The sequence below is a fragment of the Aeromonas sp. TW 6 genome (assembly GCF_013168745.1).
GTDB lineage: Bacteria > Pseudomonadota > Gammaproteobacteria > Enterobacterales > Aeromonadaceae > Aeromonas > Aeromonas caviae.
Map to the genome: position 1 here is coordinate 1 of NZ_JABERS010000038.1, position 41,164 is coordinate 41,164.

The following is a 41,164-nucleotide window of genomic DNA, read 5'->3' on the forward strand; positions in this document are numbered from 1 at the left end:
GGTGGTAGGATAGGCATCAACTCAGTCCTTTGGGTGTGGCTTGTTTTGTTTAGCGACTAATCAGATCGCACAAACTGGACTGAGTTCCCTTCCTCCGGTGATCTACTATTCGGAACAGCTATTTAGAATCAGCCCGTCATCTATTTGGGGCGCCATGAAAGGGGGCCGTTCATTGCGAAAATGCCCGCAGGATTTCTCCTTCATGAATAAGCATGCCCCGTTGCCGGAATACATCATGACGCCGCCTCATGCCACGCTTCAAATAACGATGACGACAGACCTTTCATAACAATTAATCCGGTCTGGCACCGTGTACCCTGCGTTTCCAACGATGCCATTGATGAGGCCTTCCTGCCGGAAGGCCAGGAATGGCCGTGCTTTTCAATCAGGATAAGGATGCATGATGAAAAAGTCCCTGCTGGCTGGCGCCCTGCTGCTCTGCCCTGCCGCCTTTGCCGCCACCACACACTGGGAATACAGCGGCGAGGCCGGCCCGGCGAAATGGGCCAGCCTGACCCCGGAATATGGCCAGTGTGCCGGCAGCAACCAGTCGCCGGTCAACCTCTCGGGTCTGGTGAAGGCCGATCTGGCCCCCCTGCAGTTCCACTATCAGGCGGGTGGCAAGACGCTGGTCAACAACGGCCACACGGTGCAGGTCAACTATGTCCCCGGCAGCACCCTTGAGCTCGACGGCATGCACTTCGAGCTCAAGCAGTTCCACTTCCACGCCCCCAGCGAAAACCTCATCGAAGGCAGGTCCTACCCCCTGGAGGGTCACCTGGTCCATGCCAATGACAAGGGGGAGCTGGCGGTGGTCGCCGTGGTGTTCGAGCCGGGCCAGGCCAATGGGGCCCTGAGCCAGGCCTGGCAGGTGTTGCCAGCCAAGGCGGGGGAGATCCATGCCTTCAAGGAACCCATCTCGGCAGAGCAACTGCTGCCCGCCCAGCACGACTACTACCGCTTCAGCGGGTCCCTGACCACCCCACCCTGCTCGGAAGGAGTGCGCTGGCTGGTGATGAAGGAGCCGGTCCAAGCCAGCCAGGCCCAGATCGATGCCTTCAAGGCGGTGATGCACCACCCCAACAACCGCCCCGTCCAACCTCTCAACGGGCGACTGGTGCTGGAATAAGGGGGTTATCTCACCGATTCGCGCAATAAAAAGAGGGCCTGCTGGCCCTCTTTTGCATCTTTCGCAAAGGTGTTTACAGGCTGGCGGCAATCTTTGCCCCCAGGGCAGTGCTGTTCAGCACCCGCTGCACATTAACTGCCAGGGAGTTGCCACCGGTCAGCTCGCACACTCGGACAACCGATCACAGGCTGGCAGCGATGCGCGCCCCCAGCGCGGCGTTGTTCAGCACCAGCTGGATATTCGCCGCTAGGGAGTTGCCACCGGTCAGCTCGCACACCCGAGCCAGCAGGAAGGGGGTGGACGCCTTGCCCTTCACCCCCTGCTCGTCCGCCTCTCGCAGTGCCTGGGCAATGGCGGCGTCGATGTCGGCCTTGGGCATGGCAAACTGGGTCGGGATCGGGTTGGCCACCACGGCGCCCCCCGCCAGCCCCAGCTCCCACTTCAGACGCAGCGCCTGCGCGATCGCCGCCGGGCTCTCCAGGCGGTAATCCACCTTGAAGCCGCTCTCCCGGGTGTAGAAGGCGGGCAGCTCCTCGGTCTGGTAGCCGATCACCGGCACCCCCTGGGTCTCCAGGTACTCCAGAGTCAGACCGATGTCGAGGATCGACTTGGCACCGGCGCAGACCACGGCCACCGGGGTCTGGGCAAATTCCTGCAGGTCAGCGGAGATGTCGAAGGTCTCCTGGGCACCGCGGTGCACGCCGCCGATGCCGCCGGTGGCGAACACCCGGATCCCGGCCATGGCGGCGATGATCATGGTGGAGGCTACCGTGGTCGCCCCCAACCCCTTGTTGGCCAGCACGAAGGGAATGTCGCGGCGGCTGCACTTGGTGGCGGCATGACCGGCCCGGCCCAGCGCCTCCAGCGCCCCCGCATCCAGACCCACCTTGAGGCGGCCATCGATGATGGCGATGGTGGCCGGCACGGCGCCGTTGTCACGCACCACCTGCTCGACCTGGCGCGCCGTCTCCACGTTCTGCGGATAGGGCATGCCGTGGGAGATGATGGTGGACTCCAGGGCCACCACCGGCTTGCCGGCGGCCAGCGCGGCGGCAACTTCAGGTTGGATATCGAGGTAAGCGTTCAACATGGGTACTCCTCCAGCATGCGTTCAACGGCGGCCTTGGATAGGCCGGAAAAGACGGTATCGGAACAATTGACGGTGAGGGCGGCGCAACCGAGGGCGAACCGGGTTGTCTCCATGATGCCCTGCTCCTGCAACCAGGCGTGGGCCAGCCCTGCCATGAAGGCATCGCCGCCGCCGGTCACGTTGACGACCGGGCTGCCGAGCACGGGCAGATGGCCCTGGCAGGCCCCGTCGCTATAGAAGATCCCCTGATCGCCGAGGCTCAGGAAGAGCCGCTGCACCCCGGCGCGATGGAACCAGGCCGCCGCCATGGGCCAGGTGTCGGGCCCCCCGATGGTGAAGCCGCACAGCTGCTCCGCCTCGGTGCGATTGGGTTTGAGGGTGTGGATGCGGTGCAGCCAGGGGCGGATCTTCTCCACCTTGGCCACCGACACGGTGTCCACGAAGATGATGTGCTCCCCCTGGCGCTCGAACAGCCAGTCAAGGGTGTGGGTGGCGAGGTTGGTGTCGAGCACCCAGAGCCGGGCCGCTCCGAGAAAACCGCTCAGGGGGGTGAGCCGGGCCGGGGTGAGCTGCTCGATGATCCCCATGTCGTTGACGGCGCAGCTCATCTCGCCGCTGCCATCGTGCAGGCTGAGGTAGCAGGAGGTCGACTGACCCTCCAGTACCAGCACCTGGCGCACATCGACCCCGGCGCGCTGGCTCACCTCCAGAAGATGATGGCCGTACTGATCGTTGCCCACCGCGGTCAGTAGCCGGGTGTCGGTGCCAAGGCGCGCCAGGTTCTCGGCGATGTTGCGCCCTACCCCGCCGGCGGAGGTGCGTACCCGGCCCGGGTTGGAGTCGCCGATGCGCAGGTTGTCGTGGCTGCAGCCACAGATATCCATGTTGGCGCCGCCGATCACCACGGCGTAAGGGCCTTCGCGCAGCACGTAGCCGCGCCCCTGCACATAGCCCTGGCGCATCAGGCTGGAGATGTGGCTCGCCAGCGCGGAGCGGCTGATGCCGAGCCTGTCCGCCAGCTCCTGCTGGGCAATCATGGGATCCTGGCGCAGCAGGGCGAGGATCTCTTGCTCACGTTCCGTCATAGACAAACATCCAGTTGCAAACGTTTGTCCATTATTTCCGAAAAACGTTTTCCCGCCATCCTCTCGTACAAGAAATGTCGGGTCGCGCACAAAAAATCACCGGGCAGTGCCCGGCGATCACAACATGGTTTCAGATGGGCCACTCACCCCAGCTGTACCCAGACCTCGCTCCCCTCCAGCCGCACCGGCCAGCAGGCGACGCTCAGGGCAGGATCGTCCAGACAGCGACCGTCCATCAGGGCGTAGCGCTGCTTGTACAGCGGCGAGGCGACCACGGGTTCGCCCCCGGCATCCCCCACCAGGCCACGCCCCAGCACCGCGACGCCGGCCAGGGGGTCCACCCCGTCCAGGGCATAGACATGCTCCCCGAGGCGAAACAGCGCCAGCACTCGCCCCTCCAGCCAGGCGCTGCGCCCGGCCTGCTCCGGCAGCGCCGCCAGCTCGCACACCCGGTGCCACTGCCCGCAGAACTGTGCATCGTCCTTGTCATCCTCCATACCACCTCCTTGATACTGATGGCGGGTGTGCAACCCGTTGCCCCCGCTCATACCACTTCCTTGATAGCGATATCCGGCACCCATTGCCCCCGCTCCTCACGGCGCGGCGGCGTCTCGTCCTCGGGCCGGTTGACGAAGGCCTCGAACAACTTGAGCTTGTCCGGATCCGCCAATGTGCTCTTCCACTCGCACTGCCAGGTGCCGACTATCCCCTCCATCATGGCCTCCAGCTCGGCACCGATGCCGAGCCTGTCCTCGATGATCACCGACTTTAGGTAGTCGAGCCCCCCTTCCATGTTCTCCATCCAGACCGAGGTGCGTTGCAGCCGGTCCCCGGTGCGCACGTAGAACATCAGCAGCCGGTCGATGTAGCGGATCAGGGTCTGCTCGTCGAGATCCGTGGCAAAGAGGTCGGCGTGGCGCGGCCGCATGCCGCCGTTGCCACACACATAGAGGTTCCAGCCCCGCTCGGTGGCGATGACGCCGATGTCCTTGCTCTGGGCCTCGGCGCACTCCCGGGTGCAGCCGGAGACCGCAAACTTCAGCTTGTGTGGTGCCCGCAGCCCCTTGTAGCGGTGCTCCAGGGTCTGGGTCAGGGTCATGGAGTCCTGCACCCCGTAGCGACACCAGGTGGAGCCCACACAGGACTTCACGGTGCGCACCGACTTGCCGTAGGCCTGACCGGTCTCGAAGCCCGCCGCCACCAGCTCGCCCCAGATGGCGGGCAGCTGGTCGACCCGGGCGCCGAAGAGATCGATGCGCTGGCCGCCGGTGATCTTGGTGTAGAGGCCGTACTTGCGCGCCACCTCGCCGATGGTGATGAGCCCCTCCGGGGTGATCTCCCCCCCCGGGATGCGCGGCACCACCGAATAGGTGCCGTCCTTTTGCAGGTTCGCAAGGAAGGCGTCGTTGGTATCCTGCAACGCGCGGTGGGGCTTCTCCAGCACGTGCTCGTTCCAGAGGGACGCCAGGATGGAGGCCACCGTCGGCTTGCAGATGTCGCACCCCAGCCCCTGGCCGTGCTTGTCCCGCAGCGCCTCGAAGCTCTTCAGCTCGCCCACCCGGGCCAGGTGATAGAGCTCTTGACGGCCGTAGGCGAAGTGCTCGCACAACCCCTTGTCCGCCTCGACGCCAAGGTCCGCCAGGGTCTGATCCACCACCTGCTTGAGCAGGTTGCTGCAACCGCCGCAGCCGGTGCCGGCCTTGGTGCAGCTCTTCACCGCCGAGAGCTCGTGATTGCCCGCCCGAACGGCGGCCACCACGTCCCCTTTGCTCACGTTGTGGCAGGAGCAGAGGATGGCGCTGTCCGGCAGCACCAGGGGTGCCGGAGCGGTCCCTGCCTCCCCCACCAGCAGGGAGAGCGGCGGCTGGGGCAGCGCCACCCCGTTCTGGTAGTACTGCAGCAGCCGCTCGTAATCGGCCCCGTCCCCCACCAGGATGGCGCCGAGCAGGCGGTTGCCCTCGCCGTCGGTCACCAGCTTCTTGTAGATGCCGTTGACCCTGTCCAGCAGCAGCAACTCCTGGGCGCCGGCGGTGCTGGCGTGGGCATCGCCGATGGAGCCCACGTCCACCCCCATCAGCTTGAGCTTGGTGGACATGTCGGCCCCGATAAAGCGGGTCTCGCCGCCGCACAGACTGGCCACGGCGGCCCGGGCCATCTGGTAGCCGGGAGCCACCAGGCCGAAGATGCGCCCCTGCCAGAGCGCGCACTCGCCGATGGCGAGGATGGCGGGATCCGAACTGTGGCAGCCGTCGTCGATGCAGATGCCGCCGCGCTCCCCGACGTTCAGCCCGGATTGGCGGGCCAGGGCGTCGGCGGGGCGGATGCCGGCGGAGAACAGCAGCACGTCGGTCTCGAGATGAGTGCCGTCCTTGAAGCGCAGCCGGTGGCGGGCCTGCTCCCCCTGCTCGATGCACTCGGTGGCCTTCTCCACCAGCACCTCGACCCCGAGCGCCTGGATCTTGTCCCGCAGCACGGCGCCGCCGCTCTCATCGAGCTGCACCGGCATCAGCCGGGGGGCGAACTCCACCACCTGGGTCTTGAGACCGAGCAGGCGCAGGGCATTGGCCGCCTCCAGCCCCAGCAGACCGCCGCCGATCACCACACCGCTGCGGGCCTGGGCGCAGGCATCGCGGATGGCGGCAAGATCTCCCAGGGTGCGGTAGACGAAGCAGCCCTCTCGCTGATGGCCGGGGATGGGGGGCACGAAGGGGACAGAGCCGGTCGCCAGCACCAGACGGTCGTAAGGGAACCGCTCGCCGTTGGCCAGCGTCAGGGTGCGGGCCGCCCGGTCGAGCACCTCCACCTCGGCCCCCAGTCGCAGCGTTATGCCGCTCTCTTCATACCAGGCGGGATCCGCCATGCGCAGGGCCTGGGGCGCCTTGCCGCCGAATACCTCGGAGAGGTGCACCCTGTCGTAGGCGGGGTCCGGCTCGGCGCCAAATACCGTCACCTCGAACCGGCTCAGGCCACCGGCCGCCACCAGCTGTTCGACGAAGTGATGACCCACCATGCCGTTACCCACCACCAGCAGCCGTTGCTTGTCGGCCGTGTCGGCGGAACCACTGTTCTGGCGACCGAGCAGGTCCATGCCGTCCTCTGCCACCCACTGTTGCTCTTTGTCTGTCATGTCTCTCTTCCTTGAATCCGGCGGGCTCAGGCGCGCAGCTTGCTGCGCACCTGCCCGGCTGCCTTGAGGGGGGTCACCTTGCGTTGCTTCTCGTAGAGGAAGCGCAGCACCTGCTGGCGCAGCTTGTGGTAGTGGGGATCGTCCGCCAGGGCGACCCTGTCTCTGGGCCTTGGCAGGTCGACGGTCAGGATCTCACCGACCGTGGCGCTGGGGCCATTGGTCATCATGACGATGCGATCGGAGAGCAGCACCGCCTCGTCCACGTCGTGGGTGATCATGATGACGGTGTTGCCAAGCTCCGCCTGGATCGCCATCAGGGCATCCTGCAGATGGGCCCGGGTCAGGGCATCGAGGGCGCCGAACGGCTCGTCCATCAGCAGCACCTTGGGGGAGAGCGAGAGGGCGCGGGCGATGCCGACCCGCTGCTTCATCCCCCCCGACAGCTCGTGGGGCATCTTCTGGCTGGCGTGATCCATCTGCACCAGGGAGAGGTAGTAGTCCACCCGCTCCGCCACCGCCCGCTTGTCAGACTCCACCTGGGCCACCGCCAGCGCCACGTTCTGCTGGACGCTGAGCCAGGGCAGCAGGGCGTGGTTCTGGAACACCATGGCCCGCTCGGGCCCCGGGCCCGCCACCTCGCGACCATCGAGAATGATGCCCCCCAGGGTCGGCTCCAGCAGCCCGGCCACCAGGTTGAGGACGGTGCTCTTGCCGCAGCCCGAGTGACCGATGAGGGAGACGAACTCCCCCTTCTCGATGCGCAGGTTGACCCGACTCAAGGCCTCGAAGCTGCCCTGCTCCGTCTCGAACGAGATGCCGACGTCGCTTATCTCCAGATAACTCTTCATTGGCTCTTCTCCTGCCTGAATAGAAATGTGATTAACGCAGCACCTGGCGCTTGTCCCAGGACAACCACTGCTGCAGGGCCAGCATGCCCCTGTCCAGGGCGCAGCCGATGAGGCCTATGGTGATCACCGCCACCATGATGCGGGCCAGAGACGCAGAGCCGCCGCTCTGGAACTCGTCCCACACGAATTTGCCGAGCCCCGGGTTCTGGGCCAGCATCTCCGCCGCGATCAGCACCATCCAGGCCACCCCCAGGGAGAGCCGCAGCCCGGTGAAGATCATGGGCAGGGCCCCGGGCAGCACGATGCGCCGCACGTGGGTCACAAAGGAGAGGCGCAGCACCCGGCTGACGTTGTGCAGATCCCCATCCAGCCCCGCCACCCCCACCGCCGTGTTGATCAGGGTCGGCCAGAGGGAGCAGAGGGTCACCGTCAGGGCCGAGGTGAGGAAGGACTTGGCAAGCCAGGGGGCGGGATTGGCGTAGAGGGCGCTCACCACCAGGGTGATGAGGGGCAGCCAGGCCAGCGGCGACACCGGCTTGAGCAGCTGGATCACCGGGTTGGCTGCACGATAGAGCCCCTGATTCATGCCGAGCAGCACCCCGCACGGAATGGCGATCAGGGTCGCCAGCGCGAAGCCGCACAGCACGGTGAGCAGGCTGGTGGCTATCTGATCGAAGAAGGTGGGGCGCCCTGTGTAGGGGCGCAGCTTCACCTCGGCCGCCGGATCCTCCGCCAGCCTTGCCGCATTGCGCACCTGCTGGCGTTCGAGGAAGGCCGCCGCCTTCTCCCGCTCCTGCAGATGCTCCTGCCCGAGGGACCAGAGCTGGCTGGCGGTGGCGAGCGGCCCCGGCAGGGTGCCCAGACTGGTCTGCACCTGGCTCGCCCCCCACTGCCAGAGGCCGAGGAAGAGCAGCACGCCGAGCAGGGGCTGCACCATGATTTTCCAGTTGATGGCTTTTAAATGGATGAGGGGCCATGTGTGTCGTTTCATCGGGATCTCCTTGCTCATTGCACCCGCTCATCGCCCTTGAGGCCGATGGCGAACTGTTGCAGGTAGGCGTTGGGGTGGCGGCCGTCGTAGATGAGGCCGTCGATGAAGCCATCCTGGGGGCCGCGATAGCCCTGCTCGCTGGCAAAGTCCGGGAAGTCACTGGCCTTGAGCTTGCCCTCGGCGATGAGGGCCTCGGCGGCCTGGCGATAGACATCCGGTTGATAGACGGCCTTGGCCACCTGCTCGAACCAGGCGTCCGGTCTGGCTTCGGGGATCTGGCCCCAGCGCCGCATCTGGGTCAGGTACCAGATGGCGTCGGAGTAGTAGGGATAGGTGGCGTGGTGGCGGAAGAAGACGTTGAAATCCGGCACCTGACGCTTGTCTCCCCTGGCGTACTCGAAGGTGCCCGTCATGGAGTTCGCGATCACCTGCTCGTCCGCCCCCACGTACTCGGGTTTGGCCAGCAGCTTGGCCGCCGCGCGCCGGTTGCCGTTGTCGTCTGCATCCAGCCACCAGGCCGCCCGCAGCAGCGCCTTCACCAGCCGCACATGGGTGTTGGGGTGACGCTCGGCCCACTGCCGGGTGACGCCGAACACCTTCTCCGGGTTGTTGCGCCAGATCTCGTTATCCGTGATGACGGGCACCCCTATGCCCCTGGCGACCGCCTGCTGGTTCCAGGGCTCCCCCACGCTGTAGCCGGCGATAGTGCCCGCCTCCAGGGTGGCGGGCATCTGGGGCGACGGTGTCACCGACAGCAGCACGTCCGCCTGACGCTGGCCCGAGTTGTCGCCGAGTGTGGGCGCATAGAAGCCGGGGTGCAGGCCGCCTGCGGCCAGCCAGTACCTGAGCTCGTAGTTGTGGGGGGAGACGGGGAAGACCATCCCCATGTTGAAGGGCTTGCCCCCCTGGCGATACTCCGCCACCACGGGCTTGAGGGCGGCGGCGCTCACCGGGGGCGGCACCTGGCCCGCCTGCGGCCTGGGCAACTGGGGCGCCATGGCGGCCCAGACGCTGTTGGCCACCGTGATGGCGTTGCCGTTGAGATCCATGGCAAACGCCGTCACCAGCTCGGCCTGGGTGCCGATGCCGATGTGGGCCGCCAGGGGCTGGCCCGCCAGCATCTGGGCGCCGTCCAGCTCGCCGTCGATCACCCGATCCAGCAGGATCTTCCAGTTCGCCTGGGCCTCCAGGGTGACGTAGAGTCCCTCGTCCTCGAAATAGCCCCGCTCGTAGGCCACCGCTAGCGGCGCCATGTCGGTCAGCTTGATGAAGCCGAGCCTGAGCTCCTCCTGCTCCGGGGCTCCCAGTGCCAGCACCGGCAGCGACAACGCCGCCAGCAGCAGTCCCGCACATCCTTGTCGTCCGTTCATTGCATCTCCTCCCTCGGTTCCGGGTCAGGGCCATGGCGCCAGGCTGCCTGGAATCGCAGTGCCACCTCGTTGCAGCGCTGCGACCCAAGGTGCGTCGCGACCAAAAAAAAGCCCCGCCGATCCGGGATCGGCGGGGCTTCTTTGCCCTGTTGCGGGTGAGTGACCTGACCGGCCCCTCACTGCGCATCATTACTTCATTGCTATCGTGTTTTTGTTATTCACTTTCCGTGCCAGCTCGTCCAGGGTGCATCAGGCGGCCCTTTGCGGCCTGTGGAGCCCTGATCCTCCCTCAAATTTGCCTCAATTAGGCGCAGTTGCACCAAAACGGTTGGCCACGGGAGCGCTCAGGCGGGCAAAGCCTGCAGCAGTTGCCGCGCCAGCTCACCCAGGCTCAGGTGACGGCTCATGGCGGTGCTGCGCATCAGGCGATAGGCCTCGTCCTCGTCCAGCCCCTGATGGCGCATCAGGCGTCCCTTGGCCTGCTCGATGAGCCGCCTATCCTCCAGCTTCTGGCGCAGCTCGCTCTCGGTCTGCATCAGGGCCTGCACCATGGCGAGCTGACTGCGGGCCAGACGCAGCCACTGCTCCACCGGCTCACGCTCGCCGCAAGGGTGGGGCACCAGCAACACCCCCTGCTGCAACAGGGCGAGCTGGGTATCGCCCCCCAGCCGCTCGCAGAACAAGAGCCGCGGCATGTCGGGCCAAAGGGAGAGGCCAAGGCGTACCTCGGCGCTGAACTGGCGGCAACTGACGAGCAGGGCATCCCCCCTCTGCGTCGGCGTCAGCAACTGGCGGGTATCGAGGATCCCGGGCTGATGGCCGTAGTGACTGACCAGCAGGGCCAGGCGGTTCGCCTGGCCCGGGTCATCGGCGTGGATCAACAGCCGGGAAGCGGGGCCGTCCTGGCCCCGGGTGGAAAAAGTAGTCATGGCGCTCCTTGTCGGCGACGATCGCGTTCTGTCTGGCGAAAATGCCGCAACATGAAGGCCAACTCTTTGAATCTACCTCCTTTTTATCTATCAGGAGGTAGTGGGGGTAGAGGGACAATCGCCCCTCAGGCGACCCGTTCCAGGGCCTCCGTCAGCAGCCCCTGCAGCTCGGCGCGCAGCCGCACCACCTCCCCCATGATGATCAGCACCGGGCTCTGGCCCAGCAGGGCACGGGCGGCCTGCTCCAGGCCATCGAGCGTGGCCTCGTGCACCTGCTGGCGGGGGCTGCAGCCAGCCACCACCAGGGCCACCGGCAGCGCGCCCGGGGCCCCCGCCCTCAACATCCCTTCCCGAATGCGGGCCGCCCGCTCCAGCCCCATGTAGAACACCAGGGTGTGGCCCGCCCGGGTCAGCCCCTGCCAGCCCTGATAGTCGCGCTCGTCCATCAGGTGCCCCGTCACCAGGGTCAGGGAGCGGGCCAGCCCCCTGTGGGTCAGGGGAATGAAGCTGCTGGCGGCGCAGCCCAGGGCCGCCGTGATCCCCGGCACCAGCTCGGCCTCGATGCCGTGCCGGGCCAGGTGCAGCGCCTCCTCGCCACCGCGCCCGAACACCAGGGGATCCCCTCCCTTGAGGCGCACCACCCGCTTGCCCGTGCGGGCCAGGGCCAGCAGCAGGGCGTTGATCTCCTCCTGGGTCGGGCTCGGCTCACCGCAGCGCTTGCCCACGTCGAAGCGGGCCGCCCCGTGGGGAATGCGGGCCAGGATCTCGCTCCCCACCAGGCGGTCATAGACCACGACCTCTGCCGCCTCCAGACGGTGCAGGGCGCGCAGGGTCAACAATTCGAGGGGCCCGGGGCCCGCTCCCACCAGACTGATTTGGCTCATCTCAGGCTCCTTGTGTCCTGGCACCGCACTAAGCGGATGCCAGGAAAACATGTTTGATCAACAGCTTGTCGATTTCGGGCAGACAGGTGCCGCAGTTGCTGCCACAGCCGAGCAGGGCCTGCAGCCCCGCCAACTCGCTCACCCCCTGCCGGGTGATGGCATCGACGATGCGCTGCTCCGAGACCCGCAGGCAGGAGCAGACCAGCCGGCTCTCCCCGGCCAGGGCCTGGCTCAGGGTCTGGCTCAGGGCCCCCGCCTGGAGCGGCGTGCCGAGCAGACTGGCCAGCAGGTCGACCTTGATGTCCGGGCGCCGCGCCCCCACCAGCAGGATCCCCTCGATACGATCTCCGGCCAGAGCCACGGCCAGCCACCCCTCCTTCATGGGCAGCCTGAGCCAGTGCCCCTCGGCCCCAAGCCGTTGCCACAGGCTCTCTGTGCTCTCTGACCAGGAGGCCAGCAGGGTGCAGTTCCCCTCGGGCAGGGGACGCCTGGCCCACCAGTCCACCGGCTCGCGCCACTCACCACGGCCACACCAGAGCCCTTGCCAGCGGGTGAGCTGCGCCCTGGCCTGCACCCGCCCCTGTTTGAACATGGGCTGGCCCGAGAGGGGATCCACCACGGGGGCGATGAGGCGGTTGACCGTTCCCTGGCTGCACTGGCTGTCGGTCCAGTGCATGGGCAGGAAGGCCTCCCCCTCCCTGAGCCCCTCATCCAGCCCCACCAGCAGCAGCGCCTCCCCAAGCCCGTTGCAAAGGCGCACCAGATCCCCCTCCTTCACGCCAAGCGCCAGCAGGCTGGCGGCCCCCATTCGCACCCTGGGCCAGGGCTCGGCCTCCTGCAACCGGGGCACGTGGCCGGTGCGGGTCATGGTGTGCCACTGATCCCGCAGGCGGCCACTGTTGAGGAGCAGGGAGACAGCCCCTGCAAGCGGGGGCGTTTCTGGCTGCTCGGGGAAGCGCTGGGCCAGGGGCAGCAGGCGGGCCCGGCCATCCGGGGTGGCAAAGCGCCCATCCTCGAACAGGCGATCCCGCCCACGGGGCCAGTCGGCGTTGACAGGCCAGCGCAGGGGAGAAAGGGCCTCGAATTCGGCACGGGTGAGACCCGCCAGCCCGGAGATGTCGAACTGGCGGGATCCGTCGTTCTCAAAGCCGGAGAGGGCGGCATGCTCGCAGAAGATCTCGTGCTCGTGCTCATAGGCGAACCCCTCGCCAAAGCCGAGCCGACGGGCGAACCGGGTCAGGGCCCACCAGTCGGGCCTGGCCTCCCCCGGCAGGGGCAGGAAGGCGCGCTGGCGGCTGATGGTGCGCTCGGAGTTGGTGACGGTGCCGCTCTTCTCCCCCCAGGCGGCGGCGGGCAGCAGCAGGTGGGCGAGGCGCGCCGTGTCGGTGTTGGCCGTCACCTCGGAGACCACCAGCAGCTCGCAGCGACTCAGGGCTTCGCGCACCCGGTTGCCGTCCGGCAGGGAGACCGCCGGATTGGTGCCGAGCACCCAGAGCGCGCGGATCTCCCCCCGGTGCACCGCCTCGAACAGCTCGACCGCCTTGTGCCCCGGCCCGCGCACTATGGTCGGGCTCTGCCAGAAACGCTGCACCCGGTCGCACTCGGCCTCGCCAAAGCCCATGTGGACGGCGAGCTGGGTCGCGAGCCCTCCCACCTCGCGCCCTCCCATGGCGTTGGGTTGCCCCGTCATGGAGAAGGGAGCCGCCCCCGGCTTGCCGATGCGACCGCACATCAGGTGGGCGTTGATGATGGCGTTGGCCTTGTCCACCCCCTGGTTGGACTGGTTGATCCCCTGGCAGAACAGGGTGACGGTCTTGGGGGTACGGGCAAAGAGCTGGTAGAAACCGAGCAGATCGCTGCGGGAGAGGCCGCAGCTACGGGCCACCTCGTCCAACTGCCAGGCCGGATCGTCCAGCGCCCCCGCCAACGCCTCGAAGCCGCTCACGTGCTGCGCCACATAGGCCTTGTCCCAGCCATCGACATCGAGCAGGTAGCGGCACAGGCCGTTCCAGAGCGTCACGTCGCTGCCGGGTTTGAGTGCCAGATGCAGATCCCCCTGCTCCGCCGTCATGGTGCGGCGGGGATCCAGCACCACCAGCTTGAGCTCGGGGCGCCGCGCCCTGGCCTGCTGCAGGCGGCGAAACAGCACGGGATGGGTCCAGGCGGTGTTGGCACCGGTGAGCACCACCAGATCCGCGAGCTCGAGATCCTCGTAACAGGCGGGCACCAGATCCTCCCCGAAGGCGCGCTGGTGGGCCACCACCGCCGACGACATGCAGAGCCGGGAGTTGGTGTCCACGTTGGCGCTGCCCAGATACCCCTTCATCAGCTTGTTGGCGACGTAGTAATCCTCGGTGGTGAGCTGGCCGGACAGATAGATGCCGATGGCACCCGGCCCGGACTCGGCCAGGATGGCGGCAAAACGCGCAGCCAGGGTGTCCAGGGCCTCCTCCCAGCCGATGCGCTGCCCCATCCAGCGCGGATAGAGCAGGCGATCGGGAAAGGCCAGGCTCTCCAGCAGGCTGGCCCCCTTGACGCACAGGGCACCGCCGTTGGCCGGATGCTGCTCATCCCCCTGCAACTGCCAGTTGTCTCCCTCCCGGCTCAGCCGGATGCCGCACCCCACTCCGCAATAGGCACAGGTGGTCTTCATTCCCTTGCTCCTTGTCATGTGTCTGACGAGGGGCCCATAAAAAAAGCGTCCGCCCCCCTGCGGGGACGGACGCCTTTGTCCGGATGCCTCATCGTCTTGTATGGGGAAGTGACTGCAAACCCCGCGCCAGGATGCAAGGGGCGCCGCCATTGCGCATCAGGGTGTCGGGCTGCGCCGCCACGGTGCAGCCGCCCCCTTGTTGGGCCCGCCTTGCGGGAATCCGCCCCGCACGCTGGGCAAGGGGCCCACCGGGGGTATAATGCGCCGCCACACAGGAGAGAGAGATGAAAGTGTCAGATGAAGGCGCCACCGGGCAGCACCGGGCAGATGCCCGGGAGAGAGGGGACTATTGCGCCATCGGGCTGGTCAATCCCAAATCCCCGGAGAACGTGGGTGCCGTGATGCGGGCCGCCGGCTGCTACGGGGCGGACGAAGTCTACTACACGGGGCAGCGCTTCGAGCTGGCGAGGCGTTTTGTCACCGACACCAAGCAGATGGTGGAGAAGATCCCCCTGCTCGGGGTCGAGGAGCTGCTGGACTTCGTGCCCGAGGGCTGCACCCCTGTGCTGGTGGATTTGATCGAGGGGGCCACGCCCCTGCCGGATTACGTGCACCCCGAGAGAGCCTTCTACATCTTCGGCCCGGAGGATGGCACCCTGGAACCCGCCCGCTTCGCGGCGGTGAAGGAGGTCATCTATGTGCCGACTCAGGGTTGCATGAACCTGGCCGCCTCGGTCAACGTCATCCTCTATGACCGGTTAGCCAAGACGCTCAGAGCCAAAAACTGAGGGCGGGGCAAGACGTTATCTATTACGACCGGCTGGCCAAGACGCTCAGAGCCAAAGACTAAGGGCGGGGCAAGAGGGGCCCGATGACGGCATCAGGCCCGACAGCTAGGGCTGTGGCTTGTTCGCCCGCACCACCTGCTCCCTGAGAAAGTCCTGGTAGTAGTCGTAGAGCTTGTTCTGCCGATAGATCTCCGCCAGCTTGCCCTGCCTTATCAGGGTACGCATGCCGGGATCCCAGAGCCCGTGCAACTCCCTGCCCTTCGGGGTATCGGCGAAGATGGGGTAGGTCGGGATCCAGCGCAGGAATACCTGTACCAGCTCGGGGGGAAGGGAGCCTTCGGGGTAGAGGGCGCCGTCGGTCAGGTAGTAGCGGTAACGCCCCTTGATCAGCAATTGCAGCGCCATCTCGTGGCTGTCTATCTCGAACCAGCGCATCGGCTCCGGGATGAACTTGTCAAAGGCCCACCCCCTCAGCCAGAGCACCTCCTGCTCCTTGAGGCTGTGCTCCCCTGCCCAGTGCGGCAGCCAGCGCTTTTGCATCACCACGCTCACGTAGTCCGCCGAGTCGGGGTAGTCGGGCTGATGGACCCCGGGCACTTCTCCCCGATAGACCCCCATCGCCATGTCCCCCTCCTTTTGCGACACCACCGCCAGTGCCCGTTTGTAAGGCACCATGTGAAGCTTCACCTCGTGCCCCAGGGGTTCATAGATGGCTCGAACCACATCCAGATAGACCCCCTTGCCGTCCCGGTGACAGAAGCCGGGCCAGTCGTCGCAATAGACGTGTATGGTGTCTGCCCGCACGAACGAGGTGATCAGCAGGCAACAGAACAGAAAAAGACGAACCATGAATATCCTCAGTGATATGGCACTCGGCAGATGCTCACCGCCGGACGGCCCGTTCAGGCATACAGATAGCATAGAAAAACAGAGTCCCGGCCGACATTTTCCCCATTTTGCGAGCGGGTCGAGGGTTATTGTCGCCCCACAGCGTATCATGGCAAACAAGATTCATTAGTAGCCCAACTTGAGGGGAGATTCTCATGCCAACCATCAAATCCCTGCTCTGCCCCGTCGATTTCTCCGAGATGTCCAGAGCGGTACTCGACTACGCCGTCTTCATGGCCAACACCCACCAGGCCGAGCTCAAACTGGTCCACGTGGTGGATCAGCTGCACGGCTTCGACAGCTACAAGATCCTGCACATGACGGCCATCGAGATCACCCACGAGATGGAACGCCAGGCCAAGAGTCAGCTCAAGGAACTGGTCGCCTGCCTGCCCATTCCGGCCAAGTTCGAGGTCCGTTTTGGCCGCGCCGCCGATGAAATCGTACTCCAGGCGAAGGAAGACAAGGTGGATCTCGTGGTCATGGGCAGCCATGGCCGCTCCGGCATCACCCACCTGCTGGTGGGCAGCGTGGCGGAATCCGTGGTGCGCCACGCTCCCTGCCCTGTGCTGGTGGTCCGCAAATAATCCCCGCCTGATGCGCCAAGGCCAGCATATGCTGGCCTTTTTGCTGTTCATTGCCATGGGATGCTCATCTCAGAACCGGTGCACGAGGGATAACGAGAGGTCGTCGGCAAGGTAGAGCGCCGCCCACCAGTCCTGGTGACGCCCTCGCAGCAGGCTCGCGGGCAGGGTCTCAGCCATGGGCATAGATGACGCTCCCTCCCTTGATGGTGTCGATGATCGCCCTGGACTGCTCCCTTGGCAGGGCCGGGCATCCCCAGCTGCGCCCCAGCTTGTCAAACTTCTGCAGATGCCTGGGGCTGGCGTAGTCCGCCCCGTGCACCACGATGGCGCGCTTGCGGGCATTGCTGTTCTTGCCGGGACTGAGGCCGTCGAGACGCAGGGAGTAACCGTGCTTGCCCTGATAGGTCTCGGCGGTGCGGTAGACCCCCAGGGAACTTTGCCGGGAATTCATCTGATTGGAGAACTGGCGGGCGGCCAGCTCCCCCGAATTGCGGCCGTGGCTGACCCAGGTGTGGTAGAGCAGCTTGTGGCGCTTGACGTCGATGACGAACAGCCGGCGCATGGTCGAGGGCTTGCTGTAGTCGATGATGGTGAGAATGGGTTTTCGCTTGTGGCGCACGCTCTGGTAACCGTCCAGGGCCTTGCGAAACACGCGGCTGTCGAGCTTGCCGGCCAGCCCGAGCTGACGATAGAGATCCTGGTCCCAGCTGGCGTGGCTGGCGCCGCTGAAACAGAGCGCCCCCAGCAGCAGTGGCAAGCTCAGCCAGAGGCTGCCCCACCACGCACTCCTATCCTGTCCCTTCATCCTTGAAGTTGCTCCCCTTGCTGTCGCTGGCCTGATGCCCCGGGTGACACCGCATCCTGCTGGATAGTTATATGCAAGCCATTGATTGCGAGCAATAAAAAAGCACAAAAATGCCGACCTGAGTCGGCATTGTCCTGCTTGCTGAGCGTGCCTGGATCAGGCACGGCTGAGATAATCCGCCTGCCCCACCCACTTGTAGCTGGTGAGTTCGGTCAGCCCCATGGGGCCACGGGCGTGAAGCATCTGGGTCGAGACCGCCACCTCGGCCCCGAGGCCAAACTGGCCGCCGTCGGTGAAGCGGGTGGAGGCGTTGACATAGACCGCCGCCGAACCGGCCCCGTTGACGAAACGCTCGGCATTGGCGAGGGAGTTGGTCAGGATGGCATCGGAGTGGCCGGCGTTGTGCTCGCGCATATGGGCGAGCGCCTCGTTGACGTCCGCCACCACCTTGACCCCCAGGGTCAGCCCCAGCCACTCGGTGTCGAAATCTTCCGGCCCCGCGTCGCACAGGTTGTCGCTGCCAGCCAGCAGCGCCATGGCATTGGGCGCGCCCACCAGGGTCACCTTGCGCTCGTTCATCAGAGCCACCAGTTGCGGCAGCAAGGTGGCCGCCACCTTCTCGTGTACCAGCAGGGTATCGAGGGCGTTGCAGGCGGAGGGGCGCTGCACCTTGGCGTTCTCGATGACCGCCAGGGAACGCGCCAGATCGGCGCTCTCGTCCACGAAGATATGGCTGATACCGAACCCGCCGATGATGACGGGGATGGAGCTGTTCTCCTTGCACATCTTGTGAAGACCCGCGCCGCCGCGGGGGATGATCATATCCACGTAGCGGTCGAGGCGCAGCAACTCGGCCACCAGCGCCCTGTCCGGGTTGTCGATGTACTGCACCGCCGCCTCGGGCAGGCCGGACGCCGCCAGGGCATGCTGGATCACCCGCACCAGCTCCAGGTTGGAGTGGAAGGTCTCGCGACCACCGCGCAGAATGCTGGCGTTGCCGGTCTTGAGGCAGAGGCTGGCGATGTCGATGGTGACGTTGGGGCGCGCCTCGTAGATGACGCCGATGACCCCGATGGGCACCCGGCGACGGGAGAGGCGCAGGCCATTCTCCAGCACCCGGCTGTCGATTTCGGCCCCGACCGGATCGTCCAGGGTGATCACCTTGCGCACATCCGCCACGATGCCGGCAAGGCGCGCCGGGTTGAGCAGCAGGCGATCCAGCATCGCTTCCGTGAGCCCCGCCTCGCGCCCGGCGGCGATGTCTTTCTCGTTGGCCGCCAGGATCTGGGCACTGCGTGCTTCCAGTTCATCGGCGATGGCCGCCAGCGCCCGGTTCTTCTGTGCCGTGCTGACGGTGGCCAGTTGATAGGCGGCTTCACGGGCCGCCTGCCCCATTTTCTCCAGACTCATCACAGTTCCCTTTTGTTCATGCGGTGTCGCCCTGTTCAGAGCAGCACCATGTCATCACGGTGGATGGCCACGGCCCCATAGCCGTAACCCAATACCTGTTCAATCTGATCCGAGTGGACACCGCGCAGCCGATCCAGCTCCAGATGGTCGTAACGGCAAATGCCGCGAGCCAGCTCGCTCCCCTTGGGATCCAGGATACGCACCACGTCGCCACGCACGAAATCTCCCTTCACCGCGACGATGCCCTTGGGCAGCAGGCTGGAGCCCTTCTCCTGCATGGCGGCCACGGCCCCCTGATCCACCTGCACTTCGCCGTGAGGAGGGGGCCCTGCCAGGATCCAGCTCTTGCGCCCTTCCAGGGGGGATGCCAGGGCCGGGAACAGGGTCCCCACCCGCTCCCCGGCGGCGAGTCGGCCGATCACTTCCGGGATCTGGCCGGTGGCGATCACCACGTCCACCCCGGCGCGGCGCGCCACGTCGGCGGCCTGCAACTTGGTGGCCATGCCACCGGTGCCAAGGCCGCTCACGCTGTCACCGGCGAGGGAGCGCAGGGTGTCGTCTATGGTCTGCACCTCTTCGATGAGCTGGGCATCCGGGTTGGTGCGCGGGTCGGCGGTGAAGAGCCCCTTCTGATCCGTGAGCAGGACCAGCAAGTCCGCATCCGCCAGGATGGCCGCACGGGCGGAGAGGTTGTCGTTGTCCCCCACCTTGATCTCGGCGGTGGCCACGGCGTCGTTCTCGTTGATGACGGGGATGATGCGGTGATCGAGCAGAGTGCGCAGGGTGTCGCGGGCATTGAGGTAGCGCTCCCTGTCTTCCAGGTCGGCGCGGGTCAGCAGCATCTGGCCGATGTGCAGCCCGTAGAGGTTGAACAGGTCCTGCCATACCCGGATGAGCTGGGTCTGACCCACCGCCGCCAGCATCTGTTTGTTCGGCAGGGTAGGCGCCAGCGGAGGGTGGCCCAGATGCTCGCGACCGGCGGCGATGGCCCCCGACGTGACCAGCACGACACGGTGCCCGTGTCGATGCAAGGCGGCACATTGTCTGACCAGCTCGACCATGTGGGCACGGTTGAGGCGGGCAGATCCCCCGGTGAGCACGCTGGTGCCCAGTTTGACGACTATGGTTCTGTTTTCCATGGGAACGAAGGGTTAGAAAAGTAAGGAATCCCTTTATACCCACGGCCCCCCTGCCCTGCAAGGCAATTAAGCCTCGCCAGGCAGTTGCAGGCTCGGTACCAAAGCATCGGATACCCCGCACCGGGAAGATGCGGGGCTTGGGGATCAGGCTGCCGTCACGCTCAGTTGGGCAGTCACCTGCTTCGCGGGGGAGAGGGTGCACTCCAGCTGGGTCAACTTGCCGCTGATCAGCTTGTAGAAATGTTGCAGGGTGCGTTCCACTTCCGCCTGATGCTTCTTGGGCAGCGCCTTGTCGATCCACTCCCCGTCCGCGTTGTAGAACCCCGTCTGATAGTGGTAGCTGAAGCTGTGATCCGCCTGCTCTAGCACCAGCCACCAGCCCCAGAACTCCCGCTTGTCCGGGGCAGGCTTGGCGCTGACGCAGACGGACAGGCAGTCAAAGCGGTATCGGCCCTCCTCGCACAGGTCTTCACGCAAATAGGGGCCAATGGCCGCGAACTGCCGCAGCAATCGCTTGTAAGTCACTCTTTCTGACATGCTAACCTCCCTGTTGAACAAGCCATACCATCACATGGTGATGTTACATTTTTAGTTTTATATCATGTACATAAGTGCTTTTTGAGCCAATCTACCGTCTCTTTCAGTGCCTCGTCATAGACCTCGAGCAGTGGCTGCTTGTCAAACACCACCGCCTTGCCGTTGCGACTCGCAGCGGCCAATGCCCGGACATCCTGCTCGGGACAAATAAAATCTTTCTTGTGCCCGATACTCAATATCGGCACGGAAGTGCGACTCCCCAGCAATCCCTGGGTCTTGAGGGAGAAGACCTGGCACTTGGTGCGCAGCAGATCCCACTGGGCCGCGTCCGCCCCCAGCCGGTTCGCCAGCCCGTCGCGCATCATGCGCGGGCAGCGGGCGAACATCTCCTGATTGGTGAACACCTGGTTGATGCCGGCACCGATGCAAACCACGGTCCTAAGCTTGAATGGCTCGACGAAGGCGAGGCGGGCCGCCACATTGCCGGCGAGGCGGAACCCCACCATGGCGATGCGCTGGTGATCGACCCAGGCCACCTCCGAGAGGTAGTTGAGCACCGCCTGGTGCAGGCGGCTGGTGTCCTGCACGAGGGGCCAGTGCTCGGCATAGCCGGTGCCCGGCATGTCCAGGGAGAGCATCCCGATGCCATGGGGCTCGAGACACTTGAAATAGAAGTTGAGGAAGTCCACCTGAAGCGAATCGATGCCACCGCTGACGATGACCAGGGGCACAGGTTTCTCGGTGGTGGGCAGATGCAGGTAGCCCTGGATGGTCTTGCCCCGAAACGGGACCTGCAACTCCTTGAGGGGCACCTTGAACAGGCGTCCGGCCTCGCGATAGGCCATGTTGCCGAGCAACTGGGCCTGATCCGCCAGCTCGTCGTGCTTGAGGTGGGGGTAGCTTGCGATGGAGTAGTAGCGCACTGCCTTGAGCAGGCTCTTCAGCGCCGCGGCGCGATCCCCTTCCCCCAGCAGCGTCCGCCCCGTATTGAAATAACGGCCGGCGAGCTGACTCCACTCATAGACCCAGTTGCCGGGCACATAGCCCTTGATGGTGTCCAGATAGCGTTCGTGACTGCGCTCCCCCTGCCCCATGGCGATGTGCGCCAGGGTCTGCTCCACCTCGACGGGATCGGCCCCCTGCCAGGCCCAGGTCGGTCTGCGCAGCAGGCGATACCAGCGGGGCGACAGGGCGCCATCGATGAAGCTGTCAGACAGTGCGCTGTCTTGCTCGTCGACGGGGCTCGAGTTGGAGACTTCGGAAGTTTCCAATACCTTTTTGACCCGGGTAAACAGCTTTTCCGTCAGATTGGTATCGTCGTTTGGTTCCAAAATGGTGGCTCTTCTGTCTCAAACAATGTCCCATCTTAACCACTTTTCACATCGAGCAGCCACACCAGAAACGCATTGAGCCCCAAAAGGGGCTCAATGTGGTCAACCTTGCATCACGACGGATCAGTCCGCTCCCGAATGCCGGGGAGTCACTGGTCGCGACCGGTGGGGCGATTACGCTTCGTCGCAGATCGGCTTGGCGAACTCCAGCGCCATGTCCCAGGGCTGTTCAATCCAGGTATCCTGCGGAATGGCGACTTCGAAGTCATCCACCAGGGGTTCGCCCATGGGCTTGGCGAAGATGGTGATGAACTTGGCTCTGGGGTAGAGCTCGCGGATCGCCTTGGCGGTGCCGCCGGTGTCCACCAGATCGTCCACCACCAGCCAGCCTTCGCCGTCACCTGCGGTGGTGGCAGCCTTCACCACCACCAGCTCGCGCTGGTTGTCGTGGTCATAGCTGGAGATGCAGAGGGTTTCGACATTGCGAATGCCAAGTTCGCGGGCCATCAGGGCCGCAGGCACCAGACCACCGCGGCTGACGGCGATGATCCCTTTCCACTGGCTGACAGGCAGTTGACGACGGGCCAGACGGCGCGCTTCGCGTTGCAGGTTATCCCACGATACATAGAACTTTTTTGGCATGCTATCGATCTCAACGAGTTATAAAGCAATCACTTATGAGGCGAAACCCGGCAAAGAGACGGGTTCAGGTCAATTCTGGCACCCCGTTTCCCGAATTTTGCTTGCACTTTTTCGGCCTCGGGGCTAACGCCTCGGCGGCAAAAACGGATGCAATGCGAACAGGGATGGGGTGTAGCTGGCGGCCATGTCGGGTGGACTCCCGATCTCGGGCCGGCTGTTGGGCCGGTATGATAGCACTCTTTATGGATAAATTGAGCGGCAAACGTATGCGAAAAACAGGAAATGTCCGCCATCTCCCGCTCTGTCGCCCTTTTCGGAGGGCTCCGGCGACACCGACAGGTTAGCCGTTTGACACACATTCCATGACATTCGGGCAAAAAAATAGCAGGAGGAGGAGAGGATCCTCACACACCTGCTGCTGTTACCTGTGACGCCTGCGAGCCTTAACGGCGGGTGGCGTAGGGATTCGGGTAGTTGAAGCCCTGGGTATAGAGAGATTGGGCAAACCAATAGGTTGAATTGCTGCCTGACATCATAAACTCCTGATTGCTTAACAAGTTACGTACCTTAATGCGGGTTCACATCCTTGAACTGACACTCGGTTCCATGGAGGCGCACTTGCTTTGCTTCGGTTCCCTGGAGGCATTGATTGTCATCCTGACAAGTGGGCTGGCCACGGCGGCTAATTTACCACCCGGCGCCAAAAAGACAATATTTTTGTGACAAACATCACATAACTGATGTTGTGCTGACACGAATAAGGCAGGCAGTGAAGTTCGCCATCCATGCTCCCTTTCCCAGCACAAGCAGAGCGTCATTTGCGCTGATCGCTCACATTTTTGCGTGATTGACTGTATTATCGTTATCCTCTTCCCCGGCCCGCAGAGTGGGGCCCGACATTTTCCATGCTGGTAAGGAGTCCCGACGTGGCACAGCTCAGTTCTCTGTCTCCCAAGTTGATTTGGCAATTCTTCGAGCAGATCTGCTCCATCCCCCACCCCTCCAAGCACGAAGCCCAACTGAGCGCCTGGATCGTCGCATGGGCCCAGGGAGAAGGCCTGGCGGTCAAGCAAGATGCCGTCGGCAACATCATCATCAAGAAACCGGCCACACCGGGGATGGAAAACCGCAAGGCCGTGGTGCTGCAAGCCCACATCGACATGGTGCCCCAGGCCAACGCCGACACCCAGCACGACTTCACCACCGATCCCATCGATGCCTACATCGACGGTGAATGGGTCACTGCCCGCGGTACCACCCTGGGTGCCGACAACGGCATGGGCATGGCGGGTTGCCTGGCCGTGCTGGCCGACAAGACCATCAAGCACGGTCCGCTGGAAGTGCTGCTGACCACCGACGAAGAGACCGGCATGACCGGCGCCTTCGGTCTGGAAGCGGGCTGGCTGGAAGGCGAGATCCTGCTCAACACCGACTCCGAAGAGGATGGCGAGGTCTACATGGGCTGCGCCGGCGGGGTGGATGCCAATATCCGCTTCCCCCTGGAGCTGGTTGCTGCCACCGAGGGTGAAGGTTTCGAGCTGCAGGTCAAGGGCCTGCGCGGCGGCCACTCCGGGGTCGACATCCATCGCGGCCGCGGCAACGCCAACAAGCTGCTGGTCCGTCTGCTCAAGGCCGCCGAACCGCTGGGGGTGCGCCTTGGCGATCTCAGCGGCGGCACCCTGCGCAACGCCATCCCCCGCGAGGCCCGTGCCAGCCTGCTGGTGCCCGCCGCCAGCGTGGCTGACTTCAAGGCCCTGGTGGACCGCTACGCCGGCATCTATCAAAGCGAGCTGGCCGCCACCGAGGCCAACCTCACCGTGCTGCTCACCGCCCGGGAGAAACCGGCCCAGCTCATGAGCGAGTCCCTGCAAAGCCGCCTGCTGGATGCCCTGATGGCCTGCCCGAACGGGGTGATGCGCATGAGCGACGCCATCCCGGGCGTGACCGAGACCTCCACCAACCTGGGTGTCATCAAGACACTCGAGGGGGAAGTCTATGTGCAGTGCCTGATCCGCTCCCTCATCGATTCCGGTCGCGAGAACATCGAGCAGATGACCCGCTCCCTGTTCACCCTGGCCGGCGCCAGCTGCGAGTTCACCGGCGCCTACCCGGGTTGGGCCCCGAACGTTGACTCACCGGTCATGGCGCTGGTGCGAAGCAGCTACCAGACCCTGTTTGGCGAGATGCCGAACGTCATGGTGATCCACGCAGGCCTCGAGTGCGGTCTGTTCAAGAGCGCCTACCCGGACTGGGACATGGTCTCCTTCGGCCCGACCATCCGTGGCGCTCACGCACCGGGGGAGAAGGTACACATCCCGGCGGTCGAGCGTTTCTGGCAACTGCTGGTTCACGTGCTGGAACATATCCCGGCCAAGTAAGCCAGCTCACGACCATACCGATGCCCCGCCCCGTGCGGGGCATCTTTTTTGTGCTTCCTCCTCGGCCACCTCTCTCATATCCCCGATTCCACGCGCGGCCCTGGCTTGAAATCGTATCCATGAACAGGTCTGCATTTGAAAACCTTTTCCATGATTTATGTAAATTTACAACACAAAAAGTTGATCCAGCTCACATATGCCCCTAGGATCAGAACGTGACCAAGGTCACACAACCCATGAACCACAGAGAAACGAGGTCATCATATGTTCGAGAATCTGGCAGTGCTGTTCCACCTGAAGGGTGCAACCAGCAAGAAAGGTGCTGAAGAGAAAGACACTTATGCGCCTGCAACCCGCAATTACTACTTCCGTTATGGCGCCTGATATCGCCTGTCCGGAAGTTGAAATTAGCAACGTAATAAAACTACAAAACAACTCAGCAATCCACACAGCAGCCACCCCCATCGGGGCGCTGTCCTGCCCGGGCCAGAATTCCCACGGCCAAACCTGAACTCCAACCATGAAGATGGGGCCCGCAGGCCCCATTTTTTTATCCCGTTTCCGCCTCTATTGCGCCTCCTCGGTGCCACCTTGCAGCGATGCCGGTCGCGACGCGGCGGGCGCCGGCATCATATCGCCTTTCCCAACGGCACCGCCTCCTGCACGGGCAAGGGGAAATGGCAGGCTACCTGATGCCCCTGCCCGCCGCACGCCTCAAGGGCGGGCGAGCGGGTGCGGCACAGATCCGTTGCATGGGGGCAGCGCTGGTGAAAATGGCAGCCACTCGGCGGCGAGATGGGGGACGGCACATCCCCCGTCAGCAGGATGCGCTGGCTGCGCCGCCGCGGATCCGGCACCGGAATGGCGGAGATGAGGGCCTGGGTATAGGGATGGCGCGGTGCCAGGTAGAGAGCCTGGGCCTCGGCCAGCTCGACGATCCGGCCCAGATACATCACCGCAATCCTGTCCGAGATGTGCTTGACCACCGACAGGTCATGGGCGATGAAGATGATGGCGAGGTTCATCTCCCGCTGCAGATTGAGCAGCAGGTTCACGATCTGGGACTGCACCGACACGTCGAGCGCCGACACCGCCTCGTCACACACCAGCAGCTTGGGCTTGAGGGCGATGGCGCGAGCGATGCCGATGCGCTGGCGCTGGCCGCCAGAGAACTCATGGGGGTAGCGATCCACCGCGCTGCCGGGCAAGCCGACTTTCTCCAGCAGCTCCTGCACCCATGTCCGGCGCTGTTCGGCGTTGCCCTTACCGTGGATGATGAAAGGCTCCTCCAGGATCTGCCCAACCGTGTGGCGGCTGTTGAGGGATTCTGCGGGATCCTGGAACACGATCTGCATCTCCTGACGCAGGGATCGCATCTCCTTGGGCGAGAGGTGGGTGATGTCACGCCCCTCGAAGGTGATGGAGCCGGCGCTCGGCTCGAACAGCTTGAGCAACGAACGCCCCAGGGTGGACTTGCCGCATCCCGACTCCCCCACCAGGCCAAGGGTCTCCCCCTGCCTGAGATCAAAGCTGATGCCATCCACCGCGTAGACGGTGTATTGCTTGCGCAAGAAACCGCCACCCATCTTGAAATGCTGCTTTAAATTGCTTACCGACAACAAGCTGGTCATGACTTCCATCCCCGACGATTCATGGCAGCAGACGACCTGGTCGCCTTCCCGCCGCCTGGCTGCCCTGCGACACCCCGTCCCCACACCAGACCGTTCATAGGCTCACCTCCTTCCAGTGGTGGCAGGCCACCCCGTGGTGTTCGCTCAACTGCTCGGTCACCGGTATGGTCTCCACGCAAAGGGGCGTGGCATGGGGGCAGCGGTTGGAGAAACGACACCCTGCCGGCATCTCGTGCAGGGCGGGCACCTGACCCTTGATGGTCTTGAGAAGGCTCTTTGGCACATCTTCCAGACGCGGGATCGAGGCCATCAGACCATGAGTATAGGGATGTCGCGGGTGGTCAAACAGTTCATAGATATCGGCCCGCTCCACCGCACGCCCGGCATACATCACCACCACCTCGTCGCACAGCTCCGCCACCACCCCGAGATCGTGAGTGATGAAGATGATGGCCATGCCGGTCTGGGCTTGCAGCTCCTTCATCAGATCCAGGATCTGGGCCTGGATGGTCACATCGAGCGCCGTGGTCGGCTCGTCGCAGATGAGCAGGGCCGGTTCGCAGGCCAGCGCCATGGCGATCATCACCCGCTGGCGCATGCCGCCGGAAAGATTGTGGGGATAAGCCGCGAAACGCTGGGCAGGCTCGGGGATCCCCACCTTCTTCAACATGGCGATGGCGGCGTCACGGCGCTGGGCCTTGCTGTAATCGGGGCGGTGGAGGCGAAACACCTCCATCAGCTGATCGCCGACCGTCTGCACCGGGTTGAGGGCCGTCATGGGCTCCTGAAAGATCATGGAGATACGGTTGCCACGCACCTTGTACATCTGCTCCGGCGGCAGATTGAGCAGCTCCTCCCCCTGAAAGCGGATGGAGCCCCCTACCACCTGACCGTGGGGCCTTGGCAGCAACCCCATGATGGCCAGCGAGGTGACGCTCTTGCCGCAGCCGGACTCGCCGACTATCCCCAGGGTCTTGCCCGGGGCGACCTGGAAGCTGACCCCGTCGAGCACCTTGATCTTGCCGTCGTCGACGGCGAACTCCACCTCGAGATCCCGCACCTCGAGGATGGGGGACAGAGACTGCCCCTCATGATCGCTGGTGCCGGGGGCGGTGGCCTGTGTGTTGGGCATGACTGCTGCTCCCTTCTGGACCACATCAATGATGTGCATAGGTCTTGTCGATCAGGGTGATGGGGGCCAGCGCCTTGCCGTCAGCCTTGGCCTTCTGGGTCTCCTCCTTCACCTTGGGATCGATCCAGAGCAGGCCGCCACTGCTGTGGGGGTAGCCATCCATGGGCCAGTAGAGCAGATCCGGGGTGTTGCGGGTGGCGGGCACCTCCGGCAGCATCACATAGCGCCAGCTGCTGGCTCGCACGTAGTTGAGCTGAACCCCGGGCACGAAGATGGCGAGATCATAGATCCGCTGCTGGATCTGGTGGGAAAGCGCGGCCCGCTTGTCCATGTCGAACTCGACGTTGTAGGCGTCGATCAGGCTGTCGAGCGCTTTGTCAGCCACGTTGAACAGGTTGTTGGTCTGGGGCTTGTTGGCGTTGTCGGAGTGGAAGGACTCCCAGTATTGCGGATAGAGACCGCCGCCCCCCCAGCCAAGCCAGGCCGCCTCGTGTTTCTTCTCCAGCATCACCTTGAAGCCGGTGGCGCCATCCACCAGATTGAGCTCCAGATCCAGGCCCGCCTTCTTGGCCTCTTCCTTGAGCACGGTCAGCCGCTTGGAGTGCTCCTGGCTGGTGTAGGTGAGGGCCAGGGTGAGCCGCTCTCCCTTGTCGTTTTGCAGGATGCCGTCCGGTCCCTGCTTGCCGTAACCGCCCTTGGCGAAGTACTCCCGTGCCTTGGCGATGTCGTAGGCCCGCTCAGGGAGCGCGATGTCGGTGAAGGCCCCGAAGCCAGAGCCGAAGGTGGTAGCGCGGTCATAATCGCCGTGCAGCACCGTCTCTATCATCTTGTCGATGTTGAAGGCGTGCTGAATGCCGAGCCGCACGTTGAGATCCGCCAGCTTGGGATTGGCCACGTTGAGGTGAACCCCCTGTCCCCCCTGCTTGGTGTCGGTCATGGCCATCACCTTCTGCACGTATCCCTGCTTGTACTCCGGTGTGACCGCCTTCTCATGCCACCAGTTGGGCAGGATCATCTCGAAGGTGTCCAGCTCCCCCTTGAGGAAGTGGCGGAACGCGATGTTGTGGTCGCGGATCACCTGCACCTTGATGGTGTCGAGGTTGAACCTGTGCTGGTTGTAGCGATCGTCTTTTGCCCACCACTCCTTCTGCTTGCTGAAGGTGACGGACTTGCCCTTCTTCACGTCGCTCATCACGTAGGGGCCCGTGGTGGGTACCACGGCCCAGTTGTACTGCTTCACCCAGTTCGGGCCCATCTTGTAGTAGTGCTTGGGCTGGGGCCACAGTTCGGTGGTGTTGAGGAGATCGAGCTTGGCCTTGCGGCTGCCCGCCTTGACCAGGATGGTGTGGTCGTCAATCTTCTCCACTGCCACCACCTCGGTGGTGTAGTAGTTGTTGAACCAGGGGCCCTTGATGTCCTTGGAGCGCATCATCTCGTAGCCGAAGGTGTAGTCATCGGCGGTGACCGGCTTGCCGTCGGACCACTTGGCGCGCGGGTCGAGCCTGAAATAGACGGTCTGGCTGTCCGGTGCGATGGCCCAGGCATTCGCCAGGGCCGGAATGGGGTTGCCCGTGTTGGGATGGAAGCTGATGAGCCTCATCTGGTTGTCGAGGATGAAGGAGCGGAACGAGCCGTTGGAATCCGGCCCCACGGTGCGAAACGTCAACGGGAAGCTGTCGACGAAGAGATTGAGGTTGCCGCCGGGCAGCGCCTTGGGAGAGGCGAACACGGGGTCGGTGTCGTTGGTCTCCCACGTCAGATCCGCGGGCAGGCTGGCCGCCCACACCCAGGATCCGTTCAACAGCAGAAAGAGAGCACCTGTCCATTTGATTTTATTGTTCATGTTTGACTTCCTGGTCATGCCCCTGCACTGGGGGCGTCTTCATTAAGGGTCCTGTCGATGTGCCCTGGCAAGGCGCCACCGCTCACTGATAACGGGTAAATTTGCGCGGATCGAACGCCTCCCGGATGGCCTCCCCGATGAAGGAGACCATGATGAGCACCAGACTCACCGCCGCCACCACCGAACTCACGATCCAGATGGCGTCGAGGTTGTTGATCCCCTGGGAGAGCAGCTCCCCCCAGCTCGGGGTCGGCGGCGCCAGGCCAAAGCCCAGGTAGTCCAGCGCCGTCAGGGTGGAGATGTTGCCCACCACGGCAAACGGGGCCAGGGTGACGATCATCATCAGGGTATTGGGCAGAATATGGTTGAAGATGATGCGCCGGGTACTCGCCCCCTGGGCCCGCGCCGCCATCACGTAGTCCCGTGCCCGCTCCTTGTAGGTGAGGGTGCGCATGTACCAGGTGATCCCCATCCAGCCGAACAGCACGTTGATGCCGACGAACAGGCCGAAGTTCGGCTTGGCCAGGGAGACCAGGATCATGATGACGTAGAGGAAGGGCACCTGGGACCAGATCTCGATGAAACGCTGCATCAGGAGATCGAACCGACCGCCGAGGAACCCCATCATGCAGCCGATGCTGACCCCGATGACATAGCTCGCCACCAGCGCGATGAAAGCAAAGCCGATGGCAATGCGAAAGCCGTAGACCAGCCGTGCCAATACGTCGCGACCGCTGGTGTCGGTGCCGAGGAAGTGGCGCTCCGCCAGGCTCGGGGCATAGGGCGGATAGGCTTCCTCCTTGAAGTCCTGCTCATAGGGGTTCCAGGGGACCAGGGGCAGCAACACCCAATCCCCCTTATCTTCCTTCGCAAATTGGCTCTTGAGCTGGCGGTAATTGGTCTCGTACTCGTAGTCGAGCCCGAAGTGCTGGCCCGGGATCACGTCCCCATAGGTGGGGAAATAGAGCTCCCCCTGATAGCTCACCGCCAGGGCCCGGCTGTTGACCAGCAGTTCCGCCAGCAGAGAGATGACCACCAGGACCGAAAAGATGACAAAGGAGTAGTAGCCGCGCTTTATCGACTTGAAGCGCTTGAGTTTTTTCAGAGTTACCGGATTCAGGTTCATGCTCACTCTCCAAACCGCACGCGGGGATCGACCAGGGCAACGCAGATGTCGGAGACAATGTTGCCCACCAGCATCAGCATGGAGGTGATGGCCAGAATGCCCATGACGGTGGGGTAATCCCGCTCGACGATGGCCTCGTAACCGAGCAGGCCGATGCCGTCGATGTTGAAGATGGTCTCGATGAGGAAGGAGCCCCCGAAGAAGACGGTGAGCACCGACCCTAAGTGACTCGCGATGGGGATCAGGCTGTTGCGCATGGCGTGATCGGTCACCGCCTTGCGAAACGGCAGCCCCTTGGCCACGGCGGTGCGCACGTAATCCGCCGACAGGTTCTCCATCAGGCTGTTCTTCATGGTCATGGTGAGGATGGCGAAATCCCCGATGGCGTAGGCGATGAGCGGCAGCAGCGCGTGGGCGAAGACGGTGCGGATCTGATCCCAGCTGCTCTCCATCCCGTCAAACTCGTCCCCCGGGAAGCCCCCCATGGGCAACCACTCCAGATGGAACGCAAAGACGGTGATGAGGAAGATCCCCACCACGTAGGCGGGCAGCGCATAGGCCATGTAGATGAGCATGGAGCTCAGGGAATCGAAGCGGCTGTTGTGCCTGAGCGCCTTGGCCACCCCGAGCGGGATGGAGACGGCATAACTCAGCAGAAAGGTGGCGAGCCCGAAGAAGGCGGTCACCGGCAACCTCTCCTTGATGAGATCCCACACCGGCTCGTAATAACGGGTCGACTCCCCGAGATCCAGCACCGCCAGCTTCTGCAACCAGTCCCAGTAGGCGACCAGCATGGGCTTGTCGAGACCGTAGAACGCCTTGAGCTCTTCAATCTGTTCGTCGGAGAGTGCCTGCGCCCCCTTGCTGCCACTGGAGCGGCCTGACTCGTTTTGCGAGACCTGCGCCTGCAGCAGCATGCGCTCGACCGGGCCGCCCGGCACGAAGCGGGTGATGGTGAAGACGAGCAGGGTGATACCGAGAAACGTCGGGATGATCAAAAGCATCCGACGTAGGAAATACGACAGCATGGTGGAACCTCGTCCTTGTTGTTCTTTTATGGCCAGTCACATCCGGTGACGGGCCTATCCTTACCTGGCATTACTCACTGAATTGACTGGCATTGACAGACAATCCGGCTCGGTCACTGTAAAAGCTCTGCAACAAAAATCAAGTAGAACCCGGTCTGCGACCGGGAATGTCCCCCCGCAGCATATCCCGCGGATGATTTTTTCCAAAAAACCCAACTTCAATATAAAAAACTGCTACGCCTACCCGTCCAACTCGATTTTAATTATTAAAAAATTAATTACACAGGTGTTTTAATCCATATCAAGCAGAACAAAATCAACAAGTTAACGGTAAGTCGGACTGCTTTCTTATTTACCTATAGAAGAGGGATAGCCGCCCCCACCCTCCGTTCCCCGGAAAACGCTCTCGCCACAAAAGCAGATGAAAATACTGCAAAAAACCGTTTTCTCGATATCGACACTGGAGTGACAAGCGACTTATCGATAAGTTCAAAAATAATCAATAAAATTGTAAAAATCGAACCTAACAACATCTTTACATAAGTTGACGCGGCATTTACGGAATAAAACGCCAAAAATATTCCATCAAGTGCATATTCCCATCTAATTCCCTCTACTGCCCCCATCCCCGCCGCTCCATTTGACGTCCATCACCAAACCTTGATAAGCCTTACGCACCGCTCCAACGAGGGCGGTAATGGAAGCAAACAAAAAACAATCAGGAAGGATACTAGCGATGCTTAGGAAAAGCAGACTCTCTGCTGCCGTAGCGTTTGCCTTGGCGAGCGCGGCAGTAGTGGCCACCCCTGTCCTGGCCGAAGAGGGCCAGAACGTCGAAAAACTGCAAAAAATCAAGGTCACCGGCTCGCGGATCTCCCGGGTCGATGTGGAAGGCGCCACCCCGGTCGTCTCCGTGACCAAGGCGAAGATCGAGCAATCCGGTCAGCAGACCGTCGCCGATTACCTCAAGCAAGCCTCCTACAACTCCTTTGGCGGCGTCTCCCCGGCCTCCGGCAGCTCCTTCCAGTCCCAAGCCACCGTCGGCCTGCGCGGCCTGGGTTCAGAGCGTACTCTGGTCCTGCTGAACGGCAAGCGGGTGGCGGGCTCCCCCACCATGGGCGGCACCTCCATCAACCTGAACACCATCCCCATGGCCGCCGTTGAGCGGGTCGAAGTCAACCTGGACGGCGGCTCCGCCATCTACGGTTCCGACGCCATCGGTGGTGTCATCAACGTGGTGCTCAAAGAGGGCTATGAAGGCCTGAGCTTCCAGGGACGCCTTGGCTCCCCGACCGAAGACGGCGGTGACGAGAAGAGCGGCTCCATGGTCGCGGGGATCAACGGCGAGAAGGGCTCCCTGATGGCGGTCTACGAGCACGACAAGAAGGACGTCATCTACGCCCGTGATCGTGACTATCTCTCCAAACAGGGCAACGACTCCCCCAGCCCCTACGGCCGCAACGTGGAAGGGATCACGGGTCTTGACGCCAACGGCGACCCCATCTGGAAATACGGCCCGCTGGCCGGCGCCACCAATGCCGATGGCACCTGTAAGTCCCCCTTCGTCGGGTTCGAGGACGGCTGTAACTTCAACTACGGTCAGGTGGCCGCCACCACGGCCTCCCGCAGCCGCGACACCCTGTACGTGAACGGCCGCTATCACATCAACGACAACGTCGACTTCGTGCCGCAGCTCATCGGCTCCCGGGTCGAGAGTTTCGGCCGCTTCGCCCCTGCCGCCGGCGCCTTCACCATCGATCCGGCCAACCCGAAGAACGCCCAGTTCTTCGCCGACAACGGCCTGGATGCCGCCGCCACCCAGGGGCTGGGTGAAGCTGCCTATGCCTACTACCGCTTCAACAACGTCGGCCCCCGCGACAACTTGGTCACCGACATGACCGGCAGCATGAACCTGGGCTTCGAGGGTACCATCACCACTGAAAGCGTCGGCGACATGCAGTGGAACGCCGGCTACATGTACTCCAAGACCGACAACAAGGAGAACGGCACCGGTTACGTACTGAAGTCCGCCGCCCAGCAGGCGGTCGCCGACGGCAAGTTCGTCGGTGGCGAGTTCGACGCCTCCACCACGGCCTCCATGGCCGCCGACACCAGCCGCCGCGCCACCATGGACTTCTACCAGTGGTACGCCGGTGTCCAGTGGGACATGGGTGAACTGCCGGCCGGTCCGGTCAGCTGGTATGCCGGTGCCGAGTACAACGACTGGGTCTATGCCGACAAATACGACGCCCAGTCCGAAGCCGGCAACATCATCGGCTCCTCCGGCAACTCCTCCGGTGGCGTGCGTGACGTGACTGCCGCCTACATCGAGTCCCTGGTGCCCATCACCGAGCAGATCGAGCTGAACGTGGCCGGTCGCTTCGACAAGTACAGCGACTTCGGCAGCGCCTTCTCCCCCAAGGCGAGCCTGCGTTACCAGCCGCTGGACAACCTGATGCTGCGCACCTCCTGGTCCCGTTCGTTCCGCGCCCCCAGCCTGAGCGACCTCTACTCGGCTGACTCCTACTCCGCCGACTGGGCCAAGGACTATGTCTACTGCGAGGCCAACGGCATCTCCGCGGCTGACTGCCCGAACCGCCAGTACGACACCACCCGTACCTCCAACGAGGATCTGAAGGAAGAGACCGCGGACACCTGGAACTTCGGGGTGGCCTACAGCCCGGTGGATGACCTGAACCTCTCCCTGGACTACTACACCATCAAGATCGAGGACATGATCCAGCTGAACTCCCTGCAGTCCGTCATCTATGACGAGCTGAACAACGGCGGTTCCAGCTACATCACCCGTAACAGCCAGGGCAAGATCAGCGGCGCCATCGCCCCCATGGTCAACCTGGGGACCCTCAATACCTCGGGTCTTGACCTGAAGGTGGACTACAAGTACGACCTGAACTACGCCACCATCCGCTACGACCTGGGTGGTACCTACATCCTCGAGTACAAGGAAGGTCTGTACGCCGGTGGTCCCGTCATCGACAAGATCGGCCAGAACGGCCTGCCGCAGCTGCGCTTCAGCTCCGGTGTGGGCGTCAATGTTCCCCAATGGTGGAACATGGACACCTACCTGAGCGCGAACTACATCGACTCCCAGAGCCAGGACTACATCGCCGATACCGGTGAGGAAGTGGGCCACATCGCGTCCCAGACCACCTGGAACCTGAACGTCGGCGTGGAAGCGCCCTGGAACGGCAAGATCCAGGTCGGCGTGAAGAACATGTTCAACGTGGGCCCGTCCCTCGAGAGCGATGGCTTCACCTATAACGAAGATCTCTACAGCATCGACGGTCGCATCTACTACCTCGACTACAGCCAGAAGTTCTAATCCACCAGCAAACCACAAGCCGGCCCGTTCGGGCCGGCTTTGCCCAAGGTCCCAAGGAAGTTACGGAGATAGGGTAATCCTATGAAGACAAGGACAATTACAATGAAGAAAGCGCTCCTCGGCAGCCTGATTTCGGCTGCCTTGCTGACCAGCTTCAATCTGAGTGCCGCCACCGCCGGTCAGGCCGTGGACGCTCAAGCCGCCACCGACAATGCATCCAAAGTTTCCCAGCAGAAGATCGACAGCTACGCCGAGTCTGCCGAGTCTGCCCTGGCCCAGTACAAGGCCGCCCTGCGCCAGGTAGACAGCCTGCGCGCCTACAACGAGCAAGTGGGCAAGATGGTCGACTCCCAGAGCGCCGAACTCGCCTCCATGCAAAAGCAGATCGCCCAGATCGACCAGACCAGCACCGAAGTGGTGCCCTTGATGCTCAAGATGATCGACTCACTCGAGCAGTTCGTCTCCCTGGACCTGCCGTTCCAGAAGGTGGAGCGTGAGGACCGCGTGGCGGCCCTGACCGATCTCATGAACCGGGCCGACGTCACCATCTCCGAGAAGTACCGCAAGATCCTCGAGGCCTACCAGATCGAGGAGGGCTTCAGCCGCACCATCGAAGCCTACAAGGCGAGCCTGGACAAGGATGGGGACGAGAAGACCTACGAGTTCCTGCGCGTCGGCCGCATCGCCCTGCTCTACCAGTCCCCGGATGGCAACGAGACCGGCATGTGGAACAAGAAGACCCGCCAGTGGGAAGTACTGCCCCAGGAGTATCGCAGTGCGGTTGAACAAGGCCTTCGCATCGCGAAGAAGCAGGCGCCCCCCGCCCTCATCAAGCTGCCGGTTCAAACTGCGGAGAAAGCATCATGAAAGGAATCAAACTTGCCATCGCCTCGCTGATCGCGGGCGCTACCCTGGTCACCCTGCCGGTGACCGCCGCCGAGAAGCCGGTGGATCTCAACGCCCTGCTCAATCAGGTCAAGGCCGCCAGCACCAGCGAATCCCAGCTCAACAAGGAGCGGGAAGCCCGCTTCCTGGCTGACAAGAACGAACAAGGGGCCCTGCTCGCCAAGGCCAAGGCGGATCTCGCCGCCGAAGTCGCCAGGGGCGAAAAGCTCAAGGCCACCTTCGATGCCAACGACAAGCAGCTCACCGAGCTGACCGAAACCCTGCGCCAGCGCTCCGGCAACATGGGCGAGATGTTTGGCGTGCTGCGCCAGTTCGCCGGTGAATTCAAGGGGATCTTCAATGCCTCCGCCCGCCGGGTCGAACATCCCGAGCAGACTGCCCTGCTGACTCGCCTGGCCGAGAGCAAGGAACTGCCCTCCAGCGATGACCTGACCGCCTTCTGGACCACCACCCTCAGCCGCATGGTCGACGGTGGCAAGGTGAGCCAGATCCCGGCCACCGTGGTCTACGGCGAGGGCAACCAGGCCCAGAAGACCGTGACCCAGATCGGCGAGTTCAACACCGTCTCCGAAGGCAAGTACCTCACCTTCGTGCCGGAGACCGGCAAGTTCGAACAACTCTCCCGCCAGCCCGAGAACGCGGTGCTGGAACCGGTCGCCAAGTTTGAACAGGGTGGCGGCAGCGTCGAACCCATCTTCATCGACCCGTCCCGCGGCGTGATCCTCTCCCTGCTGGTGCAATCGCCGACCCTCAAGGAGCGCATCGATCAGGGTGGCTCCGTGGGCTACGTGATCCTGGCGCTGGGTGTCATCGGCACCCTGCTGGCCCTGTTCTGCGGTGCCCGTCTCTCCCTCATCGGCGGCGCCATGCGCAAGCAGCTGAAGTCCGAGCAGGTCATCAAGGGCAACCCCATCGGTGACATGCTGGGGGCCTATCAGGCGCACCGCGGTGACAACATCGAGGATCTGGAGTCCAAGCTCGACGAGATCATCCTGCGCAACGTGCCCAAGCTGGAGAAGGGCATCAGCCTCATCAAGCTGATCGCCTCCGTCGCCCCGCTGCTGGGCCTGCTGGGTACCGTGGTCGGGATGATTGCCACCTTCCAGGCCATCACCCTGTTCGGTACCGGCGATCCCAAGCTGATGGCGGGGGGTATCTCCGAGGCCCTGGTGACCACCATGCAGGGTCTGGTCGTGGCCGTGCCCATGCTGTTCCTCTACACCATCGTGCAGACCCAGAGCCGCCGTCTGATCCAGGTACTGGAAGAGCAGAGCGCCGGTTTCGTTGCCCGTTATCAGGAACGTCTGCACGCCGCCAAAGCCGCAGCCTAAGGAGTCACCCATGTGGTTCTGGTTGATTGAAGAAGTCGAGTCGGTCCGCCGGTTTCTGGGATTGGGGGGCGACGTGCTGGTCGCCCTGTTCTTCCTGACCCTGATGATGTGGGCCCTGCTGCTGGAGCGCTGGTTCTACTTCATGGCGGTCTATCCCCAGCAGGTGAAACAGACCAAGACGGCCTGGCTGGCCCGCACCGATCACCTCTCCTGGTCCGCCAGGCAGATCCGCCGCGAGCTGGTCTCCCGGGTCGCCATGGCGGTGGACAAGGGGATGCCGGTCATCAAGGTGCTGATCGCCCTCTGCCCGCTGATGGGGCTGCTTGGGACCGTGGTCGGCATGGTGCAGGTGTTCGATACCCTGGCCATTACCGGCACAGGCTCCCCCAGGGCGATGGCCTCGGGGATCTCCAAGGCGACGGTACCGACCATGGCGGGCATGATTGCCGCCCTTTCCGGCCTGTTTTTTGTCAGCCGGCTCGATCACAAGGCCAAGCTGGCCGTGCAGAAGCTGGAAGATAACCTGAAACACGGCTGATGCAGGATGCACATCCCCGGCCGGGCCATGCCCGCCGGGGCACAGAACAAGCAAGGAGTTTTTTGCCATGAGAAAACGTCACAGCGACAGCGGTGCTGACGAGGCGGCCATCGATTTGACCCCCATGCTGGACATCGTGTTCATCATGCTGATCTTCTTCATCGTCACCACCTCGTTCGTCAAGGAGTCCGGCGTGGAGATCAACCGCCCGAGCGCCAGCACGGCCGAGACGGTGAAGAAGGGGAACATCATGGTCGCGGTCCGCGAGAACGGCCAGGTCTGGGTCGACAAGCGCATCGTCGAAGTGGGCGCGGTGCGTGCCAACATCGAGCGGCTGCGGGCGGAGAACCCGGAAAGCGCCGTGGTGATCCAGGCCGACAGCGAATCCCGTTCCGGTCTGGTGGTGCAGGTCATGGACCAGATCCGCATGGCCGGTGTCCAGAACATCTCCATCGCCGCCGACAAGAGCAGCTGATGCCGGAGCGAATGCCATGAGATACCTGATATCGTTAGCGGTCTCCTGCGTGGTGGTGTTCTTCCTGTTTCTGGGAATGAACAAGCTCATCACGCCGGATCACCGGGAGCTGACGGAGCGGGAGGACGTCACCATGACCGACTTCATCCGCCTCAAGCCTCAGGAGACCTTGCAAGAGAAGCAACGGGAACTGCCCAAGCCGCCGCCCCCGAACCGCCCGCCGCCCCCGCCCGAGATGGAGGTGGCGAGCACGGACAGGCCGAAGATGGACAGCTCCCCCATGGACATGCCCAAACTCGACATCCCGGTCAACATCGGTGGCGGCAACGCCCTGGGTGCCTACAGCACCGGCGGCGGTGGCGGCGGCATGGGCGGCAACAACGGCGCCATCCCGATGGCGACCTTCGAGCCCATGATGCCCCGCAAGGCGGCCCTGGCCGGTCTTGCGTCCGGCAAGGTGCTGGTGGAGTTCACCGTCACCGAGCGCGGTACCGTGAGCAACATCCGCATCGTCAAGGAAGAGCCCCGCAGCTATGACCTCGGCAAGGCGGCACGCCAGACCATCGCCAAGTGGACCTTCAAGCCGGCCATGGTGGACGGCAAGCCGCAGGCCAGTCGCATGCAGCAAGAGATCGAGTTTGCGACCAACTAAGGAGGGTGGCGATGAAAAAGTTACATACCCTGATCCTCGCCCCGGTGGCCATGGCGGTGCTGCTCAGCACCGCCACCTGGGCCGCCGAACAACCCGCCCTGTCTGACCGCGCCTACCGCGCGGTCAACAAGGCCCAGGCGTTGATCACCGAGAAGAAATACGGCGAGGCCAATGCCAAGCTGCAGGAGGCGCTGTCCGGCGCCGGCGAGCGGGTCTACGACAAGGGGGTCATTTTGCAGACCCTGGGCTTCGTGGCGGCGCAGCAGGAGAAGTACGGTCAGGCGACCAAGTACTTCGCCGACGCCATCGCCACCGGCGGCCTGCCGCCCCCGGTGGCCCAGCAGGTGCGCTACAACCTGGCCCAGCTCTACATGGCGGAGGGGAACTTCAAGGGTTCCATCAACACCATGAAGGAGTGGTTCGCAAACCTCAGCAAGGACGAGAAGCCGACCCCGCACGCCTACATCACCCTGGCCAACGCCCATGTGCAGCTCAAGCAGTACCGGGAAGCCATTCCGGCGGTGGACAACGCGATCAAGCTCTCCGCGGGCAAGGCGCCGGAGTCCTGGTACCTGCTGAAGATGGCGGCCCACTACGAGCTGAAACAGTACAAGCCGGCTACCGAGGTGCTGACCGCCCTGGTGGACCGCTACCCGGAGAAGAAGAAGTACTGGACCCAGCTCTCGGCCATGCACATGCAGGCGGGCAACGATGCCAAGGCCCTGGCGGCACTGGAAGGGGCCTACAACCTCGGCATGCTGACCGAGGCCAACGAGTTGCAGCGGCTCGCCAACTACCTCGCCTTCGCCGGCATTCCCCACCGCGCCGCCCGCGTGATGGAGAAAGCCATGAAGGAGGGGCAGATCGAGAGCACCGCGGCCAACTACAAGACGCTGGCCAACTATTGGCATCAGGCCAAGGAGCTGGACCCGGCCATCGACACCCTGGCCAAGTCCTACAAGCTGGCCCCCAATGCCGAGCTGCAGCTCAAGATGGCGCGCATGATGATCCAGAGCAAACGCTACCAGGATCTGGTGGCCTTCGCCGCCAAGCCTGCCGCCAACGCCAGCGGCGAGCAGCGGGCGGATCTGAAGTTCCTGACCGGGGTCGCCTATTTTGAGCAGCAAAAGCCCAAGGAGGCGCTCTCCGCCTTCACTCAGGCCGCCCAGAATGGCAACGTCAGTGGTCGTGCTTCCCCCTGGATCAGCTTCTTGAAAGAGCAGCAGGGCGGCGCCGTCACCCAATAAAGCTGCGCGGCCCGGCTGGCGGGACGGGGATCTCCCCGACTCGGCATCCGGGCCGCGACACATCGACAAGGGGGTCACCCCGCAGATTGCCTTGGTGGCAATTGGCCGCTCTTCGGAGCGGTCTTTTTTATTGCACCGCCCCTGCCCTTTTCCCCTCCTTCTCCTGATACAAGGCACAAAAAAATCCGGAGCCTGGGCTCCGGATTGGGTCATTGCCTTGCGAGAGAACAGGCCATGCAAAGTGCCGGCCTGCCGCTCAAACGGTCATCAGTAGCTGCACACCAGCTTCCAGCTGCCGTCGCCCACTCTGAGTTCGCTGCTGGTATAGCAGCCTGGACAACTCAGTAGCTGCATATCAGTTTCCAGCTGCCATCGCCCGTCTTGGGCTCGCTGCTGGTCCACCAGTTGGCCTGCCACACCGCCTTGCCGTTGGTCATGCGGTCGTTGCCATTGGCGTGATCCCCGCGCGGCCAGGTCGGATAGGCATTGTAGTCCGCCGGGTTGACGTTCTGGCTGGCACAGGTGGTGCCACCGCTGCCGCCGTCACCACCACCACTGCTGCCCAGCACCGCCTCGGCCAGGGCCGGGAAGTCGGACTTCAGACCTATGGTCTGGCTGCCGGCAATCAGGCGCATGCCGCTCGGCACACCGGCGGCCGGCAGGTAGTAGGTCATGGCCACTTCGACCTCGGTGCCCGGCGTCCAGGCTTTCCAGGCCGGCAGCGTCAGAGCCACCTTGTGGAAGTCCTTCTCATTGGCGATGCCGTCCGAGTTCTGGTTGCCGCCGCTCTCCACCACTTTCAGTCCCATGCCGCTCTGGTCGGTGATGGTGTCTGAGGTGGAGGTGGGGACCAGGAACTCGATGCGGGTGCCGCCCGGAATGGTCTGGGTCGACTTGTTGGTGAGCTTGAGGGTCGGGTTGATCGGGTAGTTGGAGTCCCCTTCCTTGAAGCCGGAGAGGCTCACGCCGATGTCGAGCTGGGCAGCCGGCGCCGGCAGATCATTCTGCTTCAGGGCCGCCTTGTCGGCCTTGCTAAACTTCTCGTAGGCGAGGCTGGTGAGGGTGCTGCCCATCACGTACTCGTTCTTCGCGGCGTCGAAGTCATAGTCCCCCGCCATCTCCCAGAACATGACGCCCCCCAGGCCCCGCTTGACGATGTAGTCGAGCTTGTGACCCATCTTAAATGCGAAAGGGGACTCCCTCCGACGTAGGTGGGAGGGGAATTTCGCCGGGGCGTCAGCCCCGCTGGTTTTGAATGTATTGCTTGATCACCTCCAACGGTGCTCCGCCGCAAGAGCCCG

33 protein-coding genes and 3 pseudogenes are annotated in these 41,164 nt (G+C 63.5%); 11 read left to right on the forward strand and 25 right to left on the reverse strand.

Translation table 11 applies throughout. The features are described 5' to 3' along the window. The first annotated feature begins 403 nt into the window (after positions 1-403). Positions 404-1,129: a carbonic anhydrase gene (locus HKD46_RS16405; protein ID WP_171865676.1), complete on the forward strand. Its 726-nt coding sequence runs from the start codon at positions 404-406 to the stop codon at positions 1,127-1,129. A 73-nt stretch (positions 1,130-1,202) separates the two neighbouring features. Here the strand turns inward: HKD46_RS16405 and HKD46_RS21640 are convergent. From HKD46_RS21640 to HKD46_RS16455, 11 genes and pseudogenes are all read right to left on the reverse strand, one after another. Beyond that, positions 1,203-1,301: pseudogene (locus HKD46_RS21640) on the reverse strand (pseudouridine-5-phosphate glycosidase); the annotation flags it as partial. A 9-nt stretch (positions 1,302-1,310) separates the two neighbouring features. Next, positions 1,311-2,219, reverse strand: a complete 909-nt coding sequence (locus HKD46_RS16410) for a pseudouridine-5'-phosphate glycosidase (RefSeq protein ID WP_171865677.1) — start codon at positions 2,217-2,219, stop codon at positions 1,311-1,313. Next, positions 2,213-3,304 carry a PfkB family carbohydrate kinase gene (locus HKD46_RS16415; protein ID WP_042014421.1) on the reverse strand — a complete coding sequence of 364 codons (1,092 nt, stop codon included), beginning with the start codon at positions 3,302-3,304 and terminating at the stop codon, positions 2,213-2,215. Before HKD46_RS16415 ends, HKD46_RS16410 begins: the two co-directional genes overlap by 7 nt. A gap of 143 nt (positions 3,305-3,447) precedes the next feature. Then, positions 3,448-3,852: a nitrite reductase small subunit NirD gene (gene nirD, locus HKD46_RS16420; RefSeq protein WP_234924941.1), complete on the reverse strand. Its 405-nt coding sequence runs from the start codon at positions 3,850-3,852 to the stop codon at positions 3,448-3,450. Continuing rightward, complete coding sequence (gene nirB, locus HKD46_RS16425; RefSeq protein WP_171865678.1) at positions 3,849-6,431, reverse strand: nitrite reductase large subunit NirB; 2,583 nt, start codon at positions 6,429-6,431, stop codon at positions 3,849-3,851. The genes nirD and nirB overlap by 4 nt, the downstream gene beginning before the upstream one ends. Before the next feature lie 26 nt (positions 6,432-6,457). After that, positions 6,458-7,279, reverse strand: coding sequence for an ABC transporter ATP-binding protein (locus tag HKD46_RS16430; RefSeq protein ID WP_010675449.1), 822 nt, complete (start codon positions 7,277-7,279; stop codon positions 6,458-6,460). A gap of 31 nt (positions 7,280-7,310) precedes the next feature. Further along, the gene (locus HKD46_RS16435) at positions 7,311-8,270 is read right to left on the reverse strand and encodes an ABC transporter permease (protein WP_171865679.1); all 960 of its coding nucleotides are present in this window, start codon (positions 8,268-8,270) and stop codon (positions 7,311-7,313) included. Positions 8,271-8,284: 14 nt separating this feature from the next. Beyond that, the gene (locus HKD46_RS16440; RefSeq protein WP_171865680.1) at positions 8,285-9,640 is read right to left on the reverse strand and encodes a CmpA/NrtA family ABC transporter substrate-binding protein; all 1,356 of its coding nucleotides are present in this window, start codon (positions 9,638-9,640) and stop codon (positions 8,285-8,287) included. A 344-nt stretch (positions 9,641-9,984) separates the two neighbouring features. Beyond that, complete coding sequence (locus HKD46_RS16445; protein WP_010675452.1) at positions 9,985-10,569, reverse strand: ANTAR domain-containing response regulator; 585 nt, start codon at positions 10,567-10,569, stop codon at positions 9,985-9,987. A 125-nt stretch (positions 10,570-10,694) separates the two neighbouring features. Then, a complete protein-coding gene (cobA, locus tag HKD46_RS16450) occupies positions 10,695-11,453 on the reverse strand; it encodes a uroporphyrinogen-III C-methyltransferase (protein ID WP_010675453.1) in 759 nt (252 codons plus the stop codon). A 28-nt stretch (positions 11,454-11,481) separates the two neighbouring features. Further along, a complete protein-coding gene (locus tag HKD46_RS16455; protein ID WP_171865681.1) occupies positions 11,482-14,106 on the reverse strand; it encodes a nitrate reductase in 2,625 nt (874 codons plus the stop codon). Positions 14,107-14,390: 284 nt separating this feature from the next. Here HKD46_RS16455 and HKD46_RS16460 point away from each other — a divergent pair, with 284 nt between their 5' ends. Further along, positions 14,391-14,894: an RNA methyltransferase gene (locus tag HKD46_RS16460; protein ID WP_103858109.1), complete on the forward strand. Its 504-nt coding sequence runs from the start codon at positions 14,391-14,393 to the stop codon at positions 14,892-14,894. Positions 14,895-14,999: 105 nt separating this feature from the next. On the opposite strand, the gene HKD46_RS16465 is transcribed toward HKD46_RS16460, so the two are convergent. Continuing rightward, a complete protein-coding gene (locus tag HKD46_RS16465; RefSeq protein ID WP_042016889.1) occupies positions 15,000-15,743 on the reverse strand; it encodes a hypothetical protein in 744 nt (247 codons plus the stop codon). Between the two features lie 194 nt (positions 15,744-15,937). Here HKD46_RS16465 and HKD46_RS16470 point away from each other — a divergent pair, with 194 nt between their 5' ends. Then, complete coding sequence (locus HKD46_RS16470) at positions 15,938-16,369, forward strand: universal stress protein (protein ID WP_041212463.1); 432 nt, start codon at positions 15,938-15,940, stop codon at positions 16,367-16,369. A gap of 169 nt (positions 16,370-16,538) precedes the next feature. Here HKD46_RS16470 and HKD46_RS16475 read toward each other — a convergent pair whose 3' ends face one another. The 6 genes from HKD46_RS16475 to gpt all read right to left on the reverse strand — a co-directional run bounded on the left by HKD46_RS16475 (position 16,539) and on the right by gpt (position 22,233). Beyond that, positions 16,539-17,174, reverse strand: a complete 636-nt coding sequence (locus tag HKD46_RS16475; RefSeq protein WP_042016892.1) for a murein L,D-transpeptidase catalytic domain family protein — start codon at positions 17,172-17,174, stop codon at positions 16,539-16,541. Between the two features lie 156 nt (positions 17,175-17,330). Beyond that, positions 17,331-18,587: a glutamate-5-semialdehyde dehydrogenase gene (locus HKD46_RS16480; RefSeq protein WP_262512438.1), complete on the reverse strand. Its 1,257-nt coding sequence runs from the start codon at positions 18,585-18,587 to the stop codon at positions 17,331-17,333. A gap of 32 nt (positions 18,588-18,619) precedes the next feature. Continuing rightward, complete coding sequence (proB, locus tag HKD46_RS16485) at positions 18,620-19,723, reverse strand: glutamate 5-kinase (protein WP_048207022.1); 1,104 nt, start codon at positions 19,721-19,723, stop codon at positions 18,620-18,622. 144 nt (positions 19,724-19,867) lie between these two features. After that, complete coding sequence (crl, locus tag HKD46_RS16490; protein ID WP_128313970.1) at positions 19,868-20,260, reverse strand: sigma factor-binding protein Crl; 393 nt, start codon at positions 20,258-20,260, stop codon at positions 19,868-19,870. Between the two features lie 62 nt (positions 20,261-20,322). Continuing rightward, positions 20,323-21,591 carry an esterase FrsA gene (gene frsA, locus HKD46_RS16495; protein ID WP_010675462.1) on the reverse strand — a complete coding sequence of 423 codons (1,269 nt, stop codon included), beginning with the start codon at positions 21,589-21,591 and terminating at the stop codon, positions 20,323-20,325. A 174-nt stretch (positions 21,592-21,765) separates the two neighbouring features. Next, positions 21,766-22,233, reverse strand: a complete 468-nt coding sequence (gpt, locus tag HKD46_RS16500; protein WP_039040347.1) for a xanthine phosphoribosyltransferase — start codon at positions 22,231-22,233, stop codon at positions 21,766-21,768. Positions 22,234-23,159: 926 nt separating this feature from the next. On the opposite strand from gpt, the gene HKD46_RS16505 reads away from it, so the two are divergent. Then, a complete protein-coding gene (locus HKD46_RS16505; protein ID WP_045525722.1) occupies positions 23,160-24,611 on the forward strand; it encodes an aminoacyl-histidine dipeptidase in 1,452 nt (483 codons plus the stop codon). 629 nt (positions 24,612-25,240) lie between these two features. Here HKD46_RS16505 and HKD46_RS16510 read toward each other — a convergent pair. The 5 genes from HKD46_RS16510 to HKD46_RS16530 form a co-directional block, all read right to left on the reverse strand. Continuing rightward, positions 25,241-26,242 carry an ABC transporter ATP-binding protein gene (locus HKD46_RS16510; RefSeq protein WP_041212969.1) on the reverse strand — a complete coding sequence of 334 codons (1,002 nt, stop codon included), beginning with the start codon at positions 26,240-26,242 and terminating at the stop codon, positions 25,241-25,243. Between the two features lie 94 nt (positions 26,243-26,336). Then, positions 26,337-27,374, reverse strand: a complete 1,038-nt coding sequence (locus tag HKD46_RS16515) for an ABC transporter ATP-binding protein (protein WP_171865682.1) — start codon at positions 27,372-27,374, stop codon at positions 26,337-26,339. A gap of 25 nt (positions 27,375-27,399) precedes the next feature. After that, the gene (locus tag HKD46_RS16520; protein WP_039040350.1) at positions 27,400-29,217 is read right to left on the reverse strand and encodes an extracellular solute-binding protein; all 1,818 of its coding nucleotides are present in this window, start codon (positions 29,215-29,217) and stop codon (positions 27,400-27,402) included. Positions 29,218-29,299: 82 nt separating this feature from the next. Beyond that, the gene (locus HKD46_RS16525) at positions 29,300-30,343 is read right to left on the reverse strand and encodes an ABC transporter permease (protein ID WP_041212459.1); all 1,044 of its coding nucleotides are present in this window, start codon (positions 30,341-30,343) and stop codon (positions 29,300-29,302) included. Positions 30,344-30,345: 2 nt separating this feature from the next. Further along, on the reverse strand, positions 30,346-31,371 hold the full coding sequence (locus HKD46_RS16530; protein ID WP_010675471.1) for an ABC transporter permease subunit: 1,026 nt from the start codon (positions 31,369-31,371) through the stop codon (positions 30,346-30,348). Between the two features lie 736 nt (positions 31,372-32,107). Between HKD46_RS16530 and HKD46_RS16535 the strand changes: the two genes are divergently transcribed. The 7 genes from HKD46_RS16535 to HKD46_RS16565 all read left to right on the forward strand — a co-directional run bounded on the left by HKD46_RS16535 (position 32,108) and on the right by HKD46_RS16565 (position 39,863). Next, complete coding sequence (locus HKD46_RS16535; protein ID WP_171865683.1) at positions 32,108-34,714, forward strand: TonB-dependent siderophore receptor; 2,607 nt, start codon at positions 32,108-32,110, stop codon at positions 34,712-34,714. A gap of 102 nt (positions 34,715-34,816) precedes the next feature. Further along, on the forward strand, positions 34,817-35,581 hold the full coding sequence (locus tag HKD46_RS16540; protein ID WP_010675473.1) for a DUF3450 domain-containing protein: 765 nt from the start codon (positions 34,817-34,819) through the stop codon (positions 35,579-35,581). Further along, complete coding sequence (locus HKD46_RS16545) at positions 35,578-36,951, forward strand: MotA/TolQ/ExbB proton channel family protein (RefSeq protein WP_171865684.1); 1,374 nt, start codon at positions 35,578-35,580, stop codon at positions 36,949-36,951. The genes HKD46_RS16540 and HKD46_RS16545 overlap by 4 nt, the downstream gene beginning before the upstream one ends. Before the next feature lie 10 nt (positions 36,952-36,961). Continuing rightward, entirely contained in the window at positions 36,962-37,489 is a 528-nt protein-coding gene (locus HKD46_RS16550; RefSeq protein WP_010675475.1) for a MotA/TolQ/ExbB proton channel family protein, read from the forward strand. 67 nt (positions 37,490-37,556) lie between these two features. After that, the gene (locus HKD46_RS16555; protein WP_010675476.1) at positions 37,557-37,964 is read left to right on the forward strand and encodes a biopolymer transporter ExbD; all 408 of its coding nucleotides are present in this window, start codon (positions 37,557-37,559) and stop codon (positions 37,962-37,964) included. A 16-nt stretch (positions 37,965-37,980) separates the two neighbouring features. Beyond that, positions 37,981-38,616, forward strand: coding sequence for an energy transducer TonB (locus HKD46_RS16560; RefSeq protein WP_043154309.1), 636 nt, complete (start codon positions 37,981-37,983; stop codon positions 38,614-38,616). Between the two features lie 11 nt (positions 38,617-38,627). Then, entirely contained in the window at positions 38,628-39,863 is a 1,236-nt protein-coding gene (locus HKD46_RS16565) for a lipopolysaccharide assembly protein LapB (RefSeq protein WP_161470149.1), read from the forward strand. 341 nt (positions 39,864-40,204) lie between these two features. Here HKD46_RS16565 and HKD46_RS16570 read toward each other — a convergent pair. Together HKD46_RS16570 and HKD46_RS16575 are read right to left on the reverse strand one after the other, a co-directional pair. Then, positions 40,205-41,041 (reverse strand): annotated as a pseudogene (locus HKD46_RS16570) (chitinase C-terminal domain-containing protein); the annotation flags it as partial. 58 nt (positions 41,042-41,099) lie between these two features. Next, positions 41,100-41,164, reverse strand: a pseudogene (locus HKD46_RS16575) (IS200/IS605 family transposase); the annotation flags it as partial.

Excerpts from the sequence above, each read along its gene's own strand:
- HKD46_RS16405 (WP_171865676.1), top strand. The coding sequence starts at position 404 with ATGAAAAAGTCCCTGCTGGCTGGCGCCCTGCTGCTCTGCCCTGCCGCC.
- HKD46_RS16410 (WP_171865677.1), bottom strand. The coding sequence starts at position 2,219 with ATGTTGAACGCTTACCTCGATATCCAACCTGAAGTTGCCGCCGCGCTG.
- HKD46_RS16415 (WP_042014421.1), bottom strand. The coding sequence starts at position 3,304 with ATGACGGAACGTGAGCAAGAGATCCTCGCCCTGCTGCGCCAGGATCCC.
- nirD (WP_234924941.1), bottom strand. The coding sequence starts at position 3,852 with ATGAGCGGGGGCAACGGGTTGCACACCCGCCATCAGTATCAAGGAGGT.
- nirB (WP_171865678.1), bottom strand. The coding sequence starts at position 6,431 with ATGACAGACAAAGAGCAACAGTGGGTGGCAGAGGACGGCATGGACCTG.
- HKD46_RS16430 (WP_010675449.1), bottom strand. The coding sequence starts at position 7,279 with ATGAAGAGTTATCTGGAGATAAGCGACGTCGGCATCTCGTTCGAGACG.
- HKD46_RS16435 (WP_171865679.1), bottom strand. The coding sequence starts at position 8,270 with ATGAAACGACACACATGGCCCCTCATCCATTTAAAAGCCATCAACTGG.
- HKD46_RS16440 (WP_171865680.1), bottom strand. The coding sequence starts at position 9,640 with ATGAACGGACGACAAGGATGTGCGGGACTGCTGCTGGCGGCGTTGTCG.
- HKD46_RS16445 (WP_010675452.1), bottom strand. The coding sequence starts at position 10,569 with ATGACTACTTTTTCCACCCGGGGCCAGGACGGCCCCGCTTCCCGGCTG.
- cobA (WP_010675453.1), bottom strand. The coding sequence starts at position 11,453 with ATGAGCCAAATCAGTCTGGTGGGAGCGGGCCCCGGGCCCCTCGAATTG.
- HKD46_RS16455 (WP_171865681.1), bottom strand. The coding sequence starts at position 14,106 with ATGAAGACCACCTGTGCCTATTGCGGAGTGGGGTGCGGCATCCGGCTG.
- HKD46_RS16460 (WP_103858109.1), top strand. The coding sequence starts at position 14,391 with ATGAAAGTGTCAGATGAAGGCGCCACCGGGCAGCACCGGGCAGATGCC.
- HKD46_RS16465 (WP_042016889.1), bottom strand. The coding sequence starts at position 15,743 with ATGGTTCGTCTTTTTCTGTTCTGTTGCCTGCTGATCACCTCGTTCGTG.
- HKD46_RS16470 (WP_041212463.1), top strand. The coding sequence starts at position 15,938 with ATGCCAACCATCAAATCCCTGCTCTGCCCCGTCGATTTCTCCGAGATG.
- HKD46_RS16475 (WP_042016892.1), bottom strand. The coding sequence starts at position 17,174 with ATGAAGGGACAGGATAGGAGTGCGTGGTGGGGCAGCCTCTGGCTGAGC.
- proB (WP_048207022.1), bottom strand. The coding sequence starts at position 19,723 with ATGGAAAACAGAACCATAGTCGTCAAACTGGGCACCAGCGTGCTCACC.
- crl (WP_128313970.1), bottom strand. The coding sequence starts at position 20,260 with ATGTCAGAAAGAGTGACTTACAAGCGATTGCTGCGGCAGTTCGCGGCC.
- gpt (WP_039040347.1), bottom strand. The coding sequence starts at position 22,233 with ATGCCAAAAAAGTTCTATGTATCGTGGGATAACCTGCAACGCGAAGCG.
- HKD46_RS16510 (WP_041212969.1), bottom strand. The coding sequence starts at position 26,242 with ATGACCAGCTTGTTGTCGGTAAGCAATTTAAAGCAGCATTTCAAGATG.
- HKD46_RS16515 (WP_171865682.1), bottom strand. The coding sequence starts at position 27,374 with ATGCCCAACACACAGGCCACCGCCCCCGGCACCAGCGATCATGAGGGG.
- HKD46_RS16520 (WP_039040350.1), bottom strand. The coding sequence starts at position 29,217 with ATGAACAATAAAATCAAATGGACAGGTGCTCTCTTTCTGCTGTTGAAC.
- HKD46_RS16525 (WP_041212459.1), bottom strand. The coding sequence starts at position 30,343 with ATGAACCTGAATCCGGTAACTCTGAAAAAACTCAAGCGCTTCAAGTCG.
- HKD46_RS16530 (WP_010675471.1), bottom strand. The coding sequence starts at position 31,371 with ATGCTGTCGTATTTCCTACGTCGGATGCTTTTGATCATCCCGACGTTT.
- HKD46_RS16535 (WP_171865683.1), top strand. The coding sequence starts at position 32,108 with ATGCTTAGGAAAAGCAGACTCTCTGCTGCCGTAGCGTTTGCCTTGGCG.
- HKD46_RS16540 (WP_010675473.1), top strand. The coding sequence starts at position 34,817 with ATGAAGAAAGCGCTCCTCGGCAGCCTGATTTCGGCTGCCTTGCTGACC.
- HKD46_RS16545 (WP_171865684.1), top strand. The coding sequence starts at position 35,578 with ATGAAAGGAATCAAACTTGCCATCGCCTCGCTGATCGCGGGCGCTACC.
- HKD46_RS16550 (WP_010675475.1), top strand. The coding sequence starts at position 36,962 with ATGTGGTTCTGGTTGATTGAAGAAGTCGAGTCGGTCCGCCGGTTTCTG.
- HKD46_RS16555 (WP_010675476.1), top strand. The coding sequence starts at position 37,557 with ATGAGAAAACGTCACAGCGACAGCGGTGCTGACGAGGCGGCCATCGAT.
- HKD46_RS16560 (WP_043154309.1), top strand. The coding sequence starts at position 37,981 with ATGAGATACCTGATATCGTTAGCGGTCTCCTGCGTGGTGGTGTTCTTC.
- HKD46_RS16565 (WP_161470149.1), top strand. The coding sequence starts at position 38,628 with ATGAAAAAGTTACATACCCTGATCCTCGCCCCGGTGGCCATGGCGGTG.